The organism is Metabacillus sp. Hm71 (genome assembly GCF_051842955.2).
Classification (GTDB): Bacteria; Bacillota; Bacilli; order Bacillales; family Bacillaceae; genus Metabacillus.
The window spans coordinates 5705780-5763450 of record NZ_CM200278.1 but is presented as its reverse complement, the minus strand read 5'-3'; the positions used below and the strand labels follow the sequence as shown (position 1 = coordinate 5763450).

The window sequence follows — 57671 nt, the reverse complement described above, 5'->3', positions numbered from 1 at the left end:
GTTGGGGACGATTTTAGGAAAGCTGATGTCTGATTCAGGTGCTGGAATGCAAGTAGCGGATTTCTTCATTCGCATCTTTGGTGTAAAAAAATTGCCATGGGCGATGCTCCTTTCAGGCTTTATCATTGGGATCCCAGTATTTTTTGATGTAGGGATTGTCATGCTGCTGCCTCTTGTTATTTCAATCTATCGAACGACAAAGCAAAATATATTACTAATCGCCATACCTGTTCTAGCAGGATTATCCATTGTACATGGCTTGGTACCTCCACACCCTGGAGCTATGACGGCAATCGGCATCTATCAAGCGGATATCGGAAAGGTTCTGATTTACTCGCTAATCATTGCGCTGCCAGCTGCGATTATCGCAGGACCGCTGTTTGCTAAGTGGGTAAAAAATCGCGTGATACCAGAAGGTGAGCCAGAGTTAATTCGTGTAAGCAAGATGTCAGAAAAATTGCCAAGCACGGGCATTTCATTCTTCATCATCTTATTACCGGTAATATTAATGGTCTTATCCGTTATTGCGCCGTATTTGCCAATACCAAGCGCTGTTCTAAAGTTATTTCTCTTTATTGGAAGTCCTGTTATTGCCCTGTTAATTTCGTGTTTTGCAGCCTTTTATTTCCTTGGGATTCGTCAAGGAATGGATAAAACGTATATTCAAAAGCTATCAGAAGAATGCTTACTGCCAGTTGGATCGATCATTTTAATCATCGGGGCAGGCGGAGGCTTTAAACAAATCCTTATTGAGAGTGGTGTAGGTACATCGATTGCCCAAATGTCCGAGCATTTCTCCCTCTCACCGATCGTATTGGCGTTTATCGTATCAGGCTTGATCCGCATCGCCACAGGTTCGGCAACAGTCGCCTTAACAACAGCTGCCGGAATTGTTGCGCCAATTATCGAACATATGTCAGGCGTAAACCTGGAACTGCTCGTGATCGCGACAGGTGCCGGGTCGCTCATGCTCTCACACGTCAATGATGCGGGGTTCTGGATGGTCAAAGAGTACTTGGGCTTATCCGTAAAGGAGACCTTTAAGACTTGGACTGTATTAGAGACGTTGCTTTCGTTTATTGCTTTTGGAACCGTTTTATTGTTTGATTTGTTTGTTTAAGTGATAGAAGGCTGTATCAAACGTTCTAACTTTAGTTTGATGCAGCCTCTACTTCTTTAAAGAACAATTCTTCAAGTTGAAAAGGAGAAAGTGTTCCTCATATCTCCTTTGACCGATATTGCTAAATGAATAAAGGAAAGTGCCTGTCATATCTACTTACATTAAGAAACTAATAAAAACAGCCCAATGAACCAATTGGGCTGTTTCCATTCTTACTTTGAAACCTTCTTTTCAATTAATGTAACAAGCTTCTCCCACTGTGGGGCTTTTTTATCCTCTGTTTTCTTCCCTTTTTTCTGCTTTGCTGCCATGAGTTGTACCCCTTTAACTCCGAAATTTCTAATTTGTAGATTATTTGACAAAATTCAGTCTGTTCCCAACATCTTAAATTGACAACGTAAACAGCTCTTCCAGTTCATCAGATGATAGTTCGGTGATCCAATTTTCACTTTGAATAATTTCATCATTTAACGATTGCTTTTTCTCCAACATTTCATCGATTTTTTCTTCAATGGTACCGGTTGTGATCAGTTTATGGACATGAACAAATCGGTCCTGGCCGATCCGGTATGCACGGTCGGTTGCCTGGTTTTCAACAGCCGGATTCCACCATCGGTCATAATGGATGACATGATTGGCTGCGGTCAAGTTTAAGCCTGTGCCGCCGGCTTTCAACGAAAGGATTAAAAACGGGTACTCCTTCTTTTGGAAGGATTCGACCATGCGGTCACGCTCATTTTTCATCACGCTTCCGTTTAGAAAGAGAACTTGTTCCCCGAATTCTTTTTCAAGCAGATCCTTCATCATTTCGCCCATGCCAATATATTGTGTGAAGATGAGGCAGCTTTCCTGCTGCTCACGAATCGTTGTCGTTAATTCAATGAGCTTCTCTATTTTATGTGACCGGGTGACGAGCTGCTTTGGCTGCGGCTCTTTTAAATAAAGGGCAGGATGGTTGCAGATTTGCTTCAGCTTGCCGAGCATTTTTAAAATTAATGCCTTCCGCTGCATGCCGGCTAGTGATGTAACCTGTTCAAACGTATCCTTGACAAGCTGCTCATAAAGGGAGGCTTGCTCAACTGATAATGGAACATATTCCTTTTGCTCCTGCTTTTCAGGAAGATTTAAAGCGACATGTTCATCGCGCTTCGTTCTTCTTAATAAAAATGGCTTAATATAACGCTGCAGCTGCTCAATCTGTTCGGTGCTGCGATCCTTTTCAATCGGCAAAACATATCGCTTATGAAAGCTGTGCAGGCTGCCTAAGTATCCGTGATTGAGAAAATCGTAAATCGACCAAAGCTCAGTCAGGCGGTTTTCCATTGGCGTACCGGTTAGGGCAATATGATGACGGCCGCGCAGCTTGCGAATCGCTCGCGACTGCTTCGTATGGGCATTTTTAATGTTTTGCGCTTCATCTAGGCAAATCGTGCTCCACGAAATGGAAGACAGTTCCTCAAAGTCGGCATGTGATAATCCGTATGAAGTAATCACCACATCTGCATCCTTGATCGCTTTCGCAAACTTTTCTTCTTTCGCACGGTTTGGGCCGTAATGCAGCTTAATATTCAGATGTGGGGCAAATTTATCAAATTCCCTTTGCCAGTTTCCAAGCACAGAAGTCGGCGCGATAATCAACGCAGGGTGTTCAGGTTGCTCATGTTTCTTTACATATGAAAAATAGGCGATCATTTGAATCGTCTTTCCAAGCCCCATATCATCGGCTAAGCAGGCACCAAAGGAAACACTTCGTAAAAATAAGAGCCAGTCGACTCCATTTTGCTGATAGGGACGAAGTGTGCCGTGAAATTCGCTTGGAATCTTGTTGGTCGGCAGTTCACTCGTATCTGTCAGCTTTCTAAGCATTCCTCTCATTTGTTGATTTAGCTCGATTTGAATGTTGGCAAATGCCCGGGTATCAAGAACATCATCGTCATCCGAATCAATATCCTTTGCTTGCAGCTCCTGCTGTAAAATATCAGAAAGATGAAGGCCTTCGCGATCAGCTCTTTTTAAGATCGCCTGCACCTGTTTAATGAAGGCAGGGTCTAGTTTAATCCATTGCCCTCTAAAATTAACAAGGCGGCGCTTCTGGGCAACGAGCTCAAGAAACTCCTCTTCACTCATTTCTACTCCGTTTGTGGCAAAACGCCAATTAAAGTCGATCAGAGAATTCATTCCAACAAAGGACTGTCCCCGTGGAGTAGACGATACCTTTGCCTTAAGCATAAGCTGTGATTCCTTAACAACCTGCCACCACGAAGGAAGGAGAATTTCTACCCCCATATTGATCAGTGTTTCACTGGCGTCTGTTAAGAATAACCATGCTTCATCCTCGGTCACAAAGGTTGTTCCTGTTTGAAAGCTCAGCCATGGAACGATTTCCGCGAAACGCTCCTGCTCCCGTTCAATTTTAGCTAAATATGGGCGCCATTTACGCGGCAGCTCGCCTTCCCCTTGAAAGTGAATCATTTCTTCTTCATTGTCTTTACTGCGCAGCAAAATTTCCAGTTGCCAGTCGTCACCATCTATTTCAGGCTCATTTAAGCGGAGGCCGACAGTAAACGGTGTGTCATCGATATTCCAGCCGATTTTTTCGAGAAAATCGGCTTCATCAATAAAATGTCCTTGAAACGTTGTGAGGACTGGATAGGATTGGACGATTTCTGCCCAGGCTTCACGGAGAAGATGATCATGTTCAATTAAATCTGCCAGGGCGGCCGAAAACCATTCCAAGGCAAATCCCTCTAGTTGGTTTTCGGCATCCTTAAAGCGGGTAACCCCCTGCTTCCAGCCTTCGAAATCTGGCATATATTGCCCATTTGCAATGAGGTCATAAATCTGGTGGGCGTCGTTTGCCAGCCGCTCTGCATCCTCTGATAGGGTAATCGTTGCAAGCGAATTATAGGTTTCTTTTCCAAGCAGCTCAACCATCATCCATGGCGAAAGCTGCACAGCTGGTATGCCGATATAACTTATGTCCTCAAGCTTTGTTCCGAAAAAAGAAGACTCATGCCATGTGAAAAGGTAGCGGATGAATTCATGCACTTCTAATGGGCTCTCGTCATGTGCCGCTGTGCAATACACATAAAAATGATAATCTTCAATTTGCTCGGCATGAACGACAATATTGACCGTATTAATCATGAATCAGCTTCCCTTTCTTCAGTTCTTCTTTAAAGGCACGAAGACGTTTATGCTCTTCAGATAAATGAAGAATATAATTTTCCCACACTTCTTCCCGTTTTAACTTTTTGTACTGTGCCTTCATTCGTTTTAAGTAGCGGACAGCCATTTTATAGTTTTCTCTGGATTTCATGCTAATTTCCTCTTGAACAGATTTCACATAAAGCGGTAAAAGAATTCCCGGCTCTTTTTTCTCAATTTCCTTTAAAAGATAGGTGTCCATTTCATGAAGCGAAAAGCCTAACAAGGTTTGGAGTTCAATCCATGTTTTATATTCCTCTTTATCCAACAGATAATCATGAAACTCTGCATAACTAAATGGCAGCATGTTGCGGCAGGCTTTTTCAAAAAGCTGATGATCCTTCACGGCATCGCCATATTGTTTGATTAATTGAATCGAATAGCGGATCACCTGCCGTTTTTCTTCAAAAGAGATCTCGCTATTGATATATTCTGTTGAATGCTCCATCATATAGGAAACCCATCCCGAAAGACGTTTCCAATTTTTCTTTTTTAAAATATCCTCCATCCAATTAAAGGTCAGCGGCAAGGCAGCTGGGGTAAGCTTGCGCAACGTCGCAAAAATGTGCTCATCATGTGACTGGAGAAAATCCATGTGCATTAACGCGATTTCCATTTCCACTGCAGATAGTGATTGATTTTTATGTTCATGCTCAAGACGTTCTTCTAGCCATTCCCGCTCAATCGAGATGAATTTATCACGCCGTAAAAGCTCAATCCACAGCAATTGATAAAGGTTGACCCGTTCATATTGATAATGCTGGCTTGTATAAAGCAGTTCCCTGAAGCGTTCTATACTATCAACTAACAGCGGATCAAGTGCAAACGGCAGGGCATAGCGTTTCATCTCACGGATCGCAATTTGGACATTATCGATGATTTGATCAATATATGGATAAATAATATGTTGTAACGTATAGTCAGTTGGTTTCGTCTCATTAATCAGATGCAATATTTTTAAAAAGACAGTAACAGATGCCTGGACAATAAAAAATTGCTTCATCTCAGGGGATTTAGGTGCCTTTTTCCTAAGATTCGAATAATAATGGTGAAACAGACTTTGGAACAGCTGGTGTTGTGATGGAACCTGCTCTTGCCATTCATCATAGACGCGGTCAAAAAAGGCAATCCAGCTCGCTAAGGAAGCATCTTCATAATCCTTTTCAGGCTTTAACAACGAGCTCGCTTTGCGCATATGTTTCAGTACATCATCTACTGGCTTTTCTTCCTTCCATAGGTCAACAAAAGTGCCGACGCGGTCAACACTTGCATATACATAAAGGAAAGCAGCGATCCGATGTCGGCAAATAGCAGTAGAAGGACAAGTGCAGGTGCTCATCACAAAATCGTCTAAATCTAGCTCAACCTTAACACTTGTCACATCCTGTACCTTTGCCGAAACGGTATGACTCGTTGCGCTTACATTATAAATACTGCCTTGTCTATATAAGATGAGTCCTTTTTTTATTAAATTCCGATCCTCCTCATTCTTGGGAGACAGCAATTGTTTAATTTGTTCACCGGCACCAAGCACTAGTTCTTTACTAAGTTCCTGACCTAGCATATGGATATGAACCCCTTTCGAATGAAAACCTAATTCTTCTATTATACCTCAAAACGAAAGGTCTAAAAAGGTTTAGGACGAGAATGAACAGGGGACATAAAATAGAGAAAGCAATCGAATCGTGTTGTCGAAAGGAACTTTAGTGATGAACATCACGAAAGCATGGAAAAATCAGGCGATTATTATTTGCTTGCATGCTTGCTTGATTGCAAGTATAATAGTCCCATATTGTCTGAAATTGTAAAAAAAGAAAGGGATTTGTAAAATATGAAAGATAGTCAGCTAAAACAAGAAGAGCTGCTGCAAATTCTGTTACGCGCTCATGACAAAGGCGAAAAAACAACGGACATCACAACAACTGAATTACTAGAAGACTTGATCTCACAAATAAAGAAAGTATATGCATCATAAAAAATCCGGGCGCTTTAGGGCGTCCGGATTTTTTGATAAACAAGAAAAACTTCGTCATTCAGGCATAAACCTTGAGGAGTAGAACTTACTTTCGTCCTCCGAGCTTAATTTTTTCTCACATTTAGAATTGACTAGACCAGAATTTTGCAACATTGTTCATTTATTTTGCAATTTTATAAAACAATTTTGCAACCTCCTATTCTAATCTCCTGGAAGCAGGAGAATATTAATCCTTTATCTTTGACAAGATAAAGGATAACGAATAAAAGGAGGTTTTGTTATGCCAAATAATGGCCGAATCGTTAATAACTCATACCAAGATAAATCAAAAATATTTAAAAATGGTGTTCAATCAGCGACAAATTATGTGCAAAACGCAATCGAAAATGCTGCTGAGTCCACCCAAGATGCTACTCAAAACCTTGTAAATAATGTCATGAAGAGAAGACGGGATAAAGAGTGATAATGCGCATTGAGATGTTCAGGTCCGTCAACTAGCCCTTTACAAAAAGGGCTGCTTTTGGCTGTAAGGATATTCCGGTTATTTTGGTAAACGCTATTAATCAAATCTACTTTCCTTTAAGGTTCGATAATGAACGCTCATCTTATACATGAAAAGGGTGTCAAAGTGAAGAAGGAACAGATTAGTGCGCTTCAACTATTTTATATCCTTATCGGGGCTCAGTTTGGAACGGGGTTTATTTTGGGGTTGGGAGGAAAGGCTGGGCAGGATGCATGGATTGTCATTTTGGTTGCTGCTTTAAGTAGTCTTGTTTTAGTAGGAATTTATATCAAGTTGGCAGCCTTGCACCCGGAATTTACGTTGATTCAGGCCCTTCCCTTTATAGTAGGGAAATTTATCTCCTATCCACTCATTATTATGTACATCGTCTATTTTATCTATTTAGCTGCGAGAGTGTGCCGGAATTTGGGCGAACTGTTACTATCAACCATCTTAGTAAAAACCCCAATTTTAGTGGTCATTGGAATCTTTGTCATGTTGATCGTCTATTGTCTTCGTGGCGGAATTGAGGCGTTGGGACGCATGGGGGAGATCATTTTTCCGATCTTTATGTTTTCATTAATCATTGTCTGGGTGCTCCTGTTAAGCACAAGGACCTTTAATATTGGAAATCTTACCCCAGTTATAGGGAATGGGATTTTCCCTATTTTAAAAGAAGTTTACCCTACATTTCTTACGTTCCCATATGCTGAATCTGTTATTATGTTAATGCTAATTCCATTCTTAAATAATAAGAAGCAAGCGGGAAAGGTTGGATTTGCTGTAATTCTACTTGGAGGAAGTTTACTTGGAATCAATGCTGTCCTCATTTTATCCGTTATTGGCCCGGAAATTTATCAGCAAAATTACTATCCGTTTCTTTCGGCTACCAGGCTGGTTAGCATTGCTGATTTTCTAGAAAGATTTGATGCCTTAATTATTCTTATGATGGTAGCGGGTGTCTTTTTTAAGGTTGGCGTTTGGACCTATGCAGCAGCATTGGGAATATCCCAATTGTTTAAAGTGAACAATCTTAAATCAATACTGGTTGGTTTAGGGACGGTCATTACGCCATTGTCCCTACTATCAGGGAGTCATTTTGTTGTTTTTTTAGATATTGGTTATAAATATTTAACAACCTATATTCATACGTTGATGGCAATTGTTTTTCCATTTGTTTTACTATGCATTGGACAAATAAAGAAATTTATGGCGAGAAAACCGCTATAGTGGTGTAGAACCACATTATGGTATATTTTTGAATGATTTACATCAAACTACTAAGAAGAATGTAAATAAAGCTTGGTTTTGTTCATGCTAGGCAATAGATGGGATCAGGTGATTCAATGGAGATTATGAAGGCTGAAGGTGAATGGTTTGCTTGGTTATTAGTGATCATTTCGGTACTTATTGTTTTGCTTATGCCAAAGAAAAACCTAACATGGGTTGGCATTTTTATTACTTTTGCTGTAGCCGGGTATTTGACCTGGTTAGCTGATTCAATTGTTGGAGGGTCTTTTGATTTATTTGATTTGGCCGGGAAAAACACAATAGAGCTTGGTGATGCATTTTTATTAAGCTTTGTTCCGCCAAGCTTAGCTACAATATTTGTTAATTTCTACAACTCGAAGTATAGATGGATAATTGCTGTTATTTTTACACTTCTATCTTTTGTTTTGGAGCTGGGTTTAGTTCGAACGGGCTACATGGAAAATAAAAACTGGGAAACAGTGTATGGAATACCCGTGTATTTTGCAGTTTTCGGATTTTTATTCCCTTGGTTTCTAGGGCTGCTTTCAAAGAAAATGATGAAAAGTGATACTAATTAGAAAAATAGTCCTTTATGAAAGGGCTTTTTTTGGTTTACCAGAAAACTATAAAATCCCCTGTACTGTGAATAAGCGCTCATGTATCAGCTCCAGTGCCTAGTCACTTATGAATTGAAGCTTCAAAATACGCCTCCTATTCATGAGTGGCTTATTTGCCTTAGGCTGAGTAAAGCGCTTGCGCTTTTCTGAAATTTGCGATAGTTCTTTATTCACAAATGAAAAAATCAATAGCTGTCATTTCCTGCATAAATCATCTAAAATATTAGCAAGCGTTTACATATAAAAGGTGGGGGATCATGGTCTATTTCCGACGATTTCTATACATAGCAACACTTCTCGTATTCTTGCTAACTGGTTTTCTTACATTATATTACGGCAAAGAAACGTTTCATTTCTCTGGCGGGACTGTCCCCAGTTCAACTACTTCCAATTACCACATCGTGCTTATCCCAGAGGAGCTTGACAACGATTATTGGCGTCTTGTTGAACAGGGTGCGCACGATGCAGCCCAGTTTCATAATGTGTACCTGGAGTATCTCGGCCCAAAGCAAGCCAACAATGACGAGCATGTAAAAACGATTGACATGGCGATTGCCGGTCTTGTTGATGGGATTATCACCCAAGGGTTAGGCGAAGAAGAGTTTGAAAGGCTCGTAACAAAAGCAAAGGAAAAGCTGATTCCCGTTGTAACGATTGACACAGATGCCCCAAATAGTGACCGCGCAGTATACGTGGGCACAGATAACTATTACGCAGGCTTTCTTGCCGGCAAAGCGATGATGAATGACACAGCGGGCCCGCAGCAAGTTGGGATCATAACCGGCCGTCATGATGCACCACATCAAAAGCTTCGCGTCCAAGGCTTTAAGGATGCAGTCGCAACGGAAAAGCGCATCAAGATTATCGCCATTGAAGAGTCAACGATTACTGAAATTGGCGCAGTCGAGGCTGCCCATAAAATTGTAAAGGAACACCCGCAGGTAACAGCCTTCTATGGCACCAGTGCACTTGATGGCATCGGCATTGCCCAGGTTGTCAAAGACCTGAAAGCAGAGGATAACCTGTACATCATCGCTTTCGACATCCTGCCGGAAACACTCGCCTACATGGAAGAAGGAACAATTGAAGCAACAGTCGTTCAATTCCCATACCAAATGGGCTATGAGGCAGTTGAGAGAATTATTCAGCTCAAAAAAGGGGATAAGTTAAACCCACTTCAGCATACCGATACAAAGGTGATCTATAAAGAGGATCTCCCGATTTCACCTGCAGCAATGGGGGGAGGACAGCTGCCATGACCAAAATACGCAACAAGCTATTACTCTACTTTTTCGCCTTTGTCGTATTATTTAACATCGTATCTTATTCTATTTACTTGAGCAGCTCACAAATGGTTTCCGAATACCACGATAGCTTTGAGCGCTTTTTATTGTTTAATGAAATCACTCAGCAATCCACGCAAATCTATGAAAAAATCAATGCCTATGTGGTTGAAAAAGACCCTGCTTTTATTGAGGAATATCAAGATATAAAAAAACGGCTTCTTGAAAACAACGAGAGACTGACAGAGGAAGCAATGACAGGGATGAATCAACAAGAACTGGCCAAATATCAAAGAATGGTCGGCAACCTCATTTTTGAAAGTGACGTAACCATCGCAGCCGTTCGCTTTGGTAATGTTGATCAATATACCACACATGCGAAAGAAGTGCGCAGCATCTCATCCTATATCTTAGAATCAACCTTACAGCTCCTAAACCTTGAGCTCGCGGATTATCAAACGTTTTATCAGGAAATGGAAGAGCGCAGGTACGCATTCAAATGGTTCATCATCAATTTGTTCAGCTCAACCCTGCTTTTTGCGCTGTTAGCGGCTGTTTGGTTTTCACGTGGACTAACTAAGCCTCTTCGCAGTCTTTCAAAAGCCGCCAAGGAAATTTCAGCGGGCAATTTTGACGGTCCGCCGATTCAGGTCAATACAAATGATGAAGTAAAGGTATTGAGCGATTCTTTTCAGCATATGCGCGAAAATATTAAACAATTAATTGAAGAAATAAAGGAAAAATCGGAGCTCGACCAGCTGCTGAAGGAGCTTGAGCTAAAGCATTTGCAAAACCAAATCAACCCGCATTTCCTATTCAATACGTTAAACACTGTTTCAAGAATGGCGTACCTGGAGGATGCAGCCGTCACATCACGCCTCATCCAATCTGTCTCAACCCTGTTGCGCTCAAGCCTCGGCGACATCAGCAAAACCGTAACCTTAAGAGAAGAAGCAAATGTCGTGAAGGAATACTTTTACATTCAAAAAACAAGATTTGCAGAACGAATCACATTTCAAACAAGCATTGATGAAAGCTGCCTAAACGTAAAAATCCCTGCCCTGACCCTTCAGCCATTAGTCGAAAACTCTTTTATTCATGGAATAGAGGCTCTTGAAGAGGGCGGGATCATCAGTCTTGCAATCTATCAGGACAAAGCCGATGTCATCATCGAAGTATCGGACAATGGCAAAGGGATGGATGAGGTAAGGAAAAACCAAATCCTTTCAAATACAGTAGCTGATCTTCACGAGGATCATAGCGGGCATTCAACAGGCATTGGTCTGCGCAACGTCATCAAACGGCTCAAACTTGTTTATAAAAGGCCAGACACCTTAACGATTCACTCAGAGAAAAATAAGGGCACAACCATCCGAATCAAACTTCCATATCGAGAGGAGGAAGCAGAATGAAGATCGTGATCGTTGACGATGAAATGATCGAACGGAAAGCGATGAAGAAATTGATTGAAGAAAGCTTTTCACACATGAAAGTTGTTGGAGAAGCAGCAAATGGAAGGTTCGCCATTAAACAAGCAATGCAGCATAAGCCCGATGTCATGATTATGGATATTCACATGCCAGGCATTGATGGTCTTGAAGCAATCAGGCAAATCCTTCAGGAGCTTCCCAAAACAAAATTTATCATGGTCTCTGCCTATAATTCATTTGAATATGCGAAGGAAGCCATGAAGCAAGGGGTAAAGGAATACATCCTGAAGCCAAGCAATAAGCAAGAAACTCTTGAAGCGATTATAAGGGTGGAAAAAGAAATTAATGAAGAAAAGAGCGAACACTTTGAAACACAAAAAATGGCCAAGCAGCACCTCATCACCGCGATGATGCAAAACGAATGCACAGAGGAAACCGAGACCATGTACAAAAAACATTACCCAACGGCAAACATGGCTTTTTTCCAGGTGATCACAACAACACAGCCAGAATCTGTCTCTAAATGGCTAAACGAAAAAGCACCCTGCCCCTATATAAAAAAGGACCTGGGAGACAAATTGATCGTGCTTTTCATCACCGAGAAAAAATCGGCCCATCACGTAAAAGCTGATGCGCTCACAATCGCGCGCGCCATATGCCAAACCTTGCCGTCATCAACAACTATCGGCATCGGCAGCCCTTTTGCTCAGCTTGATAAACTGTCGATTTCCTACCAGCAGGCGTTACTGGCGTCTGCCCAGCTAAAAAAAGATGCGCATGTATCCTATGGCTATCCACTCGTTGAGGAAAATGTTGAGGATGGGACATTAATTAAGCTCGAAAAATCCTTGATGAATGAAATTAAAGCGGGACGACTAGAGCAAGCTAACGACTATTTTCTGCTATATTACGATTATGTAAGCAAAGAAACAGAGGAAAAAAACATCATTCCTCTGCTAGGAGAATGGGGCATCCGCTTAAAGCAATCATTGGAGCAGCACGGCGTATTCTTCCGCGATCTCCAAGTGCTTGAAGCGAAAACAAAGGATGATTTTCTCGAGCTGATTCGTCAATTTTGTGAAAAAATCATCCTGCAAAAGGAAGAAAATGATTCGATCATGATGGCGAAAACTTATATTCATACTCATTACAAAGAATCGTTTAGCCTTGAAGATGTGGCGGAATATGTAAAGCTAACACCAACGTATTTTACAAAGGTGTTCAAAGAGCAAACGAAACGAACCTTTATTGACTATGTAACAGACTATCGCATTGAAAAAGCAAAAGAGCTGTTGCTTCATACAAAGCTTAGTCTAAAGGAAATTGCCTTTGAGGTTGGCTATAAAGACCCGAATTACTTCAGTCGTGTCTTTAAAAAATGGACGAATTGCTCACCTAAGCGATATCGCAGTTTTGAAAGTACGACCACAAAATAATGCAGAAATAAATAAAATAGTGAAGAAGATAAACGGAAAGAAAGCAGATATCCCCCTCTATAATAGAGATCGAAAGCGATTTCAAACAGAGGGGGATTTTTAGGTGAAAAAGAGTTTTCTATTATCATTGTTGTTAATTTTCTCATTAATCATTTCAGCTTGCAGCTCAAATTCGAGCACGGAAGAAAAACCAGAGGGAAATAGTGAGGGCGGCGGAGATGCTCAGGCTCCGTTAGATATCTTTAGCTGGTGGACTGGTGCTGGTGAAGAGGATGGCTTAAAAGCTTTATTAGCGTTATTTGAAGAAAAATATCCAGATATTCCGGTTGAAAATGCAGCGGTAGCCGGTGGAGCCGGTACAAATGCAAAGGCTGTTTTAGCGAGCCGCATGCAAGGGGACGATCCTCCAGCAACCTTCCAAGTACATGGCGGTGCAGAGCTAAATGAAGGCTGGGTAGCAGCTGGCAAAATGGAACCGCTTAATGATTTTTATGAGGCAGAAGGCTTAAACGATAAATTCCCGCAGGACTTAATTGACATGGTTTCAAAGGACGGAAATATCTACTCCGTTCCCGTCAATATTCACCGCGGAAACGTTCTTTGGTACAACAAAAAAGTATTTGAAGAGAACGGCTTACAAGCACCAACAACTTTTGATGAGTTCTTTGAAGTTGCAGATGCGCTAAAAGAAAAAGGCATCACTCCTTTAGCACTTGGCGACAAAGAGCCATGGACAGCAACACATCTATATGAAACCGTTCTCCTTGGCGTGTTAGGAAATGAAGACTATGGCAAGCTTTGGACAGGGGAACTTTCATTTGATGATCCAAAGGTTGTCAATGCAGCAGAGATTTTCCAAAAAATGCTGACGTATATTAACGACGACCACAGCTCACGCAACTGGCAGGATGCTTCACAGCTAGTCGCAAACGGTGAAGCAGCCATGAATGTCATGGGTGACTGGGCAAAGGGCTATTTTGTAAATGATTTAAACTTAAAGGTTAACGAAGACTTCGGCTATATCCCAACACCAGGAACAGAAGGCCAATTCATGGTCATCACCGACACATTCGGTTTGCCAAAAGGTGTTGAGAATCCTGAAGGTGTTAAGAAATTTCTAAGCGTACTTGCTTCTGTTGAAGGCCAAGACGCATTCAACCCATTAAAAGGCTCAATCCCTGCGCGTGTTGACGCAGATATCGAAAAATATGACCAATACGGAAAAGACACAATGGAGGACTTCAAAACAGGAAAACTCGCGCCAAGCCTTGCACACGGCTCCGCAGCATCCGAAGGCTTCCTAACAAAAGTCAACCAAAGCATCAACATCTTTGTTACTCAACAAAACACGGATCAATTTACGCAAGACATGACAGCTGCAGCTGTGGAATTGAAGTAAAATCTTCGGGACTGTTCTCAACCAGAGGTAGGGAAGGGGCAGTCCCTAAAAACAGCATAGGTGCATTCCCGCAAGACACCTCTTAATGCTAGAGGCTCGTGTTAGGGGGAAAGTCCGGCGCCAAAAAAGGAGGAAAAACCATGGAATCAGTCAAACCTTATCCGCAACAGAAGACGGTTTCAGTCCTGCCTAAAAAGAAAAAGCGTTCAAGTGATCATCTCATGGCCATCGCTTTTATCCTGCCATCATTTTTACTTATCCTGATCTTTGTATACGGCTTTATTGCATGGACCGGTTATGTGTCATTCAGTAATTGGAACTCGCTCGTACCAGACTTTTCTTTCGCAGGTTTAAAAAATTACCTGTATTTGTTCCAGGATTTCCGCTTTCAAGCCGACCTGCGGAATTCGATCTTTTTTACGATATTGTTTATCGGCCTTGTTATCATAAGCGGCATGGGTCTGGCAATCCTGCTTGACCAAAAAATCAAAGCTGAACCGGTTTTTCGTAATCTGTTCTTCTTCCCGATGGCCTTATCATTCGTTGTTACAGGTGTTGTTTGGCAATGGCTTCTTAACCCTTCAACAGGTGTAAACTTATTTCTTAACAAGCTTGGCTTAAGCCCGAAATGGTATACCGATACATCAATATTAGCAGGTTTTGAATGGGGAAGAATCGAATTCGGGATCCCTGTGGCTCTTATCGCAGTCGTTATCGCAGCGGTTTGGCAAATGACAGGCTTCTCGCTTGCGATGTATTTAGCTGGCCTGCGCGGCATACCTGATGAAGTGAGGGAAGCAGCGCGGATGGACGGGGCAACGGAATTTCAGCTTTATCGAAAAATTATCCTGCCATTATTGCAGCCGATTACGGTCAGTGTCATCATTATCATGGCACATATTTCCCTGAAAATATTTGACCTCATTTATGCGATGACAGGTCCAGGGGCCAATTTTGTCACAGATGTGCCAGGAGTTTACATGTTTGAAACCACCTTCCGCGGCAACTATTACGCAAATGGTGCAGCGATTGCGATCATCATGCTTGTATCAGTAGCGATTTTCATCGTTCCATACTTAATCCATAGCAGAAAGGCGGAGAACTAACATGGCCCTACAACGCTTAAGCAAACCAATCATCTATCTCATTTTGATCGCCATGAGCCTTTTCTTTCTCATGCCAGTATATGTCATGGTGATCACAAGCCTGAAACCATTTGATGAGGTCACGCTAGCAACGATGTGGACGCTGCCGTCATCACTCGACTTTAGCGGTTATGCGGAAGCTTTCAGTAAACTATCACCAAACTTAATTAACTCATTTTATCTTGTCATCCCCGCAACATTGCTGTCCGCCTTGCTAGGGGCGATGAACGGATATGTTTTTTCAAAATGGAAATTTAAAGGGGCGGATGTTCTTTTCACGATTATTTTATTCGGTATGTTCATCCCATACCAAAGCATTCTGATTCCTTTAATTCAATTCCTGCGTGAAATCGGACTCTATAACTCAATCCCAGGACTTATCTTTGTGCACGTTGTGTACGGCCTGCCAATTACAACGTTAATGTTTCGTAATTTTTACGCAAACATACCAGATGAAATGATTGAATCGGCACAAATTGATGGCGCCGGCTTCCTGGGCATTTTTCGTTACATCATGATCCCTTTGTCAATTACAAGCTTTGTCGTCGTAGCGATCTGGCAATTTACAAATATATGGAATGAATTTCTTTTCGCCGTCACCATCACAACGTCAGACCAGCAGCCAATCATGGTCGCCTTGCAAAACCTATCCGGCTCGCAAATCGTCCAATGGAATGTGCAAATGGCCGGAGCGCTGCTGGCCGCATTGCCGACATTGCTTGTTTATATTTTGCTGGGCAAATATTTTGTGAGAGGACTGCTGGCGGGATCGGTGAAAGGGTAGCTATTTTCCTCCCTCTAACTAGAGGGGGATGCTTTTTTATTGTTAACGGTATTATAAATGAATGGAATTGTGGAATTAAACTTCATGAAGGACATTATACTGTGAACACATGAAATTTGTTCTTCCTGCTCCAAGTGAAGGACATAATATCAAGAGAACACATGGAAAATGTCTTTCATCCTCCTAGTGAAGATCAAAAACCTCCATGAATACGCGAAAAGCGGCCTTCATCTTAAACCCTCTGAAGACCTTGCTTCTAACCAGGATTTGTCCGTTCCTCTAGTAAATGTTGAAATTTTATTGATTATCTAGTAAAAAAATTATAGTAACCGGGTTCAAATTAAGCTTATTAGGTTAGCAAGAACAATTGCAGATTTATATGGTAGGGAGCAAATTTCAAATGCAGACTTATGGGAAGCATTTTCGTTTAGACGGATAAGTGAAAGTCATGTTCCAAAACAAAACATAAATAGGAAATATGAATTTCTTTAGACAATTTTTTATTAGCAAAAAAAAGTTAAAAAATGTAGAATGGTGTGGAAGGAGGTGAGCACGGTGGAAGAAAGATTCAACCGCATTGAAGAAATGTTAACTACTCTAATAAAAATGGTAGGCAGTATTCGTGAAGAACAGGCTTCAATGAAAGAAGAACAAATGTCAATGAAACAGGAATTAACTTCAATAAGAGAAGAACAAACATCAATGAAAGAAGATCAATCTTTAATATGGGAAGAACTTCGACTCATGCGCACGGAGAGTGAGCAACGGCATAAAGAAATGATGAATCGTTTTACATTGCTTAAGGCTGACCATGAGCATACATGGGAAAAGACTGTTCGGAATGAAAGAGAGATTGGCATAATAAAGAAGCACATTGAGATTTAACCTCCATATAAAATCCGCTAAAAAACACTTCCTTTATTGCCTCAAAAAGCATGAACATCAAAATTATTTTCAACTATAAGAAGCAGTTCTTTCTTATTGTATAGGAATTGCTTCTTTTTCTGTTAGAATACAAGGTAGGAGATTCCTAAAAAGAATAGAAAAGAAGAAATAAGGCTAGAATGTTAATAGTGTAGTAGAAAACCATCGATCGGCAGAAAGCGATGTGAAAAGTGAGCATAAAAAGAAATGACCCATGCATTTGTGGCAGCGGGAAGAAATATAAGCAATGTTGTTTGAAAATAATGTAGTGACGCTAGAAACAATTCGTGATAATGAATTAAATCAACTCCAGTTCGAACTTTTTGCATTTGCAACTAGCCACTTTGAATTTTTATTAACGGAAATGATGGATGACTTTTTGGATGGTTTAGATTTGCTAGAAGTGGAGGAGGACTTAGTTTCTTTATACTTTACTGTTTGGGCAATTTTTTCCGTTCAAATCGAACCAGAGGAGACCATCTTTACACAATTTCTTAACCAGAAAAAGAAAAATCATACGCTGCGATCATCAACCTTACAGCAGCTTGAAGCATGGAATCATACTGTTGCTTCCTTCTCTATAGTGAAAAAGATCATTGATGATCTCCATATTGAGGTTTAGGATGTAATTACGATTGAAACGAAACAAGTAAAGCTTTCTGAAAAGCATGAGGACATTGAGAGGGAGGAATTCTCCTTGGCTTTTTGCTTCCGTATGGAAACTATTATTCATATTTCACGATGTATCTCGATTTTTCAGCAAGCGAAGCGTCAAGTATGGCTGCAGAGGTTTTAGCCGACTTTGATGCTAGTGACTATCCAAGCGCCGAACTGTTTATGGTTCATGAATTCCCAAAATTCCTCCTAAATATATTCGCTGGGCAAATGGGCGGCCCTGATCTTGATCAATTGAATTGGACAAACCCAAAGTATGAAGAGGTTGCTGAGATATACAAAGAACATAGCTAGGAAGAAGAACTCCCAAAGCAATTTCAAGACCTAGGGGTAATGCTGTAGTTTATCTACTGCCAGCAAACAAACCCGTATTTTCGTAAACCGGAGATCTATGCAGCAGCATTGCATTGTTTGGTAAACGAAAATATTCCATTCTTTGACTTATACGAGCAATCAGAAATCGCCGAGATCTATGAAGTGAGTACAGCTTCATTGTCAAAAGCATATCACCAGCTTAAAAATGGCCTGGAAGATGAATTGGAGCAAATAGCCGATTTCATGACTGATGATATATATGACCTTTTAGATGATGAAGATATTTATGATGAATATGACTACGGTGATGAGGATGATGATTACACTGACCTCGAAGATTTGTTTTTAGAAGAGGAAGAATCTTCTGTTAATAAAAAGAAAAAATAATGCAAATCAAAAGTGCCTGGCCACAACCAGGCGCTTTTATGTTTAGTTTAACAGCATCGTCAACATCGCTGTTAAAAAGGCAGTCGCGATCGGTAATGAAACATATAGAATCGTTCGTTTTCTTTTTTTAACTCTTTCAATTTCCTCGGGTGTTGCCCAATGATAATTCGACATCAACATATTCCCCTTTTATCCTTGATGGCAGCTTCTGGCTTTGCGTCTTCACCTTATAGTGATTTTGCCGTTATTTATAGTATCGGGTTGAAATATGTCGATTTTAGTAGGTCTTTTTACCTGTTTTATATTGAGGATAGTCAATAGGTAACGGATCGTTAGGAATAGATTTGTTCTCCGGGAAAACACTATAAAAAAGGTGATAGAGACATGATAATGAAAACCAATAAACCAATTAAGATAGGGTCTAGCAAAACAGATGTTAAGCTCATTTTTAGAATAGAAAACCCTGATTTTCTATTTAGAGTAGAAAGATCGGGATTGTTTTTATGGCCGAAGTTGATCTATGAGATTTATAGAATTTGATTACCTTGGGTTAAAAACGAATGTACTCCTAAATATTAGTTGTATTCATCTTTAGGAGGATATTTGTTTTGCTAATAAAACTTTGTGTCTTACAAATGATGGAATGACCATACTTTCACTATTAACCATTTGGATTTTACCATCTCTTTGGCTGCAACCTTAGCCTATTGCAAGTAAGCGCATGGATCTAAACTATACAGCTCTACATCAATCATGAAGCAGTAACATTTTTCACTTGAATCTTAGGGTAGTTGACTTTATATATATATCACCTTCAAACTTGGCAATTGTTCCTTTACCCCCGAGCATGACAATATGCGATCATTATTCAATATGTTTACTACTATAAGTTTGTAGAATTTTGGTATATAATATAAATGTTTAAAATTGCAACAGAAGGTGATGGGATGAAGATCATGGCAATTGCCCCATACGATGGCTTAAAAGAGCTAATGATTAGGCTTGGGGAAAAGGAAGATTTTGAATTGCAAGTTGAGGTAGGGGATTTACAAAAGGGAGTTGTCCTTGCAAAAGAGGCTGTAAATAATGGTACAGACATTATTATTAGTCGTGGTGGGACTGCTGAATTGATTCAAAAAGAAGTTCCCATACCTGTGGTTGAAATTGAAGTGTCAGGTTACGATATGTTAAGTGTGTTAACACTTGTAAAGGATTATCCAGGTAAAACTGCAATCGTTGGTTTTTCTCCGATATCTGAAGGTGCTGCTACGATTAGCGGAATATTAGATATAGAATTCTCGACATTTAAGGTGAGACAGGAGGAGGAGGTTGAGCCAATATTATTAAAGTTGAAAAAAGAAGGTTACCAGATGATTATTGGTGACGTCATTACTGTAAAAAAGGCAGAGAAAATTGGCCTAAATGGTATTTTACTTACTTCTGGAAAAGAGAGTGTAATAAAAGCTTTTCAACACGCAAAAAGAATCCATGATTTATTTTCTTCTCTTAAAAAGCATTATTTGATCTCTCATAGTATTATTCAAGAAGAGGAAGAAGGTATCGTTGTATATAATCAAGACTTTCAATGTGTTTTTTCAAATAAGTATTTTGATATAGAGATTAATAAGTCATTTGAGGAAAGCTTTAATATAAAAGATGCCGTTAATGAAGTGCTAAAAAAAGGTATTCTTAAAATGATTTATAAAAATGGAAATAGGATATGGAGTATGAAAGGATCCATCATACAAATGATCGATTCAAAGGCAGTGGTTTTTCGTATCCAAAGATGTAAATCAATTGAAAAACAAAAAGAACAAGGAATTTCATTAGTATCCTCTTTAAATGATAACCGCTCAGTAAAATATTTTAATAATATGGTGTCAAAAAATGAAGAAATGCAAAATACGTTAAAAATGGCAGAAGCCTACCGTGATGAACAAGCACCTGTCTGGATTAGTGGTGAAGAAGGGACTGGAAAAGAAAGCTTAGTTTATTTTATGCATTTTACCAGCTCGAATCGTACATATCCTCTACTTATATTAGACTGCAAATTAATAGGAGAAGCCCAATGGGAAGAATTATTAAATGGGGAACGATCCAATTTATTAGTTCAACATGAAAAAGGGACTCTTTTCTTTAAAAATATTGACTTTTTAAAAAGCTCAATACAAGGAAGGATATTTGATTACTTAAGCAAAAACTCACTTGGGTGCCGTTTAATTGCTTCCTCTAGTAAAAATAGTCAAACACTTTTAAAAAGTGGGGCTTTTAATCAAGACTTGTATTATTACATAGCAAGATTAACGTTGCATCTTCCTTCATTGACAGAAAGAAAAGAAGATATTGAAAGTTTATCGCTTATATTCATAAATGAATTCAACACAAAATTTGGTAAGCAAATAGTTGGAATTCGTAATGATGCAAAAGATGAATTAGAAAACTTTAATTGGATTGGAAACATCACTCAATTAAAACAGATTATCGAAGAAAGCATTTTTGTAGCAAATGGTCCATATCTTGAAAATTATGACATTAAAAAAGTTTTAGGTTCAAAAGCTCAAGCTGTTGACAAAGTTCAAATTGATTTATCAGGGACTTTAGAGGAAATTGAACAAAAGATTATTAGAATGATCTGGATTGAGGAAGGGAAAAATCAAACAAGAACAGCTGAGAGACTAGGTATTAATCGAACAACTTTATGGAGAAAGCTAAAATCAGATATGTAATTTTCCAATGGACAGTTTCGGCTATATAGTGAAAAAAGGTCATCGTTGTTTAAAAAATAAACAATGATGACCTTTTTTTATATATTTCTAAATTATTTAAATAATTTTGTTGATTAAATTAACACAATAATCTACAATTTGAAATGTAAGCGATTAATAAATTGTTTATATGATTCAAAATTAAACACTTTAATTAGATTGTTATTGTTTTTCAAGGCTGTGCTTAACGTAAAAAATACCGTGAACTCCTGATTCGATAAGATAATTGGTCAACTGACGTGGTACTCTAGAGGAAATCGAACAGAGAATAATATCAGGCAGGTTTGGCTGGGAAAAAGGTATGAATCCAACCAAAACGGCTGAAAGGCTGGGGATTAACCGAACCACTTTATGGAGAAAATTAAAGAAACTGTAGATAAAAACATCAAAATGTTTCAAAATTAAACAGTTTTGATGTTTTTATAAATTTTATTACATATATTGATTGCAAAAATAAACACTATAATCTATAATTAAACATGTAAGCGATATTATAACTGTTTAAAAAATAAACAATTAAATTAGAAAGGTGTAAGGGTATGGAACTAAAAGGAATCATTCCAGCTATGTTGACTCCATTAACTTTGGAACAAAAAGTCAACGAATCTGTTACAAGACAATTAACAAACCATTTGCTTGATTCAGGTGTACATGGACTCTTCATTCTTGGAACAAACGGGGAATTTCACCTATTGAATACCGAGGAAAAATTAGAAATTGCCAGGATTGTCATCAAGGAAGTAAATGGAAGAGTACCTGTAATCATTGGTACGGGTGGTAATAGCACAGAGGAAACGATTGATTTATCACAAAAAATGGAGCAGCTGGGCGCAGATGCTTTATCCTTGATTACTCCTTTCTTTATAACGCCATCACAGGAGGAAATGGCGGTTCATTTCGAAAAGGTAGCTGAGAGTACTTCCCTTCCAGTTCTTTTATACAATATCCCAGCTAGAACAGGGGTTAATCTTGAGCCTGAAACCGTTGCACGACTAGCTAAAGTGCCAAATATTGTGGGAATCAAAGATAGCAGCGGCAGCTTTGCCAACATCGAGAATTACATCAATGCAACAAAGGATGAAGATTTTTCCGTTTTTGCCGGTACAGATTCTTTGATTCTCCAAACCTTACAGGCGGGGGGGGAAGGAGCAGTTGCTGCGACAGCCAATATGATTCCGGATGTTGTGGTTGCAATTTACAACAAATGGTTAGAGGGCAATATAGAAGCGGCGGAGGAAAATCAGGAAAAATTACAGCCTCTCCGTGACACCTTTAAATACGGAACCTTGCCTTCTGTATTAAAGAAAGCGGTAGAACTTTATAGTGTTCCAGTAGGACCGCCAAAAATGCCTGTATCTGAGATATCAGGAGATGCGTTAGTAAAGGTTGCAGAAATGGTGGAATTTTATAAACAACAAAAAGTATCGATTGTTAAATAACGATAGTATCACAACATAACTGAATGAGAAAGGTGGATGGAAATGCAAACGATTTATCAATTTCAAACCGCACAGAATATTGTAGCAGGACCAAACTCACTCCAGTTGCTTGGAGAAAAATTGAATTTACTGGGAGTGGAGGTGACATCAGTACTGATCATTACACAGCCGACGATGGTGGATTTGGGCTTTGTCAAACAAATAGTTAGTCAATTGGCGGCAAAAGGAATTTCGGCTGATACTAATACGAACATTCTGCCAGAACCAACATTAGAGAACATTGAACAAGTATTTGGAGAAACGGCAAGTAAGAATTATGATGTATTGATTGGTATTGGCGGGGGAAGTGTTCTTGATACAATAAAAATTCTCTCCGTGTTGAAAACAAACGATGCTTCGATTGAGCAGCTTTTGGGAACTGACCTTGTGGCGAATCCAGGGGTCCCAACGATTTTGATTCCAACCACTTCCGGAACCGGTGCAGAGGTTACTCCAAATGCGATTGTCACCCTGCCGGACCAAGAATTAAAGGTTGGTATTGTAAGTAAGTATTTACTTCCAACCCTTGTTATTCTTGATCCTGTTCTAACATTAAAATTACCTAAGCCAATCACGGCTGCAACAGGGATGGATGCTTTTACTCATTCTTTAGAATCCTTTATTTCAACAAAGGCAAATCCAATCAGTGATATGTTTGCGTTAGAGTCGATCCGGTTAATTTCTTCGAGTATTGTGGAAGCGTATCAAAATGGAGAATCGATCGAGGCAAGAGAAAAAATGTTGGTAGGGTCTATGTATGGCGGGATGGCATTAACAAGTGCAGGAACAGCAGCCGTACATGCTCTGGCTTATCCTCTAGGAGGAAAATATAAAATTCCTCATGGTGTGGCAAATTCTATGCTCCTTCCACATGTCATGAAATACAATATGGATGCGATAACGGACCGATTGGCTTTAGTTGCTGAACCTATGGGAATCAGCGTACAAGGTCTTTCCAATAGCCAATTGGCAGAAAAAGTTGTGGAAAAAATCATTGAGTGGACCAATGTGTTGGAAATCCCTCAAGATCTTAAAAACTATGGTGTTAAAGAAGAAGAATTGCCGGAAATTTCTGTGTCAGCCTCACAAGTCACCCGTTTATTAAATAATAATCCGAAAAAATTAAGTTTAGCAGATATTGAAGCGATTTATCGCCAGCTGCTATAATGCCAGATTATGAGAATATCAGTCATTTCGGATGATTTAACGGGGGCAAGTGATTGTGGAGGGCAGCTAGTCCGTTTTGGTTTAAAGGTGTCCGTTGTGGTGCAGGAACATTCTGAAAAAATTAATGACTATGACGCAGTTATTTACAATACAGACAGTCGCTCTGTTACCGGGTTTAAGGCTTACGAAAGAGTGAAGAAGGTATGTGACACGATAAAATCAGGACCAGTTGACTTGGTCTATAAAAAGATTGATTCGACCATGAGAGGGAATATTGGGGAGGAAATCAATGCCATATTTGATTCTTTTTCCCCGGATTTCGTGATTATAGCCCCTGCCTTTCCGGTGAATGGGCGTAAAGTCATCAATGGAATTCATTATCTGAATTCCGTTAAATTGGAGAATACCGAGGTGGCAAAAGATCCAAAAACACCTGTCAGGGATTCAGAGATTAAAAGATTAATAGAGAATCAATCGAAGCGGAAGGTAGAGCATATTACATTCCAAGAGATTCATCAAGGATATGACACGATCATGGACAAACTGGTTTCCTGTAAGAACAATCAGATCTCTTACATTACGGTTGATTCTGTTCAAGAGTCCGATTTGAAAAAGTTAGTGGAGTTGATTCACCAGACCGATTTTTCCGTCGTTTGGGTGGGTTCTGCCGGTTTAATGAATTATTTACCGGAGATTTACGGGATGAAACAAGTCCAAAAAACGCTTCCTTTGCCTATTCATCGTGAACCTGTTCTCTTGGTTGTTGGCAGTGTTAGTGAAACAGGGAGGTCCCAGTTGCAGCATCTTTTGAACTATTCGGATACTGTTGGACTGGAAATGGATTCGGCAAAAGTTTTACAGGACGAAGATTTAAAGGCAATGGAATTAATGCGAATCCTGTCCGGGGCTAAAGAGGCCTTTTTGCAAGGGAAAAATGTAGTTTTATACTCTTCGAATAATGTGAATGAAACCCGTAAAATTGGAGAGCAACTGGGATATGATGCTGTTAAAATCAGTAATATCATTTCAATGGTATTAGGTGAATTTGCGGCAGAAATGATCCGTGTTCATGATTTAAAGTATTTATTTTTAACTGGAGGAGATACCGCTCAGCAAGTTTTCCTTCAATTAAATGCGAATGAATTTATTTTACTGGATGAAGTAGAATCCGGTATCCCGCTTGGCCGGGTATCCACTGACAAAGAGTTATTTATTGTCACTAAGGCTGGGAACTTTGGCTCAAAGGAAGTCATGTTGAAAGCCGTTTATAAACTTCATGGGAGGGTATATGATGAAGCCGATTATAGGGATTACCATGGGGGACGCCGCAGGAGTGGGTCCTGAGATCATCGTGAAAGCCTTGGGCCATCCAGCTGTTTACGAAATATGCAGACCAGTTGTGATCGGTGATGCGAAAATGATAGAAAGAGCCATTCGTATCACTCAATCACCATTAACCGTTGCGGCGGTTGCATCTGTCACTGAAAGCAAATTTGAATTTGGCAGAATTGATTGTATTGATCTGGATTTACTACCTGATGATCTGCCTTTTGGGGAATTATCACCAAAAGCTGGAGATGCTGCCTTTCAATATTTGAAGACGGCTGTTGAATTGGCGAAGAATAGGGAGATTCAATCGATCTGTACTGCACCATTAAATAAAGAAGCCCTTCACAAAGGAGGGCATCTATATCCGGGACATACCGAAATCCTTGCAGAATTAACGGAGACGGTGGATTATTCGATGATGTTATCTTCACCCAAATTAAAGGTCATCCATTTGACCACACATGTTGGCTTGATTAAAGCGATTCAGTCTATTACGCCAGAACGGACGTATAAAGTGGTTAAGCTTGCCCACGAAACATTAACACGTGCGGGCTATACAAATCCAAGAATCGCGGTTTGCGGAATTAATCCACATGCGGGTGAAAATGGCTTGTTTGGAGAAGGGGAAGAGGAAGAAAAACTAGTTCCGGGAATTGAGAAAGCGATTGCTGAGGGAATAAATGTAAGTGGTCCACACCCTGCAGACACCGTATTTTTCCGAGCGGTTCGTGGTGATTTTGATCTGGTCGTTGCCTGTTATCATGATCAAGGCCATGTGCCAATAAAGGTATTAGGCTTGGAAGAGGGTGTTAATATCACGGTTGGTTTAAATGGTGGTGTTATTCGTACCTCTGTAGACCATGGTACTGCATTTGATATTGCCGGGAAAAATATAGCTGATGAAAGAAGTATGCTTGCAGCCATCCAATCTGCTGCTGATTTGTCTCCAAAAGAAATTTTCAATTAAGAATTAGGATATCCATTATCCAAAAAGAGTTTTAAGGGGGCTTAAAGAAAAATTTCCTCGTGTAATGTGAATTGATTTGGGGTCATTCGGACATTTAGCACTTAGGAATAATTTTAAGTTCCCCCAGAAAACACATACCATCGGTATCGGACCTGAAGTCTCAATCAAAGCTTTTCGAAAGAAAAGCTTATATGAAAAATGTAACCCCTTACTTATTGGAGATAAAAGTATACTGAAATTTATGGCAGCTTACAATACTAATAAATATTCTATGATTTTTTAACTGTATTTAAGAGTGGTTCAGATTTCAACGCATGTTTCTGATAGAAGTTTAAATTAGAAAGATAGGGTGATTAGTATGAGTAATAATAAATTAGTAATTAACAAGTCAATTCCAAACGGTAAATTATATCATGATGATTATACAAATATTGATTTTTCTTTAATTCCATCTGGTCCTTTTTCAACCGCACATGCACCAACTATTATTAAGTTAGACGATGGAGATTTATTATGTGCATGGTTTGCGGGTTCATTTGAAGGCAGTCCTGATATTTCAATTGTATTATCAAAATTTAATCATGAATCGGGGGAGTGGAATGAACCGAAAATTATCTCGCAGGATGATACACGCAGTGAGCAAAACCCATCATTTTTCCACGCACCTGATAAATCAGTATGGTTAATATATACTTCTCAGGAAGGTCGACGACCAGATAAAGATAATATGCAGTTTACGTCAATTATTAAATATCAGAAAACATACGACAATGGTGAAAATTGGACTGAACCAGAAGTATTATTTAGCCAGCCTGGTACATTTGCTCGACAAGCTATTCAAGTTTTAAGTAATGGTAGATGGATATTTAGCACGTGGGTATGTGAAGATTCAGAATTAGGTCTTACAAACGATCCTACAGTATTTCAAGTATCAGATGATGAAGGACAAACATGGAAAGAAGTACGCATGCCTGAAAGTAACGGACGAGTACATGCCAATGTTATAGAATTAGAAGATGGTCATTTAGTGGCATTTATGAGAAGTAGATTTGCAGATTATATTTATAGAAGTGAGTCAACGGATTATGGAGATTCTTGGACAGTGCCTAAGCCAACAACCTTACCAAATAATAATGCAAGTATAAGTGCAATCAAACTGGATAACGATGCAATTGCTATTGCATATAATGCAAACTCTGCTAATAATCCTGAAAAAGGTAAAGTAGCATGGCCTGGATTAAGAAACCCGGTAGTGGTTTCAGTGTCTGAAGATGGCGGAAATACTTGGCCAATCGGTCGAATTATTGAACACGCAGAAGGTTTTATTGGAGCAGAGAATAAAACGAATAATTCACAATTTGAATATCCTACTATTTATCAAGATGCGGAAGGACGTTTACATTTAGTATACGCATATAAGAATAGAATGTGTGTAAAATATAACAGTTTTTCAGTTGAAGATATATATGGTGAAAAACGTGAAAATGAAAGTGTTTACAACCCTACATCTGGAGAAATAAGTTAGATATTAAGTTATCACATAATTATATTTGATAGTCTCATTCATAAAAACGGGCTTTAGACAGATTCTTACCCAATAAATGAACAGAGTATGGGGTCAGTTTATAAAGATAATGGTCATCTGGTTGGAGGTGAGGGCTTCGCTTCATGGGGGATGAGAATAAGACCGATAATCGCCAGTATGATTGTCCTTACTTGATGCAGTCTTCTGATGGAGCACTTCATTTGGCTTATGCATCCCATACCCTTAAAGGTAGAAATATGTTCGCTTCACCAAGCAGAATATGGTGGGGAAGAAAAGAGAGTAGGACTTTATAACCCAACGGCTGCTCAGGCTCACTAAGATACCTTGACAGTCTACAATATGATAGCAAAGTGTCATCACTTAAGAGAGAGGAGAAACAAAAAATGACAATGGAAATGATTCTTGCCCTTGGTATCTTGATTCTGATGATTGTAATGATCATGTCAGATAAATTTGCTTTCGGCTTCCCACCAATCTTGGCCTCCCTTCTGCTAGTAGTCACCGGTCTGTCCACTGTTCAGGAGGCTTTCGCAGGCTTCGTGAACCCAAGCGTTATCATGGTCGCTGGCTTTATGGTTGTTATGGCGGGACTAATGAAGACTAGTTTGATTGGTAAGGTTCAGTCCTCTATGCTTGCTTTGGTAAATAAGGGCGGTTATAAGAGCTATGCTCTTTTGCTCGTGGTAGTTATGCTTGGTGCCAGTTTAGCAGGTACCGGTTCCACTGGTTACTATGTACTGATTCTATCTTTGATATCTACTATCCCTTACAATAAAAAAATGCCTACGTCCAAACTGATGATGCCTTTGGGGTTTGCTACTAACCACCCTTTGATTCCTTTCAATGTAGCACTCTTATATGGTGTTACTGTTAGCGTACTGGAAACGGCAGGTTATACCGACGGGCTGTCTATGTCGAAATTTGCTGTAGTGAATTTCATCCTTTCTCTTGGTTTCTTGGTATGGAGTTTGTTTGCTTATCGTCTTCTACCGGATCATCCAATTACGGAAGCTTCTGGATATGATGAGGTGGCGGTTACGACTGAGATTGAGACTATGCCTGCATGGAAGGAATACTGCACCATCGCTGCATTTATCGTAAGTGTTATTGGTATGATGCTTATGAACGTGTTGGGCAATGCTGCCTATGTAATCCCTGGCCTTACAGGAGCATTCTTACTAATAATCAACGTACTTGACTTCAAGGAAGTTCGAGATAATATGGGTGCACCTGTAATCCTTATGATGGCTGGTGTTATCGGCGTTGCTGACGCTTTGGCTAACTCTGGATTTACAGCTATGATCGGAGAGGCTGTGGCGAATTCATTAGGTACTAATATCCATCCATTCATTCTTATCTTCATCTTCGCACTTCTAACTAGTACCTGTGCTACTTTTACTGGTTCAAATATGGGTTCTGTATACATCTTTGCGCCAATCGCTATTGCAACCAGCATTAGTTTGGGACTTAATCCTGCTGCTGCCGCAATTGCAGTTGTAATATCTGGATGGAACGGCGGGTACATGCCAGTTGATGGTATGCCTGCTATGATTTTAGGAATGGGTAAATATAAGCTTCCACAGTTCTGGTTGTTCTCAGTACCTATGTACCTGTTCCGTATTTTTGCGCTAAGTGTAGGTGCTATTATTATGTTCCCTCCAAGCTGATAAAGTGATAGAAGGAACAGTTGGATTAAGTGGGACGAGATGCAGAAATCACTACAGAGACTGGGGGAATAGCTAACCTCAGAGAACTGCTTTTGTTTTTAAACCGACAACGACCTTGATTCCAGATCAGGGAGAAATCCTTCTTCCACCATTAGTTTATCCAAACGCCTGCTGGAAGTTGCCCAATAAAGTCAAGAGATAATGTGGTGGTTGAAGTAGAGCAGATTGGTAAGCTTCGTAACCCTATAGGGACAATATGAATCCTCGTAAAGGGGAGTAGCATTGAAACAAAGCCGATGGATTACGCCATCGGCTTTGTTGGTATATAACTATGCTTAGCGAGACCTTTGCCTAATTAGATGGCAAAGGCCTCTTTATTTTTACTTTTTATAAAGGGAGGAATATAAATGGAAATGGAATTTTTAAAAGTACTTTTTATGATCATTGCCATTAATATGGTATTAGCGGGCGATAATGCCATATTAAGAAGGCAAGCTTAAGAAAAAAGTTAAATTGTTGCATTCTTACATTCCATCTGCTAAAATCGTTTCATAGCTAACGATTATGAAAATTCACGAGGTGAGGAACATCCATTCGTTTAACGAAGCGGGAGAATTGCTGCCCGAAGAGATCGATACAATCAATCTCCTGACGAAAACGCCGATTAGCTCATTAAACCTCGATGCTATTGCTGTTGTGACGAATATTTACCGAATTGCACAAGGCTTAAGAAATAAAATGGAACGTGAAGTGCTTGTTAAGTATGGGTTATCCTGGACATCCTTTTCCATCCTATATGATTTGTGGATCGGAAATTCTGTTGAAACGAAAAAATTAGCTGAGTCAGCTGGTGTAACAAAAGCAACCGTAAGCAATATTACGAATACACTGGAGCGCAAGGAATTGTGTTATCGAAAAGTGGATACAAGGGACCGAAGAATCACATTTGTCACGATCACGGACAAAGGCAAGCAGGTAATGGAGGAGCTATATCCGAGATTTCATCAAGGTGAAGTGGAGATTGTCTCACAATTAACGCTTGATGAGCAAAAAGGCATGGCGGCATTGCTTAGGAGAATCATTCGGGAAAATCAGTTTTAATTTAATAGGAAAAAAGCGCTGAGAGGAAAAGAAGTAGTCGTTATCTCCCTGTAATCAGAGAGTCGATGGGTGGTGCGAATCGACACAAAGATAACACGAATACACTCCTGGAGCTTTCTTTGCGAAATTGCCGCAAAGAACGGGTGACCGTTAATCATTGAGCGGAAGAATGATATTCTTCAATAAGGGTGGTACCGCGTGCAAAAGTTTAACCACGTCCCTTTTTCGGGATGTGGTTTTTTTCTATTCATTTTTAGGAGGGAAAAATAATGAAACAATTAACTGCTGAACAGAGAAATGAAGTCAAAAGGCAGATGGCGATTTACAGCCAAGGTGTACAAGAAATCATACCAAGTGAAGAGTTAGAAAAGAAAGTAGCAACGTCCATTCTTGAAAATCGGCCATTAAAAATAAAGCTGGGGCTGGATCCGTCTGCTCCAGATGTCCATCTCGGTCATACGGTCGTTTTAAACAAGCTTCGACAATTTCAAGAAAATGGCCATATGATTCAACTGATTATCGGCGACTTTACCGGAAAAATCGGTGATCCGACAGGAAAGTCCGTTGCGAGAAAGCAATTAACCGATGAAGAGGTTCAACACAATGCGAAGACTTACTTCGAACAATTTGCCAAAATTATTGACATGTCAAAGGTAGAGCTGCATTACAACTCGAAGTGGCTGTCTAAATTGAATTTTGAGGATGTGATTCAATTAGCGGGAAAAATCACCGTTGCCAGACTTTTAGAAAGAGATGACTTTGAAGAACGGATTGCTTTCGGAAAACCGATTTCTCTGCATGAATTTTTCTACCCGTTAATGCAAGGCTATGATTCGGTTGAATTGGAATGTGATATTGAGCTCGGCGGGACCGATCAGCATTTCAACATCTTAATGGGACGGCATTTTCAAGAGAAATTCGGAAAAGAAAAGCAAGTTGCACTGCTCATGCCGTTATTAGAGGGACTTGACGGTGTAGAGAAGATGTCAAAATCAAAGAAAAATTACATCGGCATCGACGAGAGCCCGCAAGAAATGTACGGAAAAGCGATGTCCATTCCAGATGAACTAATGATGAAATACTTCGAATTGGTAACAGATTGTACACCTGAGCAAATTCAAATGATCAAAGACGAAGTAAACACAGGGAAATTGCACCCTAGAGATGCAAAAATGCTATTTAGCAAAACGATCGTCCGCATGTACCATGGCCAAGAAGCGGCTGAAAAAGCTGAACAGCATTTTGTTTCTGTCTTTCAACAACGAACACTTCCCGATGAGATACCGGTAGTTGAATGGCAAGGAATGACTGAGATCTCGATCATCGATTTGCTTATGGCCTTAAACATGTTCACATCCAAAAGCGAAGCACGGAGAATGATTGAAAATCGAGGGGTTAAATTAAATGGTAACAAGGTCGAGGATACACAATTACAGGTTACTGTAACAAATGATTTAATCGTACAGGTTGGGAAGCGGAAATTTGTGAAAATAAAGATATAGAAACGAAAAAGGATCTTCTAGGAGATCCTTTTTCGTTATATTCAATGCTCTTAAAGATATCCGCTAAAACCAAATTAGTCGTTGTCATCATAGTCATCATAGTCATAAGAGTAAAAGCCGCCACCAGGGCCGCAACGGTAAACCCATCTACATTCGCGAACCCAGCGGCAACGAGGAGGTCGTGGTGGATAGAAACCCGGTCCAAATCCTTGTCCATAACCTTGTCCATAACCTTGTCCGTACCCTTGACCAAATCTTTGTCCATAACCCTGTCCGCCGTAAGGCTTCCCTAATGGCTGTTGTCTATCAAGGTTTTCATATTGGTTTATACCGTGAATATTCATTCCTGGGTAATCGTAGTAATACAAGTAAAACACTCCTTTTACTAAGTTAAAAATTAATGCTGTTTTCTTTTCTACACAATTACACTATATGCAAAAGGAATGGATAGTTATGGACATTTGCCTAGGAAATAAGCCTGAATTTAGGTGTTTACACTAAATACAACATAAACTTGTATATTTCTTCTTTAACTGGATCTGAACCATGATAGCTTGATAGAGTATGAGGGGTGTTGAGGCAACTCTTTTTTCATAGAAACAAAGAGCCGTTTAAAAAGGTTAGTAAATAATATCTTCAGGTTATAGTTGGTTTTTATTTGTTTATTTTTGTTCACTTTCGTTTCAAATTGTAGCTGAAACGTCTATATTTAAATATTTATAAAAAAATTGATAGAAATTATTGACCTAAAGCGCTAATGTAAGTATAATCAAAAACAAAAAGGGAAATAAACAAACATAATGGGATTTAAACAGAAAAATACAAACGTTATGCATTTATGCTCTAAACGGAACAGCATATTCTTAAATGGCGTCTGCTAATAAAAATTGAAAGGCTTTTCAAATGATTGAGTATGTGATACAAAGTAATGTGGAACAACAGGATTGTAGCTTCATAGATGGAAAAACAAGACTTGTAAAAAATTCCTAATACCTATACTAACACACTTATTTGAAAGCGGTTAATGTTAGCGGTTAAATTGTGGAATCGATACCTTATGGAATCGATCCCTTATCGTCAAATAAAATTTCTACGAACAAAAATCCATTATGACATAACAAAAAGAAAAATCGGAGAATGTATCTCTTTTTGAAAACGTTTTTAACATGGAATGAGGAGGTTATCGAAATGAAGGATAGAAAAATTAACTTAGTAAATTATGTTGCATACGGTTCTACTGATTTCTTAGGTGCGGGTGCTTTTGCGTTAACAGCAGCTTGGTTGTTATATTTTTATACGACCTTTTGCGGGTTGACACCTGTACAAGCAGGTTCGATTTTTGCGATCGCCCGTTTTGTCGATGCCATTGCAGCGCCGGTAATGGGGTACATAACCGATAATTTTCATAAAACCAAATTGGGGAGAAAATTTGGCAGAAGAAGGTTTTTCTTATTAATTTCAATTCCTTTAGTGATTAGTTATACCTTTATTTGGGTCAGCGGGATGAGCTACTGGTATTATTTACTCACGTATATTGTATTTGAAATTGTTTATACAATGGTGTTAATCCCTTATGAAACTTTAGCAGCAGAGATGACATCAGATTATAAGAAACGCTCAAGATTCACTGGTGCTCGCATGTTTACTGCTCAGCTATCGGCCGTTTTCGCAGCCTTTATTCCTGGTAGATTAGTAGAAGCGCTTGGCAAAGATGATCCAGCAACATTTCTTTACACTGGCGGAATTTTTACCGTTATCTTTATTTGTGTATTAACGTTTGTGTATAAATTTACTTGGGAGAGACCTTTAGAAGATATCCTTCGTGAAGAGGGAGCGGAGGAAAAGCTTCCATTCCTTGAAAACGTGAAAAAGGTTTATGTCGATTTATTATCGACATTGAGAGTCAGAACCTTTAGACAGCATTTAGGGATGTATTTAGGCGCCTATTTAAGTCAGGATATCTTTAATGCCGTGTTTACGTATTTTATTATTTTTTCGCTGGCACAAGATGCCATTGTTGCCTCCAACTTGATGACGGTCATGTATTTATTGCAAATTCTTGGTGTATGGTTAGCGATGTCGATCACAATCAAGTTAAATCCTGCCCCGGCATACCGGGTGGCCATTTTGCTCTTTATGGCAGGAGTCGTTGGTTATTTAACAGTCTATTACGCGAATCCTTCTAATTTAATGGTGATGTTATTTATTTTGATTGGTGTCGCAGGACTTGGTCGTGGAGGCTTGAATTACATCCCGTGGAATAACTATTCCTTTATACCGGATATTGATGAAGTCCTTACTGGGCAAAGAAGAGAAGGGGTGTTTGCCGGCATGATGACGTTTATCCGCAAAGCGTCGCAAGCACTTGCAATCTTCCTTGTTGGTGTCATATTAGAAAAAGCAGGTTTTGTGTCAGGAGAAACGGCACAAACACAATCGGCACTAAATGCTATTATGGCCATTCTTACAATTGGAACATTGCTCTTCCTTATTGGAGGCTTAATCATCTCTTATCGATACAAATTAACAAAGGAATCCCATACGATTTTATTAAATGAAATCAACCGACTTAAAGCTGGCGGTTCATTGAATAAAATGGACAGCAAAACTCGAACAGTGGTTGAGCAGTTAACAGGCTGGAAATCGATGCAATTATGGGGGAACAATCCAGTTGGATATAAAAATAAAGTGAAGTATAAAAACGCTGGAAATGAAAGAAAGGTCAAAACGAGTTGATTTGAAAGAAAATCTGGAACGCAATTTGTAAAGGTTTGCACATCGTTTCAAATAACATAGAGAAAAGAATCTTCGATTGAAGATTCTTTTTTCTTAAAAAGGAGATGATCACACCTCCTTTAATTTTTTAATAAATCGTATATGCAATGGAAGAAAAAAGGCATAGACAACAAAAAAGATCGGAATCGAATACCAGGTTTGCCAGTTATTAAGTTTCATGATACCAACCTGTACGGCAAACCAATTCAATAAATACGAGCCTAGTGTAAAGCCAATAATAGAAGTCCATTTATGAGCTTCATTATAAAAATTAACAAAAATTATAGCGATCAAACCCGGAATCATGCCATACAGAAACAGTTCCGGAACGGCTGTTACCTTACCGCTTCCTACATTAAAAAAGTCAAGTGGGTCACCCAATGTCATATCCACTGTCCACACGATGTAGCCAATCACCCCAAACGTAGTATAGATTTCTTGTTTGCTTACTCTCTTCGGCATGAACAAAATAAAGACGAGTAGAATCAGACTAAGAGTAATTGGATACCAAAGCCCCTTACTCGTTAAGTCAAAATTTGGTTTCATAACAAAATCCCTCTTTTATTTCGTGAATATTGTTAGAGACGTTTTATATTCCTGTCTCCCAGCTATAGAAACAGTATTAACCATAATTTATGTTAATATCTCTTTTTTCTATTATTTTTAGTTCTAGTTTCCAGGCTTTTTGAGATGCAAAACATTGATAAATCAATGATGTATAAAATCCTGCATAATTGATAAAAAACGGACAAGAGCCAAACCCTTGATATAAGGTTTTGGCCTTTTTGCTTACTTTTGATAGTTGTGATTATGTAGAGTATTCATTCAACGTTTCCGGATTTTCTTCAACGAAAGGGCCATTAAGAATCATGACTGAAAGATAGGTGGTACCTTTATATCTGATGCATTTTTATACGTACGTTAAACCAATTTAACTTAAAAGGGGAGAGTTTATCGCTATTCAACTATTTTTATCAGCTGCGAAACCATGAATTATTTGGTGGTATTAATTGGTAATATAGTCTTAGTAAACATATGTAATTTGAATCTTTTGAAAAAAAATAAAATTTATTATATTTAATTGGGTTTAAATTATAAATAGGGAGGGTGGAGAAGTTTCATTTGATAAGAAGTAACTTCTGAAATTATAAAGTAGAGGAGATGAGACGGTTTTATGATAGTTTGGAAGAAACGTTTTTTTGCGCAAATAACGGTTTTATTGTTGATTTTATCCTTATTATCTCCAGCAGTAACAAGCTTTGCACAAGGGGATATTGCACGACCGACATTACATAGTTTTACAGTATCGGCTAAAGAGGCTACAGTTGGTGATAAAGTAAAGATTTCGGCTGATGTGACAAATGATGTAACAGGGGTTAAAAATGTAAGTCTTTGGTATCATGCAACCGAATCTAGTGGTGGTAAAGAAATTGCTCTCAACTATAACTCTACAACCAGAAAATATGAGGGTACCTTCAACGTTAAAAAGGATGATGCTGAAGGTAAATGGAGAGTAACCTTAATTAATGTAAATGATAATCAAAATCATAATTATAGATTTTATAACAAAGGATATAATCATTATAAGGAAGGAGATAATTACGAATTCCGAGATTTAAACAACTATGATATTAACGTATACGGGATTCCAGACGTTACACCACCGACATTACATAGTGTGACAGTATCGGCTAAAGAGGCTACAGTTGGTGATAAAGTAAAGATTTCGGCTGATGTGACAAATGATGTAACAGGGGTTAAAAATGTAAGAGTTTATTATTCAACTCTATACGAATCTGACTCTGCTAAAAGTATTGACCTCAACTATAACTCTACAACTGGAAAATATGAGGGTACCTTCAACGTTGAAAAGGATGATCGTGACGTCAAATGGCACTTAACTTCCATTTATGTATATGATAATCAAGGTAATGAGTATTCTTTTCAAAGCGATCCAAATTATAAATATGATGAAAGAGATACTAATGAATACCGAGATTTAAGCAACTATAGTATCAAAGTATACGGAACCGGTTTTGACGATACACCACCGACATTACATAGTTTTACAGTATCGCCGAAAGAGGCTACGGTTGGTGATAAAGTTAAGATCTCGGCAGATGTGACAGACCATGAAGCAGGGGTTAGTCGTGTGTTTGTTGAGTATATAAATCCAAACGCTAATCCAAACGCTTATGTTATAGGGATTCCCCTCAACTATAACTCTAAAACCAGAAAATATGAGGGTACCTATAGCGTTGAGAAGGATAAGGGTGAAGGTGAATGGAAAATAGATCGCATTTATTTATATGATAAAAAAGGTAATTACGATTACCGAGAAGTAAGCAAAAGCAATTACCGTATTACTATAGGCTCACCGCCTGTAACAAAAATAGAACGACAATCTTCTTCACCAAAGGGTAATGAATGGTACTCTAGTGATGTCAATGTTTCATTACATGCGACTGATGATCAATCGGGAGTTGCTAAAACATTATATAAACTAAATAATGGTGATTGGAACCAGTATACGAAGGCATTTAAATTACAAAACGAAGGTATTCATACCATTGAATATAAGAGCATCGACAAAGCCGGGAATGAAGAAGAAGTAAAAAGTGAAGCAGTTAAAATCGATAAGACGGCACCTGTTTCAACAGCAAGCGATGTTCCAACAAATAAAACAAATAAAGATGTTTCCATCACACTATCAGCTTCTGATAAACATTCTGGAGTAGCAAAAACAGAATACAGAATAAATGAAGGTGAATGGACGGAATATACTGAACCTATTAACTCCTTTGCTGTTGGTAAGAACCTTGTTGATTATAGAAGCATTGATAACGCAGGTAATGTTGAAGCTTATAAAAGTTTTGAAGTTAACATGGACAAAACAGCTCCTGTCACAACGCCTGATGAAGATGATGACAAGGACAAGGATTCAGGAACGGATAATCAGGATAAGGATTCAGATAACAAGGGATCAGGAACAGACAAGGAATCAGAAATTGACAGTGAAAAGACGGAAAACGATCCTAATTCATCCGATGGGAATAAACAGGTTGATTCGGATAAAAATACCCAACAGCCAGTAAACATGGAAAAAAATGAGCTTCCAGCAACTGCTACATCGGTGCATAATCTTTTACTGCTGGGATTCATGATCCTAGGTTTTGGCGGAGTCGTACTTTATATTGGAAATAAAAAACGAGCAAATCATTTATAATAAGAAAAGTGAAATTTTTAAAAGTATGCGGTAACTGAGAAGTTATTTTTGCAGTAGTTTTACATTTTTCTTCTTGTTCGATTGGGCGTGTTAGTTCAATAAGCATGACAAAAGGATCTTCAATCGGGGCTGTTGACAAAATGGGAAAAGAGCTAAAAACTCTTTTCCCATTTTGTTTTTCACTTATTTTTTCTAGGTCTTTTATAGTTTGCAAGATAAAAGAAAAGTTTCTAATATTTATATAGAGATTGATCATTTCATTTGTAAACGTTTAGATGAATGTTGTGAAGATCAATAAATCTGATTGATTGGATTTAGTTTTAGCCGATTTTCTAGAAAAATATGAAAAGGAACCAGTAGAAATCGATTAACAGTAGCATTTTTACAATTATTTCATGAATCTACCAGTTTTGGGTATAGCTCGCTAAAAAATAAAAAACGCTTTCAATATTTTGTGATCCTGATAAACTAGATGATAGAAATTGGATTTGGGAAGCCCTAAGGAGGAAATAGACCATGTACACAATCGGAATCGACCTAGGCGGCACAAACTTGCGCATCGGCCTTTTTAATGAACAGGGAGAAATTATAGAGGAGCATAGCCGCCCAACGGAGGCGGAAAAGGGGCCGGAGTATGCAATAAACAATATGGCTGAGGTCATCGACAAGCTACAAGCGCAGTACGACATAAAAGCAGTGGGCATCGGCTCTCCAGGACCGCTCAACCCGCATGAAGGGATCATCATTGAACCGCCAAACCTGCCAGGCTGGGTGAATGTCCCGCTAGTCAAAATCCTGGAAGAGAAAACCGGCCTGCCTGTCAAGCTTGAAAACGACGCAAATGCAGCAGCTCTTGCGGAGGCAACGCTTGGTGCTGGAAAGGGAGCAAGCAGCGTCTTCTTCATTACAGTGAGCACCGGCATTGGCGGCGGCTATGTCATCGGTGGGCAGCTTGTCTCAGGTGCCCAGGGCAATTGCGGAGAAATCGGCAATATGATCGTCAATCCGGACCCGAATGCCTACCAGGGCCCAGGCTTAAATAAAGGAGCTTTAGAAGGGCTGGCAAGCGGCACAGCCATTGGCAGAATCGGACAGGAGCGTTTAGGCATCACAAACGGCGCCCAAGGTGTCTTCCAGCTGTCAGAGCAGGGCAACAAGGAAGCTCAGGCTATTTTGGACGAAGCAATCAACTACCTTGCAATCGGCTTGGCGAACATCGTTCATACCGTAAACCCGGAAGTGCTGGTAATCGGCGGAGGTGTCATGAAATCGAAGGACCTTATCCTTAAGCCATTAATTGAAAAAACAAAGCAATATTTGTATCCAAGCTTAAGAAATTCCTTCATCTTAAGACCTGCCTTACTGGATCAAAAAGCAGGGCTCATTGGTGCCGGGCTGCTGCCAAGAGCATAAAAAAATGATGGATCAAGGACAAAAACCCCAAGGGGAAACAGAAGGGATGTTCTTCATCAAGGAACAGTTTTTATTGTTAATAAAAGGCGTGTTTACCAATTACACGCCGTCTTCAATTTCTAATTTACCAAAGTGGTTCTTCTTTATTAGACAGTCTAATCATAAACGGATAAACGGCGAATATGAGCGTAATCATGATGAGCAAGGAGATCAATACTGTTATCCAACTATAATGAACAAATGAATTGATCGGTAAACTGAGTAATGGCAAAAAAGAAAAGATATCTCTTCGTCTCCTTGATGAGGCAGTTTCATATTGTTTTTTACCACAATATGGACAATTGAATTTGAACAATGATTTCACTGTCTGCTTCCATGTCCATTGCTTTCCGCAATTTTGACAATTAGGCATGTAAAACACATCCTTCCGCTCAAAACAATATCCTAATTTTAACATTAAATCCCATAATTATGCACTATTTTATGAAGGAAGGACAATATGAAATGAAAAAAAGGAAAATCATTTTTTTATGTCGAATAGGAAGGAAATTGATGTTAAGTAAGGATTGATAACATGCAGATAAAACCTTTCTACGATAACTTCAAAATCAAGGATCAAATCTTCTCCATTTCGTTATTGCTATTATTAGTCTTCTGCTTGATTGGCATTATCATTTTTAATTTTTTCTCGAATATGTACATAAAGAAAATTTATGAAGAGTCGGCAAACATTATCCAGGTTTCCTCAACGGTGTTAGATAAGGAACTGACGAGGATGGAGAAGTTATCATTACAAATCAGCACCGATAATGTGGTACAGGATTCTTTGGAGAAAATTAATAAGAATCAGTTAAAATACGAAAACTATGTCACCAAATCCAAGCTATTAAATACACTCGTCAATTATGCAACCCAAGAAAAATACATCGCTTTTATTCAGATCATTGATCAGGATGGTGAAAAGTTTACGGCCGGTTTTAATACAAAGGTTGAGAACGATGCTGAAAAGGTCCTGCCTATAGCGGTAGCCGCGCAGGGAGCAAATGTCTTGTCTGCCATGGAAGATGAAAATCGGTTAATGACTGCACGATTGATTAGAAAAAAAGAAAATGTAGAATTAGGCACACTTGGAACGTTAATCATTACCATTGATATGAATAAACTGATTCAAGAAAGCTTAAACTTTCCATCTGATAATCATTTTGTCATTGAAAAAGACGGTGACGTGTTATATATGAGTGATTTCAATAAACTTGATGAGATTCCAAAAGTAGAAAGTGGAAGCGGTTACGATTTCAGACAGATTGATGGGAAGGAATACATGGTCGTCTATCAAACCTCAAAAACGTCGAATTTAACCTATTTTAATATTATTCCGTTTGACAATATAATGGGAGATACGAAAATTATTAAGCTATTAATGGCTTTATGCTTTTTATTTATGCTGGCGCTAACGATTATTCTAAGCAGAAGAGCAGCAGCAACGATTTCCAAGCCTCTTGAGGATTTAACCGAAAAAATGAAGCAGGTGCAAACAGAGGGATTTGAACATTCTGCTTTTAAGGAGGTAGCGTATTCGAATCAAGAAGTCGGACAGCTGCATAGGGATTTTCAAAGCATGATGGATCAAATCAATGAGTTAATAAAAGAAAACTACCAAAAGCAATTAGTCATCAAAGAAACGGAATACAAAGCCTTGCAATCACAAATGAATCCTCACTTTTTATACAATACACTAGATTCCATCAACTGGGCTGCCAGAATCAACAAGCAGCAAAAAATTTCAACAATGACGGAAGCATTGGCCAATATGCTGCGTAACATCATCAGCAAAAAGGAGCCGCTCATTACAATCAAGGATGAATTGCAAATTGTACAGGATTATATTACGATTCAACACTACCGCTATCATGACCGCCTGCATTTTACACTGGAGTGCCCGGCTGAAATTGAACATGTTTACATTCCAAAGCTATCGATACAGCCGATTGTCGAAAACGCTATCCAGCATGTCCTCGAAGAAATTGATTCAGAATGCAAGATTGCCGTTGCGATTTTTACACATGATGACGAAACATTGCAAATCGTGATCGAGGATAATGGCCCTGGGATGGATGATGCAACGATAAAGGCCATTTTTAAAGGAGAAATAAAGCCAAAAGGAACGGGGATTGGTTTACGAAACATAAATGAACGAATGAAGTTAATGTTCGGTGAGGCATATGGTCTTCAACTAGAAAGTGAGAAAGGAAACGGGACAAGGGTAACGATCACAATACCATATAAGACGGGGTGAATGTGATGTATAACGTGTTGTTAGTTGATGATGAACTAAGCATTTTGGAAGGAATTTCATCGCTTGTTGATTGGCAAGGCTGCGGGACAAGATTGATCGGGCAATGCCGCAATGGACAACTTGCCGTTGATTTCATCATGAAGAATCCGCCGGATATTGTGATAACCGATATCAAAATGCCTAATCTTAATGGCGTGGAAATGATTAAAAGGATTTATCCGCTTTTTCCGGCGATCAAATATATTATTCTCTCAGGCTATAACGAATTTGATTTTGCCAAGACCGCGATGCAATACGGGGTGAAGCATTATTTACTGAAGCCGAGCAATGAGGTGAAAATCGAAGAAGCACTCAAGCAGATTATCGAGGAATTGGAGGAACAAAAACAGAAGGATCAATTCGTTGCCGGGATGAAAACAAAGCTGCAAAACGTCTTACCGATAGCAAAAGAGCAATTTTTAAAGGAGTTTATAACAGATAAGAAATACGAGGTTCTCGATTGGGAATATTTTAGTCAGCTCTTTGAAATCAGAACAACAAGTGAGCAGTTTAAATTACTTGTCTTGGAGATTGATGGTGAGCATGACTTTGAAACGATTTTTGCCTTAAAGGAGATTGTCACCGAGAAGCTAAGTCAGCAAATCATTCACCTCTGCACAACGATTGGCGAACGAATCGTCATGCTATGTGAGAACCACTCAGATCAAGAGCTAATCGAGATGATGAAACCTGTCCAAGAGCTTTTCGCAAATGTCTACAGGCTTGACTTCACCACAGCGATCAGTCATGCAGGCAGCATCAGTCAGCTGAGAAAACTGTATCATGAAGCGCTGGATTGTTTGACACAACGGTTTTATTTAGGGCATGGAAGCATCATTTCAGCCAAAGATATGTCTAAGGAAAAGCTGGAGGTTGAGCCTGTACAGCTCTTTGATCACGAGGATCTCATCTTTGCGATAAGAAGCGGAAATCTGGAGGAACTTAATGATTATTTACAGCAATTCTTTGAGAGGCTCCAGAAGGAAAAACTTGAAGTCAATGTCGTGAAATCCCATTGTCTAGAGCTCTTTATGTCAATATTAAGGCAGTCGAAAAAAGAAACAAGAGACAACCTTTTTCAAAAGATCATCTTTTTTCAGGAGTTTCATACATTGGAGCAAATCAAACAGTTTATTGAAACGATCTCCCGTGAAATAGCCCTGCAAAACTATGACCGGGCAAAGGAATCGCAATGTGAAATTATCCAAAATGTCATCAAATATGTCGAAGAAAACTTTGCCGATGAAACGCTGACCCTATCAAAAATCGCCAATGAAGTGTTTTATATGAATCCAGACTATATCGGAAAGCTATTCAAAAAGGAAACGGGCACGAAATTTTCCAGCTATCTCGTCAATCTCCGTGTAGAAAAAGCCATTGAGCTGATCGAAACCCAAGCACATGAAGGAAAAATGCTCGAAATCGCCGAAGCAGTCGGCTTTGGCCAAAACCCAAGGTACTTTGGCAAAGTGTTCAAGAAATATACAGGTTTTACGCCAACTGAATACAAAAATCAGCTGCCGACCCGGATATAATCTGTTTATAGAGAATGCTAGAATCAGGCCTCAAATTGCTAGAATCATTTAAAAAGTTGCATGAAAAATAAGGAAAGTTGCAAAATTATTAATCAAAGTTGCAAGATTCTTAGGAAAGGTTGCAAAATAAATGGGTTCGGGCTCACAAACGGGTACGAGGTCAGCCAAAATGTGGGCTCGGATGTTTCATATTACACGTCAAGTTACAAGATTTAATCCAAAGATTTGAGATTCCGGTCCAAATTTAAGAGATTCAAACTAAAGAAGAGAGATTCCAACCCAAAGTTAAAAGATCCTCCCTTCCAAAACAGCAAGTCCTTTATCCAAGCCCCAAATTAAATGATCATGCCGCACCAAAAGTAACCAAGCTCAACCACCGTGTCTAAAAACACTGTTTTGTACACCTCAATGACTGAAATTTTCATTTTTCAGAAAAGAAAGATATTTTATGATACATATAGAAAGCGTTTTCAAAACAAAACCGGAGCGCTTTTCAAATCAAAGGGGGTAATCACAGGGATGAAAGGGAAGAAGTTGTTACTCGTATTGATGTTGATTCTGAGTTTAGTATTGTCTGCGTGTTCAGACAAACCTTCATCAAGCAGCGGCGGCAAAGAAGAGGATGGGGATAAGATTACGCTGCGCATGACGTGGTGGGGTTCACAAAGCCGGCATGATCAAACATTAGAAATCATTAAGTTATATGAAAAAGAAAATCCGCATATCAAAATTGAGCCGGAGTTTACCGGGTTTGACGGGTATTTTGAAAAGATGGCGGCTCAAGCTTCCGGGAACAACTTGCCTGATATTATGCAGCAAAATTTCGGCGAGTACTTAAATCAGTATGCTGATAAGGGGTTATTAGCTGATTTAACAGAGTTTGTTGAAAATGGAACGATCGATGTTGAAGGGGTCAGTGAAACGATTATGGCATCAGGTACACAAGATGGAAAACTATTGGGAATTCCAACTGGGACAAATGCGCTTGCAGCGATATATGATAAAGCAATGCTAGAAGAGGCTGGGGCACAGCTTCCAAATGAAAACTGGACATGGGAGGATTTCATCGCCATTTCTACAAAGGTTCATGAGGAACTCGACACATATGGCACGAGATTGCTGGAGCCTGGCAATATTTTTGAATATTACTTACGGGAAAAAGGCTTCAAGCTGTTCAATGAGGATGGAACAGACTTAGGCTATGACGATGATCAATTATTGGAAGACTTTTTCACCATGAATAAAGATATGGTCGATAAAGGGGTAGCACCAGGTTATGATGTCATCCAACAAATCAAAGGGGTGGAGGATGAATTAATCGTTCACGGTGACGCAGCTTTTGATATTCGTTGGTCCAACCAAGTAGGTGCGCTTACAAGCGCTGCTGGAAAGCCGCTTGATTTAACCCTGCTTCCTGGTGAAGGAAATGCGCAAGGAATGTATTTAAAACCAGCGATGCTTTGGTCTGTTAGTGAAAGCTCGAAGCATAAGGAGGAAGCAGCCAAGTTTATTAATTTCTTTATCAACAACAGCAAAGTATATGAAATCGGCGGATCGGACCGCGGGGTGCCGATTAAGCAGGAAATGAGAGATGCGATGGAGCCAAACTTGAGTGAAGAAGATAAAAAGGTATTTGATTATATCAATTTGGTTGCCGAAAACAGCACACCAATCGACAGCAATTTCCCGCCGGCATCGGCTGAGGTGCTTCAAAAGTTAGCAGAGATTGATGAGCTTGTGATTTATGGTGAATTATCACCAAAAGAAGGGGCCAAGCAATTTAGAGAGCAAGCAACAGAAATTTTAAACCGATAACGGGAACGTGGCCCTAAGTCCTTTTTAGGGCCACTTTTTTAAAAGCTGAACCATATCGGAGATTGATCTTCAAAATGAATGATCCGAAAAAAAACTGAAGTGAAAGCGAGATGAGACTATGATACCGAAAAAAGCGGAACCTGCTGCTGATCTTCCAAAGAAGCCGGCCCTGCAAGTGATCAAGCGTAAAGGGAAAAAATCGGAATACGAAAATGTAACCGGCTATTTGTTTATTTCGCCTTTCATCATTGGATTGATTGCCTTAACACTGTTTCCAATCCTCTATTCATTGTATCTTTCATTTACGAAATATGACTTGCTTGGGACACCGACATGGATTGGATTTGAAAACTATGAACGGATGTTTACGAATGACAAAATGTTTTGGACTTCGATGAAGACAACCTTTTTCTATGCGGGCATCGCAGTGCCAATCAGACTTGTTTTTGCCCTTTTAGTTGCATTGGCACTAAATAAAATTGTAGAAATGGTTGGCTTGTATCGAACCTTGCTGTATTTGCCGTCTGTTGTTGGCGGCAGCATTGCGATTTCGATTATGTGGCGACAGCTGTTTGGCAATGATGGCGCGATTAATTCGATTTTAGCTTCACTTGGGCTTCCGACCCATTCATGGCTGGGTGACCCGGACACAGCAATTTGGACGTTGATCGTGTTATACGGCTGGCAATTCGGCTCCTCGATGCTGATTTTCTTGGCAGGCCTGCGCAATATTCCAAAAACCTTTTATGAGGCATCAAGTGTTGATGGTGCTCGCCCGATCCAGCAATTTTTCAAAATTACAATTCCGCTTTTGACACCGGTCATCCTTTTTAACACGGTAATGCAGGTCATCCAAGGGTTTATGGCCTTTACGCCAAGCTTCATTGTTACGAATGGCGGTCCAATGAACAGCACGGTGTTATTTGTTCTTTATATGTATCGCAGAGCATTCGAATTCTTTGAAATGGGTTACGGCTCTGCACTGGCATGGGTCATGCTGATCATCATTGCGATCTTTACCGCACTCATTTTTAAGAGCTCCGACCATTGGGTGCATTATGAAGCCGATCAAAAATAAGGAAAGGAGAGGGTGTTTATGACGAAACATAAAAAGCGAAAAAAAATCATCCAGCATACGTTAATGATCATCTTTACATTGTTGATGCTGTATCCGTTAGCTTGGATGGTAGGGAGCTCCTTTAAAGAAAGCTCAGCCGTCTTTGTTGATGCCCATAAGCTGATCCCAGATGTGTTCCAATTTGAAAATTATGTGGAAGGCTGGAATGGCTTTGGCGGTATCACGTTTACAACGTTTTTTAAAAACTCCTTTATCATTGTCTTGATTTCGACGATCGGCAGTGTGCTTTCTTCAACGATCATTGCCTTCGGTTTTGCACGGATTAAATTTGTCGGGAAGAAATTCTGGTTTGTGTTTATGATGCTGACGATGATGCTTCCATATGAGATGGTCATGATTCCGCAATATATTATGTTTAATAAATTTGGCTGGGTCGATACGTATCTTCCGCTGATCCTGCCGACCTTTTTTGGAGCGCCATTTTTCATCTTTTTGATCATGCAATTTATCAGAACGATACCAACTGAGCTTGACCAGGCAGCGAAAATTGACGGCTGCAGTACATTCGGCATCTTTTTCCGAATCATCTGCCCATTGGTTGTACCGGCGATGATGACTGCAGCGATTTTCTCTTTCTACTGGCGTTGGGATGACTTCATGGGACCGCTGCTTTATTTATCAACACCTGAAAAATACCCGGTTTCATTAGCGTTAAAACTATTTTCCGATCCAAACTCTGTGACCAACTGGGGGGCAATGTTTGCAATGTCAACACTAAGCCTCTTACCAGTGTTCATCATTTTCTTTATTTTCCAACGCTATATCGTTGATGGCATCAGCACAAGCGGCTTGAAATCTTGAACAAAACATGGGAACATGTTCAATTAATTTTTTAGCGGAATACCTTGAGCTTGTGGCAATATTCCTGGGTTTTATTGAAGGCTTGATTGCCTATCGGGATCGTGACACTGGGCTTTAGGTGCCATTACCCTGCGCTCTATGTGTTCCGATTGCCCGGGCAATAAATGAAGCGCATATCGCAGGGCGATACAAGGTATACACGATGAAAGGATACCCTAAACTATTAGAGAAAACTGACATATGTATCAGCATATGAGAGATCGATTATGAGCACTACTTTAAAGCGCCCGATATGTGAATATGATCTAACATGGCATCGGCATAAGCTGGGGACAGTCCTCACTAACTAATGAAAAGGAGGAACTCAAAATGGAAATGAGCCGTTTATTAACTGGCATCTATCGTCTTTGTAAATGGATCACCCATTTTGCTTATATCAATCTATTATGGGTCGGCTTTACGCTCTTAGGCGGCATCGTTCTGGGCGTGGTCCCCAGCACGGTTGCCATGTTTGCAATGGCGCGACAAACGGCAATGGGCGAAGAAGATCTCCCTGTTTTTAAAACATTTTGGAGGACGTATAAAACAGAATTTTTCCGGGCGAATGGCTTAGGCTTCATCATAGCGTCGATCGGTCTGATTTGGTATGTTGACCTTCAATTTTTCCGACAGTTTGAAGGCACCTTCTATACGATGATCAATTATGTGATGATGATGCTTGGGTTGGTTTACTTCATTCTTCTGCTTTACATCTTACCGGTCTATGTTCATTATGATTTAAAGCTATTCCAATATATGACACATGCGTTAAAGATTGGCTTTTTGCGCCCGGCAACCGTTGTCTTCATGGCGGTGGGCACACTATGCACCTATTACTTTCTTATCTATTTACCAGGTTTGATTCCGCTATTTGGAATCACTTTGTTCGTGTATTTTAATATGTGGGTCGCATATAAGAGTTTTGAAAGCATTGCGGATGTACGCTCTAATCGAAACAGCTCTTTAGCGTAGATTTTTAATGCAGATGGATGCTTTTAATTGTGTGAAGGACACAACATAAACAACCTGACACGGAAATGTCCTTCATATGCCTTTAAAAAACACTGTTTTGTTTAGTTTAATATCTGAAATTTATATTTTTTAGGATAGAAAGATAGGATATGATTCTAGTAGAAAGCGCTATCAAAATCCGACGTTTCTATTACTAAGGGGGAATTACAGGATGAAAAAATACGCAGTATGCGGGGTAAGCAAGCGGGCAAATGACATGTTTATTAACCCAATGCTTAAAAAATTCGCTAGCACAAGCCGATTAGTCGCGTTACTGGACAAGGATCCAAAGCGATTTGAGGTGTGCAAGGCGGAGTTTCCGCAAATCGACCATGTACCAGAGTATACAGAGGGTGAATTTGAAAAATTAGTGGAAGAAACGAAGCCGGATGTGATCATCGTTACTGGAAGAGATGATACACACGCTGACTATATTATCAAAGCGTTAGAGCATGACCTCGACGTGATTACAGAAAAACCGATGACAACAACGGCAGCCGATTCGAAACGAATTATGGAGGCCGAAGCAAGAAGCAAAGGGCGCGTTACCGTCACTTTTAATTACCGCTACAGTCCTTTCCATACAAAAATAAAAGAGCTGATACTGGAAGGAAAGATCGGCCGTATCACATCTGTCGATTTGAATTGGTATATCGATACGTATCACGGCTCCAGCTATTTTCAACGCTGGAACCGAAATCGGGAGCTATCAGGCGGCCTCTCGATCCACAAAAGCTCCCACCACTTTGATTTAATCAACTGGTGGCTTGACCAAAAGCCTGTTGAAGTCTTCTCTTTTGGAGCACTTAATTACTATGGAAATGAAAGTGAACATAATCCAAGAGAAGAGGACGGCAGACATTGTGTGACATGTGCAGACAAGCAAGATTGCGCCTACTATACGAGATGGAACACAAGAAGCAATACAGCCAATGTACAAGATGATCATATCGATTCCGATGCACGCCGCAAAAATGGCTATACAAATTACCGACCGGATCAATGTATCTTTGACTCGGAAATTGAAATTGAAGATACGTACACAGCAACAGTGAAATATGACAAAGGCGCTTTATTAAGCTATTCGATTAACTTTTCACTGCCATATGAAGGATATCGCCTGGCGATCAATGGAACAAAGGGGCGTATCGAAACAACAGAATACCATGCCCCGTCCCGTGTACCGTTCCCGGTTCCTGAGCAAACCATCGACTACTACCCGCTGTTCGGCGCAAAGGAAACGATACACGTGGTAAAACGAGAAGGCGGCCATGGCGGCGGCGACCCTGTCATCCAAGAGGATATTTTCCTTGGGGAAGACCAGACAAGACCATATCGCATCCTCTCTGGAAGCAAGGATGGAGCTTATGCAGTCGCAACGGGTGAAGCGGTCTGGCGCTCTGTCAAGGAGAAAAGGCCAATCTCAATTGAGTCTTTGCTAATTGGAAAACAACAAGTAACAACTTCATAATTGAATTGGGGACTTTCTCCAATTAGCCTTTTAAAAACGGGAAAAGCTCTCACTAAGTTACATGTGAGGGCTTTTGCTTGGTTAAAGACAAAATTAATACATTCGGTGGAGGAAAAGTTCCATAGCAGCCTTCTAATGGACAAAATCTTTTGTTTCGAAACTTGAAATTTATCGGACGTGTCCTCAATGTCACTAAGCCGGTTTATTGAATCGGCTAGATTTTTAGGATTTAAAAGCAATGATTATAATTTGTAAATCGTAATTATTACAATTTACAAATCGTAATAATTACGATAAAATAATTACCGAATAAAAGGAGGCGTGAAATTGTTTAAAAAAATTGTAGGTGTACTTAGTTTATTTACTGTCATTTCTACGTTAGCTGCGTGTGGAGGAGAAGCAACAAACAGTAGTGAAAGTGAAAAAGAACCACAAGGATCTAAAGAAGAGTTAAAGATATTTACAACGGTTTATCCTCTTCAGTTTTTTGCTGAACAAATCGCAGGGGATCAAGCTTCTGTGGAATCTATTTTGCCACCGGGATCAGACACGCATACTTATGAACCAACCACCAAAGAAATGATAGAAATCGCTGAATCTGATGCTTTTATTTATAATGGAGCAGGTTTAGAATCATATGCAATCCAAATCTCCGAATCTCTTAAATCTGAAGACGTCAAGATACTAGAAGCAGCAAAAGGAATTAACTTGGAAGAGCATGTTCATAACCATGAAGGAGAAGAAGGCAGTCACGAGGACGAACATGCTGGACATAATCATGGGGATCAAGATCCGCACGTTTGGCTGGATCCTATTCGCTCTATTCAGTTGGCGGAGCATATAAAAGATTTATTAGTTGAATTAAAACCTGAGCAAGAAGAAGTGTTTAACCAAAACTTTGAAGAGTTGAAAGGAAAGCTTGAAAACTTAGACCAAGAGTTCCGTGAACAGCTTGAAAATTTACCCGAGAATAAAATTATTGTATCTCATGCTGCTTATGGCTATTGGGAGAAAACTTATGGGATCGAGCAAATTGCTGTGTCTGGCTTGAGCACTACTAACGAGCCTTCACAAAAAGAGGTACAAACAATCATTGAGACTGCTGAAAAGCATGGTTTGAATCATGTATTTTTTGAACAGAATGTAACTCCTAAAGTGGCGGACTTAGTTAGAAAGGAAATCAATGCAGAGGCTTTACGTATACACAATTTATCGGTTTTAACAGAAGAAGATATAAAAAATAATGAGGACTACTTTACACTCATGCAGCATAACTTAGAGGAACTAACAAAAGCTTTATCTGAACCCTCATCAGAGGGATCTTCTGAGACAAAAGAGCAGGGTGAACACGATCACGACCATAGTCATGCACATGATGAAGAAACAGAAAAAATTTATGAAGGGTATTTTGAAGACAGTCAAGTGAAGGATCGATCTCTTTCCGATTGGGATGGAGACTGGCAGTCTGTATACCCATATCTTCAAGATGGTACGCTTGACGAAGTATTTGCTTATAAAGCAGAACATGAAGGTGACATGACAGCTGAAGAATATAAGGAATATTATAATGAAGGTTACCAAACAGATGTTGGGCGTATTATGATACAAGAAGACACTGTAACGTTCTTCAAAAATGGAGAAGAATATTCTGGGGAGTACATCTACGATGGGTACGAAATTCTAACATATGATGCGGGAAATAGAGGGGTAAGATACGTATTTAAACTACAAGAAGAAGCTGAAGGACTTCCTCAATATATTCAGTTTAGTGATCATAGTATCTATCCGACTGAAGCTGGTCACTATCACCTGTATTGGGGTGACGACCGTGAAGCTTTATTGGAAGAAGTTACTAACTGGCCTACTTACTACCCATCAGAAATGGATGGCCATGACATTGCCCATGAAATGATGGAGCATTAAATAAGGAGTAGCAAGGATTATTATTTTGACTATCCAGCGCTCAAAATGAGTGGGCATTCTGGATAATAATTAATGGCACACTCATAACCCCTTTGTCATTTAACAGGCGTACTCATCGAATTTGAGTACGCTTGTTTATTTTATAAGTTAATCCTAAAGCATTTCAGCGAGTAGTTCTTAATGGGATTTAATGTAACGGGGTTCACTCTTAGGGTGTAAATAATAGGAATTTGAATTAAATTGTTAATTGGCAACCGATAGCGATTTGCCCTGGAGTAAGTCATACTCGTAAATCTGAGATAATCAACTTTTTTATAAAAATAACTCACCTTTAATATAAAAGAGCTCGTTTTAATTTTTCCAAAGTTATATTTTCCTTTACAAGCTCATAAACATAATTTAAACTACAAAGCGAAATACTTACGATTTATATTTCTATAAACTTTCATTCTATTTAACAAGTAGGTTTATATAAATAGAAAGAAGAAACAATGAACGTAATAGTGGGAGGAAAATATGTCTCGGATACTTCGTGCAAATATTATTGATCTTACCGGTGTCTTCTTAGTCGTCGTTGCTCTATTTTTTATTTCATTTAGCTCTGGATTTGCATTACCTTCTAGTTTCCCAGCTTCTTTGTTAAATTTAAATACGATTTTTATTAGTATTTTAATAGAAGCTCTGCCTTTTGTATTAATAGGAGTGTTGATTGCGGGTGTGATTCAAATCTTTGTAACAGAAGAACATATTGGGCGATTCATTCCGAAAAATAGACTATTAGCCGTGTTGATGAGCTGTGTGGTAGGAGCATTATTTCCTGCATGTGAATGCGGTATTGTCCCGATAATCCGCAGGCTTGTGACGAAGGGTGTACCTATTTATGCGGCTATCGGCTTCATGCTGACTGGCCCGCTGATCAATCCGATTGTTATTGCTTCAACTTATATGGCATTTGGCAATGATGTAAATATAGCTAGCTTGCGTATGGGAGTAGGTTTTGTCATAGCCGTATTGGTCGCATTTGCTGTAAGCTGCTTATTTAAAGGACATCAATTTAAAACATCGAATCCATCAGGTCACTCACATCCAAAAGCAAACAATGAAGCTTTTACGAACCGAATTTGGTCGATGCTGACGCATTCTATTGATGAATTTTTCGATATGGCGAAATATTTAATCATGGGTGCTTTTTTAGCTGCCTTTGTCCAAACATATTTACCTGCTAATAATCTGCTGGAAGCAGGCAATAACCCCGTTTCATCCTTACTGGTTATGATGGGACTGGCTTACGTTTTATCACTTTGCTCTGAAGCGGATGCCTTTATTGGCGCATCCTTTAGCAGTATTTTTCCAACCTCATCCATCCTTGGTTTTTTAATTTTTGGACCAATGATCGATTTAAAGAATACCTTGATGATGCTAAGCGTCTTTCGATTCAAATTCGTTATGTCTGTACTGGGATTAGTCGCTTCGTTTGTGTTTATCATCATCATGCTGCTGCAAGGCTTTCTATAGGGGGGATCATCTATGACATTTCATTTTCAGCAGGCACTGAGAGCACTCATTTTACTTACATTTACACTATTTATATTTAAGCTTCATGTTACTGGAGAAATGACAAAATTTATTAATCCTAAATATGAAGGATTAAGCCAATCTGCGGCCGTTATTTTCTTGCTGTTATTTTTAGTCCAGCTGACAAGAATATGGTCATTAAAAGAAAATCATCATCATTCTCATTGTGAACATGAACATGGGGAACATAGCTGTGAACACCATCACGATCATGGGGATACCCCTTTTACGATCAAAAAATTCGTTTCTTATTCTATTATTGTTTTCCCTTTATTAACAGGTTTCCTGCTCCCTGCCAAGATACTGGATGCCTCTATTGCTGATAAAAAAGGCGGCATGGCGATTCTAACCAACCAAAAACAAACAGCTGGTGGAAAAAGTACTGAAAACGAGGATGTACCGCAAGCGGAAGAAAATACAGTAATTGACGAAAACGCGGAACCAAATAACTTGGAACAAAACGCGATCTCCAAGGAAGAATATGATCAACTAACACAAAATTTATCGCAAAGCTCTTCTATTGTGATGAACGATAAAATGTTTGCAGCCTATTACGATGAAATCAATATGAATCTTGAAGCATTTAAAGGCAAGCAAATTGAATTAAAAGGATTTGTTTACAAAGAGGACGGGCTCAATCAGAATCAAGCCGTGCTTTCTCGATTCTTAATTACCCATTGTGTAGCAGACGCAAGCATAATCGGGTTTCTATCTGAATTTCCTGAAACCATAACAGTCAAAAAGGATACATGGATTGAAGCAAACGGTGTATTGGATATTGGTACATACAACGGGACTGCACTTCCAGTTATTAAGATCACCGATTGGAAACAAATCAGCGAACCTAAAGAGCCTTATCTTTATCCAATTAGTATTAGAATTATGTGAATGCAAAAACAGAAGCTGAAAGTTACATCTTATTCAGCTTCTGTTTTTTATGGCTTTCGAGTTGTACAACTTAATCTTAAGACTTCTTCCTCGATAGGATAGAACTCCAATATTTGATAATTTAATCTTGTGATTAAAATTAAGCGTTAATTGCGGTAAAGTAGCCGTTATAAGAATCCTTTCTGTGGTTATTTCTTTGTTGTTTTAACCTTATTAGAAACGGATTCTTTTTTCATTTATTTAATGCACAAACGATTTACGAGAGAGGCTATTAGATAGACGATATTTATCTATTTCAGAAAAAATCTGTGAATAAATCAGGATAACATATCTTTAAACATCACTGTCTTATATGAAACATTATCATTTTTGCATCGGAACAAAAAAATGTATTGCTAAAAATCAAAAAATAATATAACATATCTTTAAACATCACTATCTTATATGAAACATCATTATTTTTGAAATAAAATATGAAATAAGGAGGTTTAATATCAGTTCATTCTTTTTCTTTTTAACAAAACATAGTGATGTAAATTTAAAAGTAATTACATTCAAGAAAAATTTTGTTTTTTAGGCATTTAAGGTAATCTTAAGTTAAGTCGTTTTTGTAAGCGCTTATTCTGCTTGTAGGGGAGATAAAGATGAAACAAGCCATGTTGATTAGAGAAAAGGAATTTGAAATTCAAGAAGTAGGAATGCCTGTTAAAAAAAAAGAAGAGGTCTTAGTTCGAGTATCTTCAGTAGGGATTTGTGGTTCCGACCTGCATGTCTATGCAGGGCATCACCCAAAAGTGAAAGCACCTATTGTGTTAGGTCATGAATGTACAGGGATTATTGCCGAGACATTAGAAGGAACTGAGTTGAAAGCCGGAACACCAGTAGCTATTATGCCTTTAATAGGATGTGGTCAATGCCAACATTGTCTTAAGAACAAGCCTAATATTTGCATCAATCGACAGGTGATTGGTTTTCAAAGATCAGGTGCACTTGCTGAAACAATAAGTGTGCCTGTAGATAACATTATAACTTTACCGAAAAACTTTGATTTGAGAACAGGAATCATGTATGAACCATTGTCCGTTATTATTCATGCAGCTAAGTTAGCAGAGATTACGAACAGACGAGATGTGTTAATTACAGGAGCAGGAACAATCGGATTATTAACAGGAACATATTTAAGAGATACTTATGATCTCAACATTATCTTCCTTGAAATTAATCCAAATAGAATTGAATTTGCCAAAAAACTTGGATTTCAGGTAGTAACGAATATTGCTCAATGTTCAGAGGAATTACAAACACCACAAAGACCTATTGTGTTTGAATGTACAGGAAACTTGAAGGTGTTTGAAGGTTTAATGGAAATGCATCCTGCACCTTCAAAGGTGATCATTGTTAGTACCTTTGAAAAGACAAATATGTATGGCTTGCATGCACTTTGCCGATATGAGACATCTCTGATTGGAAGTCAAATGTATACGATGGAAGATGTAGAGGAAGCCATTCAAATATTAGGATCTTCCAAGAAAAAATCGTATGAAGCATTAGTTGTTAAAAAGAAGTTTTCTATTAACAACGTTCAGGAAGCCTATGAAGAGTCGATCCAATCGACAGATGGAGTAAAGGTCATAATCGATGTCGCTAGTAAATGATAGCGCTGTCTTGGGCTTAATTTGTAAGGTTCATAATTTTATAAGCAATAAGATAAAATAAAATGACTTAGGAGGTTAGAAAATGAGTACGAATCATGCGAGTGCTAATATGAGGAAAGTAACAATAGCAAGCTTTATTGGAGCCTTACTAGAATGGTATGATTTCTTCTTGTATGGTACAGCAGCAGCTCTTGTCTTTAATGTCTTGTTTTTTCCGGAATCCGATCCGCTAGTAGGGACGCTGTTATCTTTTGCTACATTTGCTGTAGGGTTTTTGGCAAGACCAATCGGTGGGATTATTTTCGGCCATTATGGCGATAAAATTGGACGAAAAACAATTTTAGTTCTGACCCTTATCATTATGGGTGTCGGCACTTTCGCTATCGGTCTCTTGCCAACATATGAATCGATTGGTATTTGGGCGCCAATTTTACTGATTACGTTTCGTATCCTGCAAGGTATTGGACTAGGAGGAGAATATGGAGGTGCAGCCTTATTAACAATTGAACATTCTCCAAGACATCAACGAGGATTTTGGGCAAGTATTCCGCAATCAGCTACATCAGCGGGGCTCTTACTTTCGACGGCTACTTTTGCTTTATTAACGAAAATGCCGGAAGCTCAATTTTTGGCTTGGGGTTGGCGAATTCCTTTCCTAATTAGTATTTTGTTGCTTGTTGTTGGATTATTTATTCGAATGAATATTGCCGAAACGCCAGCATTTAAAAAGGTAAAAGAATCAAAAGAAGAGGTAAAGGTTCCATTATTTGAATTAATCCGCAAGTATCCAAAAAGCTTATTTTTAGCTTTAGGTGCCCGTTTAGGGGAAACAGTATCATCAAATATTTTTAATGCATTTGGTATAGCCTATATTGGAACGTTAGGACTCTCAAGTGAAGCGTCTCTTAATGGGATCTTGATTGCATCAGCTATTGGGATTGTAGCTTGTCCTCTATATGGAGCTTTGTCGGACAAGATTGGTCGCCGCCCGATTTATTTATTTAGTGCAGCCTTTCTCGTTTTATTTTCATTCCCTTTCTTTATGCTCTTAAATACGACAGAGCCTAGCCTTATCTATATAGCAATCATTGCAGGGTACATTTTTGGACCTACAATGATGTTTAGTATTCAATCTGTTTACTTTACGGAAATGTTTGGCACACGAGTTCGTTACAGCGGTGTTTCAGTTGCTTACCAGGTTTCATCTATTATGGGTGGCTTAACTCCTTTAATTGCGACTTATTTGTTACAAAAGGGTGCAGGTACTCCTTGGCTGGTGGCGGGCTTTCTAGGAGTGATTTCAATTATTTCCTTAATTGCTACGTTCTTGTCTAAGGAAACTTACCTGGTAGACGTATCAGAAAAAGAAGAATCGGCTGAATCAAGCACTTCAAACAAAGGAAATAATAAAGTGATCTCTTAATTCAATATAATAGACATGAGATGCAAGTTGATACAGACTTACATGGTATTATCATACACTAAAAGATAGTTATCTTTTGAAAAAGATAGTTATATTTGTTATCATGTAGCTATAAGAATCATTAAGCAATAAGTTACAAGTCGCGCTAGATACAGGAGGTGGAAAATCCCTCCAGGATTTTAGCTGCTTAGAAAGGAAGAATCGCGGATGCGCAAAATTGCAGTTGGACAAGCTGGAGGCCCGACAGCCGTTATCAATGCAAGCCTAGTTGGCTTTCTGGATAACTTGAATGAAAATGTAGAAATTTATGGAGTGATCAATGGCTATCAAGGCTTAGCAGAAAATGAGTTTGAAAGACTTGAAGGAGAAACACTTGATTGGGTAAAACAGCATAAAAATGTTCCTGGTGCTTGTTTGGGTTCAGGCAGATATCTACTTACGGATGAAAAAATTGCTGATGCCGTTCGTAACCTGAAAAATTTAGACATTTGTTCCCTCGTATTTATCGGAGGGAATGGAACAATGGCTGCTTTGCAACGAATAAGCATGGAAGCCAAATCAATTGGTTATAATCTGCAAGTGATTGGGATCCCTAAGACTGTTGATAATGATTTATTCGGAACGGACCACGCTCCTGGATTTGGAAGTGCTGCCAAATATGTAGCCTTAGCTACAA

The 57671-nt window shown here is 39.1% G+C and carries 48 protein-coding genes, 2 pseudogenes, 1 riboswitch and 1 other annotated feature (2 of these 52 running past the window's edge); of the genes and pseudogenes, 45 read left to right on the top strand and 5 right to left on the bottom strand.

What is annotated here, in order from left to right; translation table 11 throughout:
* A protein-coding gene (locus tag ACSVDH_RS28225) for a GntT/GntP/DsdX family permease (RefSeq protein WP_439250862.1) crosses the window boundary here: on the top strand, nucleotides 1–1120 show its 3' portion. Its footprint begins 206 nt before the window's first position; 1120 of the gene's 1326 nt are visible here — the last part of the coding sequence; the start codon falls outside the window, past its left edge; it ends in the stop codon at nucleotides 1118–1120.
* 384 nt (nucleotides 1121–1504) lie between these two features.
* On the opposite strand, the gene ACSVDH_RS28220 is transcribed toward ACSVDH_RS28225, so the two are convergent.
* Both ACSVDH_RS28220 and ACSVDH_RS28215 read right to left on the bottom strand, forming a co-directional pair.
* A complete protein-coding gene (locus ACSVDH_RS28220; RefSeq protein ID WP_439250861.1) occupies nucleotides 1505–4267 on the bottom strand; it encodes a DEAD/DEAH box helicase in 2763 nt (920 codons plus the stop codon).
* Nucleotides 4260–5891 carry an SWIM zinc finger family protein gene (locus ACSVDH_RS28215; RefSeq protein WP_439250860.1) on the bottom strand — a complete coding sequence of 544 codons (1632 nt, stop codon included), beginning with the start codon at nucleotides 5889–5891 and terminating at the stop codon, nucleotides 4260–4262. The genes ACSVDH_RS28220 and ACSVDH_RS28215 overlap by 8 nt, the downstream gene beginning before the upstream one ends.
* A gap of 267 nt (nucleotides 5892–6158) precedes the next feature.
* Between ACSVDH_RS28215 and ACSVDH_RS28210 the strand changes: the two genes are divergently transcribed.
* The 16 genes and pseudogenes from ACSVDH_RS28210 to ACSVDH_RS28135 all read left to right on the top strand — a co-directional run bounded on the left by ACSVDH_RS28210 (nucleotide 6159) and on the right by ACSVDH_RS28135 (nucleotide 18450).
* Nucleotides 6159–6302, top strand: a complete 144-nt coding sequence (locus tag ACSVDH_RS28210; protein ID WP_197089672.1) for a YwzD family small protein — start codon at nucleotides 6159–6161, stop codon at nucleotides 6300–6302.
* Nucleotides 6303–6582: 280 nt separating this feature from the next.
* Nucleotides 6583–6765 (top strand): hypothetical protein, encoded by a 183-nt coding sequence (locus tag ACSVDH_RS28205; RefSeq protein WP_299091966.1) that lies wholly within the window; start codon nucleotides 6583–6585, stop codon nucleotides 6763–6765.
* A gap of 165 nt (nucleotides 6766–6930) precedes the next feature.
* The gene (locus ACSVDH_RS28200) at nucleotides 6931–8034 is read left to right on the top strand and encodes a GerAB/ArcD/ProY family transporter (RefSeq protein WP_439250859.1); all 1104 of its coding nucleotides are present in this window, start codon (nucleotides 6931–6933) and stop codon (nucleotides 8032–8034) included.
* Between the two features lie 116 nt (nucleotides 8035–8150).
* Nucleotides 8151–8633: a hypothetical protein gene (locus ACSVDH_RS28195; protein ID WP_439250858.1), complete on the top strand. Its 483-nt coding sequence runs from the start codon at nucleotides 8151–8153 to the stop codon at nucleotides 8631–8633.
* A 296-nt stretch (nucleotides 8634–8929) separates the two neighbouring features.
* Nucleotides 8930–9931 (top strand): sugar-binding protein, encoded by a 1002-nt coding sequence (locus ACSVDH_RS28190; RefSeq protein ID WP_439250857.1) that lies wholly within the window; start codon nucleotides 8930–8932, stop codon nucleotides 9929–9931.
* Entirely contained in the window at nucleotides 9928–11367 is a 1440-nt protein-coding gene (locus ACSVDH_RS28185) for a sensor histidine kinase (RefSeq protein WP_439250856.1), read from the top strand. The genes ACSVDH_RS28190 and ACSVDH_RS28185 overlap by 4 nt, the downstream gene beginning before the upstream one ends.
* Nucleotides 11364–12821, top strand: coding sequence for a response regulator (locus ACSVDH_RS28180; protein WP_439250855.1), 1458 nt, complete (start codon nucleotides 11364–11366; stop codon nucleotides 12819–12821). Before ACSVDH_RS28185 ends, ACSVDH_RS28180 begins: the two co-directional genes overlap by 4 nt.
* Before the next feature lie 103 nt (nucleotides 12822–12924).
* Nucleotides 12925–14220, top strand: coding sequence for an ABC transporter substrate-binding protein (locus tag ACSVDH_RS28175; RefSeq protein ID WP_439250854.1), 1296 nt, complete (start codon nucleotides 12925–12927; stop codon nucleotides 14218–14220).
* Nucleotides 14221–14360: 140 nt separating this feature from the next.
* Nucleotides 14361–15326 (top strand): carbohydrate ABC transporter permease, encoded by a 966-nt coding sequence (locus tag ACSVDH_RS28170; protein ID WP_439250853.1) that lies wholly within the window; start codon nucleotides 14361–14363, stop codon nucleotides 15324–15326.
* Nucleotide 15327: 1 nt separating this feature from the next.
* Nucleotides 15328–16149 carry a carbohydrate ABC transporter permease gene (locus ACSVDH_RS28165; protein WP_439250851.1) on the top strand — a complete coding sequence of 274 codons (822 nt, stop codon included), beginning with the start codon at nucleotides 15328–15330 and terminating at the stop codon, nucleotides 16147–16149.
* A 330-nt stretch (nucleotides 16150–16479) separates the two neighbouring features.
* Nucleotides 16480–16641 (top strand): annotated as a pseudogene (locus ACSVDH_RS28160) (magnesium chelatase subunit ChlI family protein); the annotation flags it as partial.
* A 63-nt stretch (nucleotides 16642–16704) separates the two neighbouring features.
* The gene (locus ACSVDH_RS28155) at nucleotides 16705–17034 is read left to right on the top strand and encodes a hypothetical protein (protein ID WP_439250850.1); all 330 of its coding nucleotides are present in this window, start codon (nucleotides 16705–16707) and stop codon (nucleotides 17032–17034) included.
* A gap of 230 nt (nucleotides 17035–17264) precedes the next feature.
* The gene (locus ACSVDH_RS28150) at nucleotides 17265–17342 is read left to right on the top strand and encodes an SEC-C metal-binding domain-containing protein (protein ID WP_439250930.1); all 78 of its coding nucleotides are present in this window, start codon (nucleotides 17265–17267) and stop codon (nucleotides 17340–17342) included.
* Nucleotides 17321–17695, top strand: a complete 375-nt coding sequence (locus tag ACSVDH_RS28145) for a hypothetical protein (RefSeq protein WP_439250848.1) — start codon at nucleotides 17321–17323, stop codon at nucleotides 17693–17695. The genes ACSVDH_RS28150 and ACSVDH_RS28145 overlap by 22 nt, the downstream gene beginning before the upstream one ends.
* Before the next feature lie 155 nt (nucleotides 17696–17850).
* Nucleotides 17851–18042, top strand: a complete 192-nt coding sequence (locus ACSVDH_RS28140; RefSeq protein ID WP_518617448.1) for a hypothetical protein — start codon at nucleotides 17851–17853, stop codon at nucleotides 18040–18042.
* A 117-nt stretch (nucleotides 18043–18159) separates the two neighbouring features.
* A complete protein-coding gene (locus ACSVDH_RS28135; RefSeq protein ID WP_439250844.1) occupies nucleotides 18160–18450 on the top strand; it encodes a hypothetical protein in 291 nt (96 codons plus the stop codon).
* 42 nt (nucleotides 18451–18492) lie between these two features.
* Here ACSVDH_RS28135 and ACSVDH_RS28130 read toward each other — a convergent pair whose 3' ends face one another.
* Entirely contained in the window at nucleotides 18493–18624 is a 132-nt protein-coding gene (locus tag ACSVDH_RS28130) for a hypothetical protein (protein ID WP_439250842.1), read from the bottom strand.
* A 23-nt stretch (nucleotides 18625–18647) separates the two neighbouring features.
* A riboswitch (cyclic di-GMP riboswitch) is annotated at nucleotides 18648–18703 on the bottom strand.
* 664 nt (nucleotides 18704–19367) lie between these two features.
* Here ACSVDH_RS28130 and ACSVDH_RS28125 point away from each other — a divergent pair.
* From ACSVDH_RS28125 to ACSVDH_RS28070, 12 genes and pseudogenes are all read left to right on the top strand, one after another.
* Nucleotides 19368–21176, top strand: coding sequence for a sigma-54-dependent Fis family transcriptional regulator (locus ACSVDH_RS28125; RefSeq protein WP_439250841.1), 1809 nt, complete (start codon nucleotides 19368–19370; stop codon nucleotides 21174–21176).
* A 280-nt stretch (nucleotides 21177–21456) separates the two neighbouring features.
* Nucleotides 21457–21591 (top strand): annotated as a pseudogene (locus ACSVDH_RS28120) (helix-turn-helix domain-containing protein); the annotation flags it as partial.
* Nucleotides 21592–21754: 163 nt separating this feature from the next.
* A complete protein-coding gene (dapA, locus tag ACSVDH_RS28115; protein ID WP_439250840.1) occupies nucleotides 21755–22654 on the top strand; it encodes a 4-hydroxy-tetrahydrodipicolinate synthase in 900 nt (299 codons plus the stop codon).
* A gap of 42 nt (nucleotides 22655–22696) precedes the next feature.
* Nucleotides 22697–23860, top strand: a complete 1164-nt coding sequence (locus tag ACSVDH_RS28110) for an iron-containing alcohol dehydrogenase (protein ID WP_439250839.1) — start codon at nucleotides 22697–22699, stop codon at nucleotides 23858–23860.
* Between the two features lie 9 nt (nucleotides 23861–23869).
* The gene (locus ACSVDH_RS28105) at nucleotides 23870–25204 is read left to right on the top strand and encodes a four-carbon acid sugar kinase family protein (RefSeq protein WP_439250838.1); all 1335 of its coding nucleotides are present in this window, start codon (nucleotides 23870–23872) and stop codon (nucleotides 25202–25204) included.
* Nucleotides 25152–26156 (top strand): 4-hydroxythreonine-4-phosphate dehydrogenase PdxA, encoded by a 1005-nt coding sequence (gene pdxA, locus ACSVDH_RS28100; protein WP_439250836.1) that lies wholly within the window; start codon nucleotides 25152–25154, stop codon nucleotides 26154–26156. Before ACSVDH_RS28105 ends, pdxA begins: the two co-directional genes overlap by 53 nt.
* 358 nt (nucleotides 26157–26514) lie before the next feature.
* Nucleotides 26515–27681, top strand: a complete 1167-nt coding sequence (locus ACSVDH_RS28095; RefSeq protein ID WP_439250834.1) for a sialidase family protein — start codon at nucleotides 26515–26517, stop codon at nucleotides 27679–27681.
* A 404-nt stretch (nucleotides 27682–28085) separates the two neighbouring features.
* Nucleotides 28086–29369, top strand: coding sequence for an SLC13 family permease (locus ACSVDH_RS28090; RefSeq protein WP_439250832.1), 1284 nt, complete (start codon nucleotides 28086–28088; stop codon nucleotides 29367–29369).
* Nucleotides 29370–29957: 588 nt separating this feature from the next.
* Nucleotides 29958–30470: a MarR family winged helix-turn-helix transcriptional regulator gene (locus ACSVDH_RS28085; RefSeq protein WP_439250929.1), complete on the top strand. Its 513-nt coding sequence runs from the start codon at nucleotides 29958–29960 to the stop codon at nucleotides 30468–30470.
* A gap of 9 nt (nucleotides 30471–30479) precedes the next feature.
* Nucleotides 30480–30695: a binding site (T-box leader), on the top strand.
* A 44-nt stretch (nucleotides 30696–30739) separates the two neighbouring features.
* Nucleotides 30740–31972 carry a tyrosine--tRNA ligase gene (tyrS, locus tag ACSVDH_RS28080; RefSeq protein ID WP_439250831.1) on the top strand — a complete coding sequence of 411 codons (1233 nt, stop codon included), beginning with the start codon at nucleotides 30740–30742 and terminating at the stop codon, nucleotides 31970–31972.
* A 184-nt stretch (nucleotides 31973–32156) separates the two neighbouring features.
* Entirely contained in the window at nucleotides 32157–32366 is a 210-nt protein-coding gene (locus tag ACSVDH_RS28075; protein ID WP_439250830.1) for a hypothetical protein, read from the top strand.
* A 794-nt stretch (nucleotides 32367–33160) separates the two neighbouring features.
* The gene (locus ACSVDH_RS28070) at nucleotides 33161–34708 is read left to right on the top strand and encodes an MFS transporter (protein ID WP_439250829.1); all 1548 of its coding nucleotides are present in this window, start codon (nucleotides 33161–33163) and stop codon (nucleotides 34706–34708) included.
* Between the two features lie 108 nt (nucleotides 34709–34816).
* On the opposite strand, the gene ACSVDH_RS28065 is transcribed toward ACSVDH_RS28070, so the two are convergent.
* Nucleotides 34817–35293: a hypothetical protein gene (locus ACSVDH_RS28065; RefSeq protein WP_439250828.1), complete on the bottom strand. Its 477-nt coding sequence runs from the start codon at nucleotides 35291–35293 to the stop codon at nucleotides 34817–34819.
* 628 nt (nucleotides 35294–35921) lie between these two features.
* On the opposite strand from ACSVDH_RS28065, the gene ACSVDH_RS28060 reads away from it, so the two are divergent.
* From ACSVDH_RS28060 to ACSVDH_RS28050, 3 genes are all read left to right on the top strand, one after another.
* Nucleotides 35922–37973 carry an OmpL47-type beta-barrel domain-containing protein gene (locus tag ACSVDH_RS28060; protein WP_439250826.1) on the top strand — a complete coding sequence of 684 codons (2052 nt, stop codon included), beginning with the start codon at nucleotides 35922–35924 and terminating at the stop codon, nucleotides 37971–37973.
* A 516-nt stretch (nucleotides 37974–38489) separates the two neighbouring features.
* Complete coding sequence (locus ACSVDH_RS28055) at nucleotides 38490–39386, top strand: ROK family protein (RefSeq protein ID WP_439250825.1); 897 nt, start codon at nucleotides 38490–38492, stop codon at nucleotides 39384–39386.
* Nucleotides 39387–39390: 4 nt separating this feature from the next.
* The gene (locus ACSVDH_RS28050) at nucleotides 39391–39630 is read left to right on the top strand and encodes a hypothetical protein (protein ID WP_439250934.1); all 240 of its coding nucleotides are present in this window, start codon (nucleotides 39391–39393) and stop codon (nucleotides 39628–39630) included.
* On the opposite strand, the gene ACSVDH_RS28045 is transcribed toward ACSVDH_RS28050, so the two are convergent.
* Nucleotides 39511–39798, bottom strand: coding sequence for a TIGR04104 family putative zinc finger protein (locus ACSVDH_RS28045; protein ID WP_439250824.1), 288 nt, complete (start codon nucleotides 39796–39798; stop codon nucleotides 39511–39513). The two genes, ACSVDH_RS28050 and ACSVDH_RS28045, sit on opposite strands and share 120 nt — an antisense overlap.
* Before the next feature lie 162 nt (nucleotides 39799–39960).
* Here ACSVDH_RS28045 and ACSVDH_RS28040 point away from each other — a divergent pair, with 162 nt between their 5' ends.
* From ACSVDH_RS28040 to ACSVDH_RS27980, 13 genes are all read left to right on the top strand, one after another.
* Complete coding sequence (locus ACSVDH_RS28040; RefSeq protein ID WP_439250823.1) at nucleotides 39961–41682, top strand: cache domain-containing sensor histidine kinase; 1722 nt, start codon at nucleotides 39961–39963, stop codon at nucleotides 41680–41682.
* A gap of 5 nt (nucleotides 41683–41687) precedes the next feature.
* Nucleotides 41688–43256 carry a response regulator gene (locus ACSVDH_RS28035; RefSeq protein WP_439250822.1) on the top strand — a complete coding sequence of 523 codons (1569 nt, stop codon included), beginning with the start codon at nucleotides 41688–41690 and terminating at the stop codon, nucleotides 43254–43256.
* A 519-nt stretch (nucleotides 43257–43775) separates the two neighbouring features.
* On the top strand, nucleotides 43776–45071 hold the full coding sequence (locus ACSVDH_RS28030; protein ID WP_439250821.1) for an ABC transporter substrate-binding protein: 1296 nt from the start codon (nucleotides 43776–43778) through the stop codon (nucleotides 45069–45071).
* Nucleotides 45072–45189: 118 nt separating this feature from the next.
* On the top strand, nucleotides 45190–46149 hold the full coding sequence (locus ACSVDH_RS28025; protein WP_439250820.1) for a carbohydrate ABC transporter permease: 960 nt from the start codon (nucleotides 45190–45192) through the stop codon (nucleotides 46147–46149).
* Between the two features lie 18 nt (nucleotides 46150–46167).
* Complete coding sequence (locus ACSVDH_RS28020; RefSeq protein WP_299094039.1) at nucleotides 46168–47010, top strand: carbohydrate ABC transporter permease; 843 nt, start codon at nucleotides 46168–46170, stop codon at nucleotides 47008–47010.
* Between the two features lie 369 nt (nucleotides 47011–47379).
* Nucleotides 47380–48021, top strand: coding sequence for a YesL family protein (locus ACSVDH_RS28015; RefSeq protein WP_439250819.1), 642 nt, complete (start codon nucleotides 47380–47382; stop codon nucleotides 48019–48021).
* A gap of 211 nt (nucleotides 48022–48232) precedes the next feature.
* Nucleotides 48233–49531 carry a Gfo/Idh/MocA family protein gene (locus ACSVDH_RS28010; protein ID WP_439250818.1) on the top strand — a complete coding sequence of 433 codons (1299 nt, stop codon included), beginning with the start codon at nucleotides 48233–48235 and terminating at the stop codon, nucleotides 49529–49531.
* A 327-nt stretch (nucleotides 49532–49858) separates the two neighbouring features.
* A complete protein-coding gene (locus tag ACSVDH_RS28005; RefSeq protein WP_439250817.1) occupies nucleotides 49859–51454 on the top strand; it encodes a metal ABC transporter solute-binding protein, Zn/Mn family in 1596 nt (531 codons plus the stop codon).
* A 516-nt stretch (nucleotides 51455–51970) separates the two neighbouring features.
* Nucleotides 51971–52969, top strand: coding sequence for a permease (locus ACSVDH_RS28000; protein WP_439250816.1), 999 nt, complete (start codon nucleotides 51971–51973; stop codon nucleotides 52967–52969).
* Nucleotides 52970–52981: 12 nt separating this feature from the next.
* Complete coding sequence (locus tag ACSVDH_RS27995; RefSeq protein WP_439250815.1) at nucleotides 52982–53917, top strand: TIGR03943 family putative permease subunit; 936 nt, start codon at nucleotides 52982–52984, stop codon at nucleotides 53915–53917.
* Between the two features lie 644 nt (nucleotides 53918–54561).
* Nucleotides 54562–55572 carry a zinc-dependent alcohol dehydrogenase gene (locus tag ACSVDH_RS27990; protein WP_439250814.1) on the top strand — a complete coding sequence of 337 codons (1011 nt, stop codon included), beginning with the start codon at nucleotides 54562–54564 and terminating at the stop codon, nucleotides 55570–55572.
* A gap of 82 nt (nucleotides 55573–55654) precedes the next feature.
* Nucleotides 55655–56995 carry an MFS transporter gene (locus ACSVDH_RS27985; protein WP_439250812.1) on the top strand — a complete coding sequence of 447 codons (1341 nt, stop codon included), beginning with the start codon at nucleotides 55655–55657 and terminating at the stop codon, nucleotides 56993–56995.
* 207 nt (nucleotides 56996–57202) lie between these two features.
* Nucleotides 57203–57671, top strand: the beginning of a protein-coding gene (locus ACSVDH_RS27980; protein ID WP_439250811.1) for a diphosphate--fructose-6-phosphate 1-phosphotransferase. 710 nt of this gene lie beyond the right edge of the window; 469 of the gene's 1179 nt are visible here — the first part of the coding sequence; the start codon lies at nucleotides 57203–57205; the stop codon falls past the right edge of the window.

What these genes read in the sequence shown, in the direction of transcription:
- ACSVDH_RS28185 (WP_439250856.1), top strand. Translation starts at nt 9,928, where the DNA reads ATGACCAAAATACGCAACAAGCTATTACTCTACTTTTTCGCCTTTGTC.
- ACSVDH_RS28055 (WP_439250825.1), top strand. Translation starts at nt 38,490, where the DNA reads ATGTACACAATCGGAATCGACCTAGGCGGCACAAACTTGCGCATCGGC.
- pdxA (WP_439250836.1), top strand. Translation starts at nt 25,152, where the DNA reads ATGAAGCCGATTATAGGGATTACCATGGGGGACGCCGCAGGAGTGGGT.
- ACSVDH_RS28140 (WP_518617448.1), top strand. Translation starts at nt 17,851, where the DNA reads ATGGCTGCAGAGGTTTTAGCCGACTTTGATGCTAGTGACTATCCAAGC.
- ACSVDH_RS28010 (WP_439250818.1), top strand. Translation starts at nt 48,233, where the DNA reads ATGAAAAAATACGCAGTATGCGGGGTAAGCAAGCGGGCAAATGACATG.
- ACSVDH_RS28170 (WP_439250853.1), top strand. Translation starts at nt 14,361, where the DNA reads ATGGAATCAGTCAAACCTTATCCGCAACAGAAGACGGTTTCAGTCCTG.
- ACSVDH_RS27985 (WP_439250812.1), top strand. Translation starts at nt 55,655, where the DNA reads ATGAGTACGAATCATGCGAGTGCTAATATGAGGAAAGTAACAATAGCA.
- ACSVDH_RS28145 (WP_439250848.1), top strand. Translation starts at nt 17,321, where the DNA reads ATGTTGTTTGAAAATAATGTAGTGACGCTAGAAACAATTCGTGATAAT.
- ACSVDH_RS28025 (WP_439250820.1), top strand. Translation starts at nt 45,190, where the DNA reads ATGATACCGAAAAAAGCGGAACCTGCTGCTGATCTTCCAAAGAAGCCG.
- ACSVDH_RS28105 (WP_439250838.1), top strand. Translation starts at nt 23,870, where the DNA reads ATGAGAATATCAGTCATTTCGGATGATTTAACGGGGGCAAGTGATTGT.
- ACSVDH_RS28165 (WP_439250851.1), top strand. Translation starts at nt 15,328, where the DNA reads ATGGCCCTACAACGCTTAAGCAAACCAATCATCTATCTCATTTTGATC.
- ACSVDH_RS28030 (WP_439250821.1), top strand. Translation starts at nt 43,776, where the DNA reads ATGAAAGGGAAGAAGTTGTTACTCGTATTGATGTTGATTCTGAGTTTA.
- ACSVDH_RS28020 (WP_299094039.1), top strand. Translation starts at nt 46,168, where the DNA reads ATGACGAAACATAAAAAGCGAAAAAAAATCATCCAGCATACGTTAATG.
- ACSVDH_RS28215 (WP_439250860.1), bottom strand. Translation starts at nt 5,891, where the DNA reads ATGCTAGGTCAGGAACTTAGTAAAGAACTAGTGCTTGGTGCCGGTGAA.
- ACSVDH_RS28090 (WP_439250832.1), top strand. Translation starts at nt 28,086, where the DNA reads ATGACAATGGAAATGATTCTTGCCCTTGGTATCTTGATTCTGATGATT.
- ACSVDH_RS28125 (WP_439250841.1), top strand. Translation starts at nt 19,368, where the DNA reads ATGTTTAAAATTGCAACAGAAGGTGATGGGATGAAGATCATGGCAATT.
- ACSVDH_RS27990 (WP_439250814.1), top strand. Translation starts at nt 54,562, where the DNA reads ATGAAACAAGCCATGTTGATTAGAGAAAAGGAATTTGAAATTCAAGAA.
- ACSVDH_RS28015 (WP_439250819.1), top strand. Translation starts at nt 47,380, where the DNA reads ATGGAAATGAGCCGTTTATTAACTGGCATCTATCGTCTTTGTAAATGG.
- tyrS (WP_439250831.1), top strand. Translation starts at nt 30,740, where the DNA reads ATGAAACAATTAACTGCTGAACAGAGAAATGAAGTCAAAAGGCAGATG.
- ACSVDH_RS28000 (WP_439250816.1), top strand. Translation starts at nt 51,971, where the DNA reads ATGTCTCGGATACTTCGTGCAAATATTATTGATCTTACCGGTGTCTTC.
- ACSVDH_RS28210 (WP_197089672.1), top strand. Translation starts at nt 6,159, where the DNA reads ATGAAAGATAGTCAGCTAAAACAAGAAGAGCTGCTGCAAATTCTGTTA.
- ACSVDH_RS28060 (WP_439250826.1), top strand. Translation starts at nt 35,922, where the DNA reads ATGATAGTTTGGAAGAAACGTTTTTTTGCGCAAATAACGGTTTTATTG.
- ACSVDH_RS28220 (WP_439250861.1), bottom strand. Translation starts at nt 4,267, where the DNA reads ATGATTAATACGGTCAATATTGTCGTTCATGCCGAGCAAATTGAAGAT.
- ACSVDH_RS28110 (WP_439250839.1), top strand. Translation starts at nt 22,697, where the DNA reads ATGCAAACGATTTATCAATTTCAAACCGCACAGAATATTGTAGCAGGA.
- ACSVDH_RS28050 (WP_439250934.1), top strand. Translation starts at nt 39,391, where the DNA reads ATGATGGATCAAGGACAAAAACCCCAAGGGGAAACAGAAGGGATGTTC.
- ACSVDH_RS28195 (WP_439250858.1), top strand. Translation starts at nt 8,151, where the DNA reads ATGGAGATTATGAAGGCTGAAGGTGAATGGTTTGCTTGGTTATTAGTG.
- ACSVDH_RS28070 (WP_439250829.1), top strand. Translation starts at nt 33,161, where the DNA reads ATGAAGGATAGAAAAATTAACTTAGTAAATTATGTTGCATACGGTTCT.
- ACSVDH_RS28065 (WP_439250828.1), bottom strand. Translation starts at nt 35,293, where the DNA reads ATGAAACCAAATTTTGACTTAACGAGTAAGGGGCTTTGGTATCCAATT.
- dapA (WP_439250840.1), top strand. Translation starts at nt 21,755, where the DNA reads ATGGAACTAAAAGGAATCATTCCAGCTATGTTGACTCCATTAACTTTG.
- ACSVDH_RS28130 (WP_439250842.1), bottom strand. Translation starts at nt 18,624, where the DNA reads ATGTCGAATTATCATTGGGCAACACCCGAGGAAATTGAAAGAGTTAAA.
- ACSVDH_RS28045 (WP_439250824.1), bottom strand. Translation starts at nt 39,798, where the DNA reads ATGCCTAATTGTCAAAATTGCGGAAAGCAATGGACATGGAAGCAGACA.
- ACSVDH_RS28035 (WP_439250822.1), top strand. Translation starts at nt 41,688, where the DNA reads ATGTATAACGTGTTGTTAGTTGATGATGAACTAAGCATTTTGGAAGGA.
- ACSVDH_RS28040 (WP_439250823.1), top strand. Translation starts at nt 39,961, where the DNA reads ATGCAGATAAAACCTTTCTACGATAACTTCAAAATCAAGGATCAAATC.
- ACSVDH_RS28205 (WP_299091966.1), top strand. Translation starts at nt 6,583, where the DNA reads ATGCCAAATAATGGCCGAATCGTTAATAACTCATACCAAGATAAATCA.
- ACSVDH_RS27995 (WP_439250815.1), top strand. Translation starts at nt 52,982, where the DNA reads ATGACATTTCATTTTCAGCAGGCACTGAGAGCACTCATTTTACTTACA.
- ACSVDH_RS28095 (WP_439250834.1), top strand. Translation starts at nt 26,515, where the DNA reads ATGAGTAATAATAAATTAGTAATTAACAAGTCAATTCCAAACGGTAAA.
- ACSVDH_RS28180 (WP_439250855.1), top strand. Translation starts at nt 11,364, where the DNA reads ATGAAGATCGTGATCGTTGACGATGAAATGATCGAACGGAAAGCGATG.
- ACSVDH_RS28190 (WP_439250857.1), top strand. Translation starts at nt 8,930, where the DNA reads ATGGTCTATTTCCGACGATTTCTATACATAGCAACACTTCTCGTATTC.